The organism is Aeromicrobium sp. (genome assembly GCF_023146395.1).
In the GTDB taxonomy this organism is placed as follows: domain Bacteria; phylum Actinomycetota; class Actinomycetes; order Propionibacteriales; family Nocardioidaceae; genus Aeromicrobium.
The window spans coordinates 1-57115 of sequence record NZ_JAGLCD010000019.1; the positions used below are offsets into that span (position 1 = coordinate 1).

At 70.7% G+C, this 57115-nt stretch carries 55 protein-coding genes and 1 tRNA gene (1 of these 56 cut by a window edge); 32 read left to right on the top strand and 24 right to left on the bottom strand.

Translation table 11 applies throughout. The features are described from left to right. Positions 1–211 precede the first annotated feature (211 nt). The 3 genes from KAG51_RS13160 to KAG51_RS13170 all read right to left on the bottom strand — a co-directional run bounded on the left by KAG51_RS13160 (position 212) and on the right by KAG51_RS13170 (position 5690). Entirely contained in the window at positions 212–2896 is a 2685-nt protein-coding gene (locus KAG51_RS13160; protein WP_290584300.1) for a dipeptide ABC transporter ATP-binding protein, read from the bottom strand. Further along, entirely contained in the window at positions 2896–3993 is a 1098-nt protein-coding gene (locus tag KAG51_RS13165; protein ID WP_290584301.1) for an ABC transporter permease, read from the bottom strand. Before KAG51_RS13165 ends, KAG51_RS13160 begins: the two co-directional genes overlap by 1 nt. A gap of 86 nt (positions 3994–4079) precedes the next feature. Further along, complete coding sequence (locus KAG51_RS13170; protein ID WP_290584302.1) at positions 4080–5690, bottom strand: ABC transporter substrate-binding protein; 1611 nt, start codon at positions 5688–5690, stop codon at positions 4080–4082. A 146-nt stretch (positions 5691–5836) separates the two neighbouring features. On the opposite strand from KAG51_RS13170, the gene KAG51_RS13175 reads away from it, so the two are divergent. The 5 genes from KAG51_RS13175 (at position 5837) to KAG51_RS13195 (ending at position 11417) form a co-directional block, all read left to right on the top strand. Continuing rightward, a complete protein-coding gene (locus tag KAG51_RS13175; protein ID WP_290584303.1) occupies positions 5837–6589 on the top strand; it encodes a DUF5819 family protein in 753 nt (250 codons plus the stop codon). 5 nt (positions 6590–6594) lie between these two features. Beyond that, positions 6595–7572, top strand: coding sequence for an HTTM domain-containing protein (locus tag KAG51_RS13180; protein ID WP_290584304.1), 978 nt, complete (start codon positions 6595–6597; stop codon positions 7570–7572). A 174-nt stretch (positions 7573–7746) separates the two neighbouring features. Beyond that, the gene (locus KAG51_RS13185; protein ID WP_290584305.1) at positions 7747–9399 is read left to right on the top strand and encodes a choice-of-anchor G family protein; all 1653 of its coding nucleotides are present in this window, start codon (positions 7747–7749) and stop codon (positions 9397–9399) included. Positions 9400–9505: 106 nt separating this feature from the next. After that, positions 9506–10255 carry a DUF5819 family protein gene (locus KAG51_RS13190; RefSeq protein ID WP_290584306.1) on the top strand — a complete coding sequence of 250 codons (750 nt, stop codon included), beginning with the start codon at positions 9506–9508 and terminating at the stop codon, positions 10253–10255. Next, entirely contained in the window at positions 10242–11417 is a 1176-nt protein-coding gene (locus KAG51_RS13195; RefSeq protein WP_290584307.1) for an HTTM domain-containing protein, read from the top strand. The genes KAG51_RS13190 and KAG51_RS13195 overlap by 14 nt, the downstream gene beginning before the upstream one ends. Position 11418: 1 nt before the next feature. On the opposite strand, the gene KAG51_RS13200 is transcribed toward KAG51_RS13195, so the two are convergent. Continuing rightward, positions 11419–12621, bottom strand: a complete 1203-nt coding sequence (locus KAG51_RS13200; RefSeq protein ID WP_290584308.1) for an MFS transporter — start codon at positions 12619–12621, stop codon at positions 11419–11421. Beyond that, positions 12618–14588, bottom strand: coding sequence for a M13-type metalloendopeptidase (locus KAG51_RS13205; RefSeq protein WP_290584309.1), 1971 nt, complete (start codon positions 14586–14588; stop codon positions 12618–12620). The genes KAG51_RS13200 and KAG51_RS13205 overlap by 4 nt, the downstream gene beginning before the upstream one ends. 17 nt (positions 14589–14605) lie before the next feature. Between KAG51_RS13205 and KAG51_RS13210 the strand changes: the two genes are divergently transcribed. Together KAG51_RS13210 and ispD are read left to right on the top strand one after the other, a co-directional pair. Further along, complete coding sequence (locus KAG51_RS13210; RefSeq protein WP_290584310.1) at positions 14606–15454, top strand: siderophore-interacting protein; 849 nt, start codon at positions 14606–14608, stop codon at positions 15452–15454. Next, positions 15451–16140: a 2-C-methyl-D-erythritol 4-phosphate cytidylyltransferase gene (ispD, locus tag KAG51_RS13215; RefSeq protein WP_290584311.1), complete on the top strand. Its 690-nt coding sequence runs from the start codon at positions 15451–15453 to the stop codon at positions 16138–16140. Before KAG51_RS13210 ends, ispD begins: the two co-directional genes overlap by 4 nt. A 12-nt stretch (positions 16141–16152) precedes the next feature. On the opposite strand, the gene KAG51_RS13220 is transcribed toward ispD, so the two are convergent. Beyond that, entirely contained in the window at positions 16153–17124 is a 972-nt protein-coding gene (locus KAG51_RS13220) for a glycosyltransferase (RefSeq protein ID WP_290584312.1), read from the bottom strand. A gap of 94 nt (positions 17125–17218) precedes the next feature. Between KAG51_RS13220 and KAG51_RS13225 the strand changes: the two genes are divergently transcribed. The 12 genes from KAG51_RS13225 to secA all read left to right on the top strand — a co-directional run bounded on the left by KAG51_RS13225 (position 17219) and on the right by secA (position 31380). Then, on the top strand, positions 17219–18565 hold the full coding sequence (locus tag KAG51_RS13225) for a potassium transporter TrkG (protein WP_290584313.1): 1347 nt from the start codon (positions 17219–17221) through the stop codon (positions 18563–18565). An 8-nt stretch (positions 18566–18573) separates the two neighbouring features. Further along, complete coding sequence (locus tag KAG51_RS13230) at positions 18574–19248, top strand: TrkA family potassium uptake protein (protein ID WP_290584314.1); 675 nt, start codon at positions 18574–18576, stop codon at positions 19246–19248. 144 nt (positions 19249–19392) lie between these two features. Next, positions 19393–19560, top strand: a complete 168-nt coding sequence (locus KAG51_RS13235; RefSeq protein ID WP_290584315.1) for a Trm112 family protein — start codon at positions 19393–19395, stop codon at positions 19558–19560. 72 nt (positions 19561–19632) lie between these two features. Next, entirely contained in the window at positions 19633–21060 is a 1428-nt protein-coding gene (ahcY, locus tag KAG51_RS13240; RefSeq protein WP_290584316.1) for an adenosylhomocysteinase, read from the top strand. 43 nt (positions 21061–21103) lie between these two features. Next, on the top strand, positions 21104–21799 hold the full coding sequence (gene mtrA, locus KAG51_RS13245; protein WP_290584317.1) for an MtrAB system response regulator MtrA: 696 nt from the start codon (positions 21104–21106) through the stop codon (positions 21797–21799). Beyond that, complete coding sequence (gene mtrB, locus KAG51_RS13250; RefSeq protein WP_290584318.1) at positions 21796–23367, top strand: MtrAB system histidine kinase MtrB; 1572 nt, start codon at positions 21796–21798, stop codon at positions 23365–23367. Before mtrA ends, mtrB begins: the two co-directional genes overlap by 4 nt. After that, complete coding sequence (locus KAG51_RS13255; RefSeq protein WP_290584319.1) at positions 23364–25037, top strand: GerMN domain-containing protein; 1674 nt, start codon at positions 23364–23366, stop codon at positions 25035–25037. The genes mtrB and KAG51_RS13255 overlap by 4 nt, the downstream gene beginning before the upstream one ends. A 77-nt stretch (positions 25038–25114) precedes the next feature. Continuing rightward, entirely contained in the window at positions 25115–25807 is a 693-nt protein-coding gene (locus tag KAG51_RS13260) for a ComF family protein (RefSeq protein ID WP_290584320.1), read from the top strand. A 69-nt stretch (positions 25808–25876) separates the two neighbouring features. Beyond that, the gene (gene raiA / locus KAG51_RS13265; RefSeq protein ID WP_290584321.1) at positions 25877–26533 is read left to right on the top strand and encodes a ribosome-associated translation inhibitor RaiA; all 657 of its coding nucleotides are present in this window, start codon (positions 25877–25879) and stop codon (positions 26531–26533) included. Between the two features lie 148 nt (positions 26534–26681). Then, on the top strand, positions 26682–27341 hold the full coding sequence (locus tag KAG51_RS13270; protein ID WP_290584322.1) for a response regulator transcription factor: 660 nt from the start codon (positions 26682–26684) through the stop codon (positions 27339–27341). 10 nt (positions 27342–27351) lie between these two features. Continuing rightward, complete coding sequence (locus KAG51_RS13275; protein WP_290584323.1) at positions 27352–28596, top strand: crosslink repair DNA glycosylase YcaQ family protein; 1245 nt, start codon at positions 27352–27354, stop codon at positions 28594–28596. Positions 28597–28662: 66 nt separating this feature from the next. Next, on the top strand, positions 28663–31380 hold the full coding sequence (secA, locus tag KAG51_RS13280; protein ID WP_290584395.1) for a preprotein translocase subunit SecA: 2718 nt from the start codon (positions 28663–28665) through the stop codon (positions 31378–31380). A 6-nt stretch (positions 31381–31386) separates the two neighbouring features. Here the strand turns inward: secA and KAG51_RS13285 are convergent, their stop codons facing one another. Then, a complete protein-coding gene (locus KAG51_RS13285; protein WP_290584324.1) occupies positions 31387–31857 on the bottom strand; it encodes an Rv3235 family protein in 471 nt (156 codons plus the stop codon). After that, positions 31854–32465: a LysM domain-containing protein gene (locus KAG51_RS13290; protein WP_290584325.1), complete on the bottom strand. Its 612-nt coding sequence runs from the start codon at positions 32463–32465 to the stop codon at positions 31854–31856. The genes KAG51_RS13285 and KAG51_RS13290 overlap by 4 nt, the downstream gene beginning before the upstream one ends. Before the next feature lie 104 nt (positions 32466–32569). Here KAG51_RS13290 and KAG51_RS13295 point away from each other — a divergent pair, with 104 nt between their 5' ends. Further along, positions 32570–33082 (top strand): hypothetical protein, encoded by a 513-nt coding sequence (locus KAG51_RS13295; RefSeq protein ID WP_290584326.1) that lies wholly within the window; start codon positions 32570–32572, stop codon positions 33080–33082. A gap of 11 nt (positions 33083–33093) precedes the next feature. Here the strand turns inward: KAG51_RS13295 and KAG51_RS13300 are convergent, their stop codons facing one another. Beyond that, positions 33094–33360 (bottom strand): helix-turn-helix domain-containing protein, encoded by a 267-nt coding sequence (locus tag KAG51_RS13300; RefSeq protein ID WP_290584327.1) that lies wholly within the window; start codon positions 33358–33360, stop codon positions 33094–33096. A gap of 153 nt (positions 33361–33513) precedes the next feature. Between KAG51_RS13300 and KAG51_RS13305 the strand changes: the two genes are divergently transcribed. The 4 genes from KAG51_RS13305 to KAG51_RS13320 are packed head-to-tail and all read left to right on the top strand — an operon-like array spanning position 33514 to position 37025. Further along, on the top strand, positions 33514–34158 hold the full coding sequence (locus tag KAG51_RS13305; protein ID WP_290584328.1) for a hypothetical protein: 645 nt from the start codon (positions 33514–33516) through the stop codon (positions 34156–34158). Continuing rightward, entirely contained in the window at positions 34155–35300 is a 1146-nt protein-coding gene (locus tag KAG51_RS13310; protein ID WP_290584329.1) for a hypothetical protein, read from the top strand. The genes KAG51_RS13305 and KAG51_RS13310 overlap by 4 nt, the downstream gene beginning before the upstream one ends. A gap of 31 nt (positions 35301–35331) precedes the next feature. Further along, positions 35332–36738, top strand: a complete 1407-nt coding sequence (locus KAG51_RS13315) for a wax ester/triacylglycerol synthase family O-acyltransferase (RefSeq protein ID WP_290584330.1) — start codon at positions 35332–35334, stop codon at positions 36736–36738. Continuing rightward, a complete protein-coding gene (locus tag KAG51_RS13320) occupies positions 36735–37025 on the top strand; it encodes a hypothetical protein (protein WP_290584331.1) in 291 nt (96 codons plus the stop codon). Before KAG51_RS13315 ends, KAG51_RS13320 begins: the two co-directional genes overlap by 4 nt. 101 nt (positions 37026–37126) lie before the next feature. Here the strand turns inward: KAG51_RS13320 and KAG51_RS13325 are convergent, their stop codons facing one another. From KAG51_RS13325 to KAG51_RS13345, 5 genes are all read right to left on the bottom strand, one after another. After that, positions 37127–37597, bottom strand: coding sequence for a DUF2505 domain-containing protein (locus KAG51_RS13325; RefSeq protein WP_290584332.1), 471 nt, complete (start codon positions 37595–37597; stop codon positions 37127–37129). Positions 37598–37652: 55 nt separating this feature from the next. Further along, positions 37653–38411, bottom strand: a complete 759-nt coding sequence (locus KAG51_RS13330) for a PspA/IM30 family protein (protein ID WP_290584333.1) — start codon at positions 38409–38411, stop codon at positions 37653–37655. A gap of 108 nt (positions 38412–38519) precedes the next feature. After that, positions 38520–39770: a hypothetical protein gene (locus KAG51_RS13335; RefSeq protein ID WP_290584334.1), complete on the bottom strand. Its 1251-nt coding sequence runs from the start codon at positions 39768–39770 to the stop codon at positions 38520–38522. Between the two features lie 173 nt (positions 39771–39943). Continuing rightward, entirely contained in the window at positions 39944–41374 is a 1431-nt protein-coding gene (locus KAG51_RS13340; RefSeq protein ID WP_290584335.1) for an ATP-binding protein, read from the bottom strand. Positions 41375–41381: 7 nt separating this feature from the next. Continuing rightward, positions 41382–42098, bottom strand: a complete 717-nt coding sequence (locus KAG51_RS13345) for a response regulator transcription factor (protein ID WP_290584336.1) — start codon at positions 42096–42098, stop codon at positions 41382–41384. A gap of 145 nt (positions 42099–42243) precedes the next feature. On the opposite strand from KAG51_RS13345, the gene KAG51_RS13350 reads away from it, so the two are divergent. Beyond that, positions 42244–42609 (top strand): hypothetical protein, encoded by a 366-nt coding sequence (locus KAG51_RS13350; protein WP_290584337.1) that lies wholly within the window; start codon positions 42244–42246, stop codon positions 42607–42609. Between the two features lie 31 nt (positions 42610–42640). Here KAG51_RS13350 and KAG51_RS13355 read toward each other — a convergent pair whose 3' ends face one another. Beyond that, complete coding sequence (locus tag KAG51_RS13355; protein WP_290584338.1) at positions 42641–43102, bottom strand: tRNA (cytidine(34)-2'-O)-methyltransferase; 462 nt, start codon at positions 43100–43102, stop codon at positions 42641–42643. A gap of 39 nt (positions 43103–43141) precedes the next feature. On the opposite strand from KAG51_RS13355, the gene KAG51_RS13360 reads away from it, so the two are divergent. Together KAG51_RS13360 and KAG51_RS13365 are read left to right on the top strand one after the other, a co-directional pair. Next, positions 43142–43567: an SRPBCC family protein gene (locus KAG51_RS13360; protein ID WP_290584339.1), complete on the top strand. Its 426-nt coding sequence runs from the start codon at positions 43142–43144 to the stop codon at positions 43565–43567. A 20-nt stretch (positions 43568–43587) separates the two neighbouring features. Beyond that, positions 43588–43675 (top strand) — tRNA-Leu (locus tag KAG51_RS13365). Between the two features lie 91 nt (positions 43676–43766). Here the strand turns inward: KAG51_RS13365 and bcp are convergent. Beyond that, positions 43767–44237 carry a thioredoxin-dependent thiol peroxidase gene (bcp, locus tag KAG51_RS13370; protein WP_290584340.1) on the bottom strand — a complete coding sequence of 157 codons (471 nt, stop codon included), beginning with the start codon at positions 44235–44237 and terminating at the stop codon, positions 43767–43769. 59 nt (positions 44238–44296) lie between these two features. Here bcp and KAG51_RS13375 point away from each other — a divergent pair, with 59 nt between their 5' ends. The 4 genes from KAG51_RS13375 to KAG51_RS13390 all read left to right on the top strand — a co-directional run bounded on the left by KAG51_RS13375 (position 44297) and on the right by KAG51_RS13390 (position 47990). Then, positions 44297–44542, top strand: coding sequence for a DUF3618 domain-containing protein (locus tag KAG51_RS13375; RefSeq protein WP_290584341.1), 246 nt, complete (start codon positions 44297–44299; stop codon positions 44540–44542). Positions 44543–44563: 21 nt separating this feature from the next. Then, a complete protein-coding gene (locus KAG51_RS13380; protein WP_290584342.1) occupies positions 44564–45676 on the top strand; it encodes an FUSC family protein in 1113 nt (370 codons plus the stop codon). A gap of 396 nt (positions 45677–46072) precedes the next feature. Further along, complete coding sequence (locus KAG51_RS13385; protein WP_290584343.1) at positions 46073–46234, top strand: hypothetical protein; 162 nt, start codon at positions 46073–46075, stop codon at positions 46232–46234. Between the two features lie 61 nt (positions 46235–46295). Further along, the gene (locus KAG51_RS13390; RefSeq protein ID WP_290584344.1) at positions 46296–47990 is read left to right on the top strand and encodes a sodium:proton antiporter; all 1695 of its coding nucleotides are present in this window, start codon (positions 46296–46298) and stop codon (positions 47988–47990) included. 20 nt (positions 47991–48010) lie between these two features. Here KAG51_RS13390 and KAG51_RS13395 read toward each other — a convergent pair whose 3' ends face one another. The 8 genes from KAG51_RS13395 to KAG51_RS13430 all read right to left on the bottom strand — a co-directional run bounded on the left by KAG51_RS13395 (position 48011) and on the right by KAG51_RS13430 (position 56442). Continuing rightward, positions 48011–49156, bottom strand: a complete 1146-nt coding sequence (locus KAG51_RS13395; RefSeq protein WP_290584345.1) for a M20/M25/M40 family metallo-hydrolase — start codon at positions 49154–49156, stop codon at positions 48011–48013. A 158-nt stretch (positions 49157–49314) separates the two neighbouring features. Continuing rightward, positions 49315–50124 carry an alpha/beta hydrolase gene (locus KAG51_RS13400; RefSeq protein WP_290584346.1) on the bottom strand — a complete coding sequence of 270 codons (810 nt, stop codon included), beginning with the start codon at positions 50122–50124 and terminating at the stop codon, positions 49315–49317. A 125-nt stretch (positions 50125–50249) separates the two neighbouring features. Next, positions 50250–51020, bottom strand: a complete 771-nt coding sequence (locus KAG51_RS13405) for an amino acid ABC transporter ATP-binding protein (RefSeq protein WP_300232863.1) — start codon at positions 51018–51020, stop codon at positions 50250–50252. Further along, positions 51017–51946 carry an amino acid ABC transporter permease gene (locus KAG51_RS13410; RefSeq protein WP_290584347.1) on the bottom strand — a complete coding sequence of 310 codons (930 nt, stop codon included), beginning with the start codon at positions 51944–51946 and terminating at the stop codon, positions 51017–51019. Before KAG51_RS13410 ends, KAG51_RS13405 begins: the two co-directional genes overlap by 4 nt. A 3-nt stretch (positions 51947–51949) precedes the next feature. After that, positions 51950–52840, bottom strand: a complete 891-nt coding sequence (locus tag KAG51_RS13415) for an ABC transporter substrate-binding protein (protein WP_290584348.1) — start codon at positions 52838–52840, stop codon at positions 51950–51952. Between the two features lie 28 nt (positions 52841–52868). Continuing rightward, positions 52869–54446 (bottom strand): amidohydrolase family protein, encoded by a 1578-nt coding sequence (locus KAG51_RS13420; protein WP_290584349.1) that lies wholly within the window; start codon positions 54444–54446, stop codon positions 52869–52871. Further along, positions 54443–55555 (bottom strand): o-succinylbenzoate synthase, encoded by a 1113-nt coding sequence (gene menC / locus KAG51_RS13425; RefSeq protein WP_290584350.1) that lies wholly within the window; start codon positions 55553–55555, stop codon positions 54443–54445. The genes KAG51_RS13420 and menC overlap by 4 nt, the downstream gene beginning before the upstream one ends. Beyond that, entirely contained in the window at positions 55552–56442 is an 891-nt protein-coding gene (locus tag KAG51_RS13430; protein ID WP_290584351.1) for a hypothetical protein, read from the bottom strand. Before KAG51_RS13430 ends, menC begins: the two co-directional genes overlap by 4 nt. On the opposite strand from KAG51_RS13430, the gene KAG51_RS13435 reads away from it, so the two are divergent. Beyond that, positions 56401–57115: the 5' portion of a helix-turn-helix domain-containing protein gene (locus KAG51_RS13435; RefSeq protein ID WP_290584352.1), read on the top strand. Its footprint extends 896 nt past the window's final position; only the first 715 of its 1611 coding nucleotides appear in the window; its start codon is at positions 56401–56403; its stop codon lies off the right edge, out of view. The genes KAG51_RS13430 and KAG51_RS13435 overlap by 42 nt on opposite strands.

The window sequence follows — 57115 nt, forward strand, 5'->3', positions numbered from 1 at the left end:
CAACGTCCCTGGGCATCACAGCTAGGAAGCGGCCGCCGGCTCGAGGGTTCGGCTCCGCCGACGTGCAGGACAAGCGGCCAGGGACGACGAGCGGGGCGGGCGTTCGCCGTGACCCAACCGGCCGAGTTACGGAGTTGACCCGGCAGACGGTGACATGGCACGGCACATGTCCCGTGCGATGTCACCGGCTGCCGTGCTCGGTGTCGCTGGCTCAGCTCTCGTCGGTCAGCAAGACACCACGCTCTGCCCGCCGGCGGCGCTGCTCGACCGGGTCGGGGACGGGCACGGCGGCGATGAGCCGGCGCGTGTAGTCCTTCCCGGGAGAGCGCAGCACGCGCTCGCGCGGACCGACCTCGACGAGCCGGCCGTGCTGGAGGACCGCGACCCGGTTGGCGAGCGAGTCGACGACGGCGAGGTCGTGGCTGATGAACAGGCAGGCGAACTGCAGCCGGTCCTGCAGCTCGCGGAACACCTCGAGCACCCGGGCCTGCACCGAGACGTCGAGCGCGGACGTCGGTTCGTCGGCGATCACCAGCTCAGGGTCGAGCGCCAGCGCTCGCGCGAGTGAGACGCGCTGCCGCTGGCCGCCGGACAGCTCGTGCGGGAACCGCTCGGCGTGCTCGCCGGACAGCTGGACGTCCTCGAGGAGCCGGCGGACCCGACCCCGGACCTCGACAGACGAGAGGTCGGTCTGGGTGCGCAGGGGCTCGGCGACGCAGTCGCCCACCGACAGCCTCGGGTTGAGCGACGCCGCGGGGTCCTGGAAGACCACGCCGAACTTTCGCCGCAGGGGCCGCAGGCGGGCGTCGCTGAGACCCGACACCTGCTGACCCGCCACCGTGATGCTGCCGCTGGTGGGCTGCTGGAGCCCCACGGCGGCCCGCCCGATCGTCGACTTGCCCGATCCGGACTCTCCGACGAGCGCGAGCACCTCGCCCCGGCGCACCTGCAGCGAGACGTCGTCGACCGCCCGGAACGTCGGACGGCCGAAGCCGCCCGCGAAGTCGACCACGAGGTGCTCGACGTCGAGCACGACGTCACTGGGTGCCGCGTCGCCGGGGCCGGTCTCGTGGCCGAGGTGGGGCACCGCGTCGAGCAGGGCCCGGGTGTACGGGTGCGCCGGCGCCGCGAACAGCTGGTCGACCGGGGCCTGCTCGACGATCGAGCCGCGGTACATCACGACGACCCGGTCGGCCACGTCCGCGACGACCCCCATGTTGTGGGTGATCAGGACGATCGCGGTGCCGAGCCGGTCGCGCAGCGAGAGCAACAGCTCCAGGATCGCCGCCTGCACGGTGACGTCGAGGGCCGTCGTGGGCTCGTCGGCGATGATCACGTCGGGCTCGCAGGCGATCGCCATCGCGATCACGACCCGCTGCTTCTGCCCGCCCGACAGCTGGTGCGGGTAGTGGCCGACGCGCTCGGACGGGTCCGGCAGCCCCACGAGGTCCAGCAGCTCGACGGCGCGCTCCTTCGCCTCGGCCACGGACATGTCGCGGTGGGCCCGCAGGCACTCCACGAGCTGCCAGCCGATCGTGCGCACCGGCGTGAGTGCGGCGGAGGGCTCCTGGAAGACCATCGAGACCTCGTCGCCGCGGATCGACCTCATCGCGTCGGCCTTGCGCCCGATCAGCTCGCGGGGCTCGTCGCCGGGGGTGCGGAGCACGGCGGACCCGTCGACCGTGGCCGAGTCGGGCAGGAGTCCGAGGACTGCGCGCGAGCTGACCGACTTGCCTGATCCGGACTCGCCGACCACCGCGACGACCTCGCCCGCGTGCACGTCGAAACCGATCTCCCGCACGGCCTGCAGGGGAGCGCCGTCGGTGCGGAACGAGACCGAGAGGTCGCGCAGCGAGAGCACGGCCAGCTTCTTCTCGCTCGGTTCCGGCCGGCCGGACTGCGCGGCGGGCGCGTCGTCGAGGGCGGCCGGGGTGGTGGGATCGACCGTCCCGAGGTCGGCGATCTCGTCGGCGTCGTGGCCGCCGGCGCCGCCACGGGTCCGCAGGAGGGGGTTCCAGATGTCGTTGAGGCTCTCGCCGACGAGCGTGACGCCGAGGACGATCAGCACGATCGCCAGACCCGGGAACGTGCCGGTCCACCAGATGCCGGATGCCGCGTCGGGCAGGGCCTTGTTGAGGTCGTAGCCCCACTCGGCGGCGGCCGAGGGCTCGATGCCGAAGCCGAGGAACCCCAGTCCGGCCAAGGTGAGGATCGCCTCGGAGGCGTTGAGGGTCGCGATGACCGGCAGCGACTGCGAGACGTTCGCGAGGACGTGGCGGCGCAGGATCCGTGGCGTGCGCACGCCGGCCACCCGCGCGGCGTCGACGTAGGGCTCGGACTTCACCGCCAGTGTCGCGTTGCGAATGACGCGGAAGTACTGCGGCACGAACACGACGGTGATCGAGACGGCCGCGGCGAAGATGCCACCGAAGGCGCTGCTCTGCCCGCCGGTCAGGACGATCGAGACGACGATCGCCAGCAGCAGGGAGGGGAAGGAGTAGAGGGCGTCCATCACGAGCACGAGGCCCCGGTCGAGCCACCCGCCGAGGTAGCCGGACACCAGGCCGAGCGGAACGCCGACGAGGCTCGACAGGACCACGGCCAGCACGATGACCTCGACCGCGGTGCGGGCGCCGAACACGACCCGGGACAGGACGTCCTGACCGCCCACCGTCGTGCCGAACCAGTGGGCCGCGGACGGCGTCTGCTGCGTGCCGAACCTGACGCCATCGGCGTCGCGCACGGCGTCGAAGCCGTACGGCGCGATCCACGGTGCGAACACCGCGACCACGACGAACAGGGCCATGAGGCCGAAGCCCAGCAGCAGCATGACCCGCTGCAGGCCGTGCGACTGGCGCACGACGGTGGGGACGGGCCATCGGGTGCGGCGGGCCATCAGAACCTCACCCGCGGGTCGACGACGGCGACGATGACGTCGATCAGGAAGCTCGTGACGCCCACGATCAGGGCGATCAGGGTCACGATGCCCTGGACGGCGAGGAAGTCGCGGGCGATGAGGTACTCCGACAGCTCGTAGCCGATGCCCTTCCACTCGAACGTGGTCTCGGTGAGGATCGCGCCGGCGAGCAGCATCGCGATCTGCATGCCCATGACCGTCACGACGGGCACCAGGGCCGTGCGGAACGCGTGCTTGCGCACGACCCTGCGCTCGGAGACGCCCCGGGCCCGGGCCGCCGTGACGAAGTCCGCCCGGAGCGTCTGCAGCAGATTGAGCCGGACCAGGCGTAGGAACACCCCTCCGGTCAACAGGCCGAGCGCCACGGCCGGCAGCACCGCGTGCTGGAGGACGTCGAGCACCATGTCCGGGCTGCCCCACAGGATCGCGTCGAGCAGCAGGATGTGGGTCTCGTGGCCGGTCCGGGACAGCGCGAGCTCGGTCGAGGTGCTCGCGCGGCCCGACGAGGGCCATCCGAAGGGGGTGAACGCGAGCTTGAGCAGGAGGCCGACGAAGAACACCGGCGCGGCGTAGACCAGGATCGCGCCGAGTCGCAGCACGACGTCCGGGAAGCGGTCGCGGTGCCGGGCCGCGAGGCGCCCGAGCGGCACGCCCACCGCGAACGCCACGATCAGTGCGTAGACCGAGAGCTCGAGCGTCGCGGCGCCGTTCTGCACCAGGATCTGCGAGACCTCACGGTTGTCGGTCAGCGTCGTGCCGAAGTCGCCCCGCACGATGCCGCCGAGGTACTCCAGGTACTGCGTGAGCATCGGCCGGTCGAGGCCGGCCTCGGCCTTGCGCTCGGCGATCTGGTCCGGACTCAGCCGGCCGCCCTGCGCCGCCTGGATGGGGTCGCCGATGACGCGCATCAGGACGAACACCAGCGTCACGAGGAACCACATCATCGGCACGATGAGGGCGAGCCGGACGAGCAGGTACCGCGCGAGGGGGTTCAGCCGGGTGTGGCTGCGGGACTCGGCGGTCGGTGGGCCGGACGACGGCAGCTCGGCCGGGCCGAGCACTTCGGCGGAGGACATGGGTGGGGCGTCCCTTCGGACGGGAGTCGGACGCGGTCAGGGTGCGCGGGGGCGGGTCCGCCGGACCCGCCCCCGCCCAGGGCTGGCTACTGCGCCAGCGAGGTGAACCGGAACTTGAACGACGGGTCGAGCGTGTCGTCGACGCCGGTCACGCCGTCGACCGCGACCGCGACCGAGGTGCCCGTGAGCAGGGGCAGGTAGGGAACCTGCTCGGCGAGCCGCGTCTGGATCTGCGCCAGGGTCGCGGCGCGGGTCGTGGGATCGCCGTCGGTGCGCTCGGACTCCAGCAGCGCCGTCATGTCGGGGTCGGCGTGCGGCGTGCCCTCCTCGTTGTAGTGCGAGTTGGTGAAGTTGCCCGCCTTGTCCGTCGAGTACGGCGCGAGGAACGGCGACAAGTAGTTGTCGGCGTCCGGGAAGTCGGGGAACCAGCCGAGCTGGAACACGGGGTAGCCGTCGGCCGGGAACTCCTCGGAGTACGTGTTCCACTCCGTCGACTGCAGGTTGACCGTGAACAGCCCGGTGTCCTCCAGCTGACGCTTGATCGCGCTGTACTCCTGGTCGGAGCTGGAACCGTAGTGGTCGGGGTTGTACTGCAGCTGGATCTCGACCGGCGTCGCGACGCCGGCGTCGGACAGGTACTTGCCCGCAGCCTCCAGGTTGGGCTCGGCGCCGTACAGCTCCTTGAACGCCTCGGTCGCCCCGGTCTGTCCCTCGGGCACCATCGACCACGCGGGCGTGTAGGTGTCCTGGTAGACCTCGGTCGACAGCTCGGCGCGGTCGACCGAGGAGGCCACGGCCTGGCGCACCGCGAGCTTCTGCGCCGGCGTGCCGCCCGGCATCGTGTCGAGGTTGAAGACCACGTAGCGCAGCTCGCCGCCGGCGCCCTGGTGCACCGTGATGCCGTCGGCCTTCTCGAGGTCCGCGATGTCGGTCGGCGTCAGGGAGCGGTAGGCCACGTCGATGGCCTGGTTCTGGATGTCGAGCTTGAGGTTCTCGGACTTCGCGTAGTACTTGAGCGTCACGACGTCCTCGGACGGCGCGTCGTACGTGCCGTCGTAGTCGGGGTTGGCCGTGAACTCCGCGAGCTCGTTCTTGTCGTAGGACGTGATCGTGTACGGGCCGGAGAACCCGCCCGCCTCGACCGCGTCGTCGTCGGACAGCACCTCGTCGGCCGGGTACGTCTCCTCGTCGACGATCGGGCCGGCCGAGGTCACGAGGATCTGCGGGAAGGTCTGGTCGTTCGGCGAGTTGAGCGTGAACGTGACCGTGGTGTCGTCGACGGCCTCGACCGAGGCCATGGTGCCGAGCAGCGAGGCGGGCCCGTTCGGGTCGTTGATGTCCACGATGCGCTGGAAGGAGAACGCGACGTCGGAGGCGGTGAGGTCGTTGCCGTTCGCGAACGTGAGGCCTGGCTTGAGCGTGCAGGTGTAGACCGTCGGTTCGGTGAAGTCGCACGACTCGGCGGCGTCGGGAGCCAGCTCGGTGGACCCGGCCGGGAAGTTGAGCAGGTACTGGTACACCTGCGTCTGGACCGTCATGGATCCGTTGTCGTAGGAGCCGGCCGGATCGATCGAGACGACCTTGTCGGTGGTGCCGACGATGAGCCCCGTGGACTCGTCGCCCGAACCGCAGGCGACGAGGGTGGCGGCCGAGACGGCCGTGGTCAGCGCGATGGCGGCGCCGCGGCGCAACGACATACGAACTCCTCCTGAGAGCGAGCCCGCCCGTCGGACCCGAGTCCTCGCAACGTAGTCAGCCGGACCGGCGCCTGGGGAGGCCTGCGAGGTTGCAAATGGGTGACGTCGGCAACTTCTTGCCGGCCCGCGCGCCCTACAGTGGCCCGGTGACGAGCGAGCCCGGGACGAGCGAGGTGTCGAGGACCCGTCGCGTCGTCGTGCTCGTGGTGGCCGCGGTCGTGGCCGTCCAGCTGTTCGGGGTCACGATCATCTCGATCCCGCCGCAGTCGGCACCGCCGGGCACCCGTACGGCAGCCGAGGTCGTGCTCCCGGCGTACTTCGAGGAGGAGTGGAAGCTCTTCGCGCCGAGCCCCGTCAACGCCGATCGCGACCTGATGGTGCAGGCGGCCTGGCGGGACGGCGGCACGGTCACGACGGGGGAGTGGATCAACCTCACGGCGGTCGACGACTCGGTCGTGGCGCACTCGGTGGGGGCGCCGCGGTCGGCGTACCTGACGTCGCGCCTGGCGGGCGGGCTCGAGGCGGTGTGGTCGAACGCCGACCCTGAGGTCCGCACCGCTGTCGCCGAGGCGTCGTCGCCGGGCGACCCGCTCGACGAGGCCGAGGTGGCCGAGGCGCTTGGCTCCGAGGACGTCACCGGGCTGGCCCGTGACCTCATCGTGGAGCGTGACGCAGGAGCGACGACCTACCTGACGGACGTGTTCCGCTCGATGGAGCCCGGCCGTGAGCTCGTCGCGGTGCGCTACGGCACCCGGCTCTCGACGGCGCCTCCCTGGGAGCGTCGCCACGAGGCCGAGAAGTCCGTCGGGCGGACCGTGGCGGGGCCGTGGCGGGTGCCGGCCGCCGACGACCCCGAGCGGCGGCGCAGCGTCGGTGGCTACCTGGAGCGCCACTCGTGAGCGGCGTGGCCACGCGATCGGGATCCGTCCTGGACCGTTTCGTCGAGACCGTGACGTCCCACCGGTGGTCGACCTACGGCCTCGCGGCCACGCGTATGACCCTGGCCGTCACGATTCTGCTGCAGCTCGTCGTGGGATTCGCCGACCGTCAGTACATCTGGGGTGTCGGGCACCGATGGGCCGAGCCGTTCCACGAGCGCCAGGCCGTCGTGACGTGGCTGCCGTGGCTGCCGGCCGCGCCGGCGTGGGTGACCGACCTGGCCGTGCTCGCATCGGTGCTCGCGGGCCTGGCGCTGCTCGTGGGCTGGCACACGCGCACCGCCTGCATCGCGACCTTCGTCCTGTGGGCCGTCATGATCGACGCCTCGCCGATCCTGCGTTCGGGGGCGGAGGACGTCGTCCGGCTGGTGCTGTTCTACCTGTGTTTCAGCGACAGTGGCGCCGCGGCATCGCTCGACGCGCGCCGCCGTCGGGCCCGATCGCGGCCGGCGGGGTCCACCGAGTGGCTCACGATCCTGCTGAACAACCTGGCCGTCGTGCTGATCGCGCATCAGATCGTCATGATCTACGTCGGCTCGGCGCTGTGGAAGTTCGACGGTCCCACCTGGCTCGACGGCACCGCGGTCTACTCCCCGCTGCAGGTCAACCAGTACTCCCCGTGGCTCGACGAGCTCGGCTGGCTCTACACGTGGTCGCCCTTCGTCCACGCGGCCACCTGGAGTGCCATGGCCATCCAGCTCGCCTTCCCCCTCCTGCTGCTCGACCGGCGCACCCGCATCCTCGGATTCGTCCTGGTGACCGGCACCCACCTCGGGATCGGGCTCCTGATGGGGCTCATGTACTTCTCGCTGGCGATGATCGCGGCGGACGCCGTGCTGATCAGTGACGCCAGCTGGCGACGAGCTGCTGATGCCGTCCGCAGGTGGGGAAGGCGCCTCCGGTCGACCCCCGAGGACACAGGTGCCGGGAGAACCGGGCCGTGAGCATGTGAGCCACGCCACGCCGCCGGGTTTCGGGCGAATGGTCAGACTTGCTGAGAATGTGGTTAAACTGTCGCTCGGACTGACGAGCTCCACGGGGCTCGTCCTGCCTTCCGCCCGGGCGGGGAACACACCTGCGCCCCACCCGAACGCTTGGACTACGAGGAGCACTCCCGCATGAAGCACATCGGCAAGAAGGTGATCGGAGCCGGCGTCGCGACGCTGCTCGTCACCTCCGTGGCCAGCCTGAACGCAGGCGCCGCCACCGTCACTGACTACAAGTCCTACGCCGAGGCGCAGTACGTCGTCGGTACCGGTGCTCTGGGGAGCCCGCTGGTCGATCCGCTGGTCGACGTGCTCGCCGAGAACGAGCAGCAGGCCGGCGACGGCGCCACGGGAGTCATCTCGCGCGTCGACACCGCAGCCGGCACGGCCGAGACCGCTCCGGGCCCCTACTACGCCGAGGGCGCGCTCAACGCGCTCGAGGCCCTGACCGGACCGCTGGGTGACCTGCTCGGCTCGCTGGGCGTGGGTGTCATCGGCAGCTACGCCAAGGCCGACAAGAACGTCTCGCTCGCGGCCTCGGGCCTGATCACCAACGAGGGCGCCATCAACGTCGACTCCGCCGCTCCGGGCGGCCCGTCGAACGCCACGCTCGACCTCACCGGTCCCGGGCAGCCGCTCGAGGCACTCAACCCGGTCGCCAACATCGTGCTCGACCTCGGCGCCGCCGCCTCGTCGGCCACGCTGACCGGCGCGGGCCTGACCAAGCCGGACGCCGCCGACCAGGCCGTCCTGGACTACGGCATCACCGGTGGCGGGCTCGACATCGAGCTCGTCGCGCTCCAGACGCTTGATCCGCTGGGCATCGTCGGCACGCTGGACGGCCTCTCGATCGGTGTCCCCGGCGTCGCCACGGTCGAGGTCATCGGCATCGACTCCGTCACGAACGCCATCGCCAACACCACGCAGAACGGTGTCTCGATCAACCTGACCGGTCCCGACGCCGGTCTCATCTCGGTCGACGTTCCCACCCTCCTGGCCTCGGCCGGCATCGACATCAACAACCTGCCGCGCGACACCGAGCTCCTGCCGCTGGTCGTCACCGAGCTGACCGAGCAGGTCGATGACTTCGTGGCCGCCCTGGTCCAGAACCTCACCGACGCCGTTGCGGATCTCTCGGTCGAGGTCACGGCCCTGGGTGGCATCGTGCCTCCGATCGTGATCCCGCTGGGTGATCTGGCCGCGAATCTGCTCGCCCCGGTCAACGATGCGGTTCAGGCCGTCATCGCGCAGGTGCTCGACCCGGTTCTCGCTCAGCTCGGCTCGGCCCTCGCCGACGTGCTCGAGCAGCTCACGGGTGTCGTCAACGTCCGCGTCAACCTGCAGCATGTCGGCACCAACGCCGACGCTGACCCGGACAACTACGTCGCGCTCGTCTCGAGCGACCGCACGGGCACCGAGGGCGTCTTTGCCATCACGGCCCTGCGCGTCGAGGTCCTGGGCGCTGCCGGCAACGGTGGTCTGTTGAGCCTCAACCTGGCCAACTCGCTCGTCGGTCCTAACTCGGTCAACACGTTCGACGACAACGCGAACGTCAACGCCAACGCCCCGGCCAACGCGAACGCTCCGGCGAACGCGAACGCTCCGGCCAATGCGAACGCCAACCTGAACGGCAACGGGGGCCTGGCCGACAAGTCGGTCGACACCCTGCCGAGCACCGGTGCGTCGAACCTGTGGCCCTTCTGGCTGCTGGGTCTGCTCCTGGTGGCCCTGGGTGCGGCCGCGATGATCAACGAGAAGCGCCGCGAGTCGGCTCTGCTCGCCTGATCGAGAGCACTGACGTCACGCAGTGACGAACCGATGCCGGTGACCTTCGGGTCACCGGCATCGGTCATGTCCGGCTCCCGACTCATCTCGACCTAGGATGGAGCTCATGTCCGCCCCTGCTTCCGAGGTTCGCGCGACCCGGTGGCAGAGCGGGATCATGCTCACGGTCGCGGCGGTCGTCATCGTGCACTCGGCGGTCGTCGGGCTGTGGCTCAGTCCGTCCAGCCCCATCCGCGAGACGGTCGGTGACAACACGCTGGCCTCCTACGTCAACCCGTACTTCCGCCAGTCGCCCACCACGGTCGACCCCGGGGTCCAGCGGGCCGACGAGGCGCTGCTGGTCAGGTCCAGGGTCCTGACCGCGGACGGTGAGACCGTGGAGACCCCGTGGACCGACGTCACGGCCGACCTGGAGGACGGGAGCCTGCTGCGGCCTCGCATCGACCGCGCGGCCCGGTCGCTCGCGACGAACCTCAACGTCGCGATCACCTCGTTCCCCGAGGACGCCCGCCCGCTGGTCGAGGAGGATCTCCTCGAGGAGGACCGCGCCGTGCGCCAGGTCGAGATCGAGGCCGAGGGCGCCACGCCGTTCCAGGCCCAGGTCTTCTTCGCGAACTGGGCGATGGCCACCCAGTTCGGCACCCTGTACAGCACAGCCCGGGCCGATGGCACGGTCGAGCAGGTCCAGATCCGGGTCGGCCTGCGCCGCGTTCCCGCGTACGACGACCGCAACGACGGCACGGTGCGCGACGAGCCGTTCTCGTTCGTGACACTGGGGTGGCGCGACGCGATCGCCGGCAACGAAGAGGCCCAGCGGGCCTTCGACGACTACGTAGGGGGTGATGACGGTGCGTGACACGTGGTGGGTCGTCGTCGACACCGTGATCGGAGCCCGCGAGTCCGCCGAGCGCTGGCTCTTTGGCGGGCGGCACGCGTTGGTGGCGCTGGGTCTGTGCCGCATCCTGCTCGGCCTCAGCGTCGTGCTGACCCTCGTGGTCAACTTCTCCGACCGCACGCTGTGGGTCGGCAATGCCTCGGTGTGGGCCGAGCCGGCCCGGGACGCGGTCGACTTCCCGGAGCTGTGGCTCGTGCGCAATGCCACCGACACCGTGGTCACGCTCGTGTACGTCGTGACGACGCTGGCCGCCCTGGCCTTCACGGCTGGCTGGTACACCCGGGCGGCCAACGTCGTGACGTTGATCGGGTTCATCGCCGTCGTGGGTCAGAACCCGATGGTCGGCAGCGCGAGCGACAACGCGGTCCGGCTGGCGCTGCTGTGGCTCGTGCTCACGAGCTCCGGTGACCGCTGCTCGGTCGACGCCCGCCAGCGCGCGCGCCGCGACGCGGACGCCGAGGCCGAGCAGCGCGGATTCGACTCCGACGAGGTCCTCCCGCCGTGGCTCGGCATCAGCCTGCACAACATCGGCCTGCTCGGTCTGGCGGTGCAGACCGTGCTGCTGTACGTGACCGCCGGGCTCGACAAGATCGCGCGTGAGGCGTGGCGCTCGGGGGAGGCGCTCTACTACACGACCCAGCTGCCGGAGTTCCGGCCGTTCGGGGTCCTGTCGGACCTGGTGTCGGCCAGCCCGGTCGTCCTGGCCCTCCTGACCTACCTCGTGCTGCTGACGCAGCTCTTCTTCGCCCCGTTGATGCTGACGCGGCCGTCGCGCATCGCCGCGGTCACGGTGGCCATCGTGGCGAACGTGTTCTTCGCCGTGGTGTTCGGGGCCGTCCCGGCGGCGCTGGCGATCATCGCGGTCACGTTGGTGGTGTTTCCCGACGACCTGCTGGAGGAGCGGGTCGACTGGCTCGCCGAGGTCACCGAGCGACCCCGACAGCAGGTCGAGGACCTCTGGTTCCGCGTCTCGGACCCGTTCGTGGAGGCAGCCGATGCCGTGCGCCTGCGTCGGCAGGACCGCCTGGAGCAGAAGGTCGCGCGCACCGCGGCCCGGCACGGCGCCGGCCGCTCGGACCGGGCCACCGAACCGCCCTCGCGCGACACGGCCGAGACCGACTGAGTCAGTCGCGGACCACGTCGGCCGCGGCGCGGCTCCCGGAGACGACCAGGCCGATCACCGGAATCGTCAGCACCGCCGCTGCGGCGTTCAGCGTGCCGAAGTCACGCCAGGCCATGACCAGGCCCGCCAGGAGGCCACCGGTGGCCCCGGCCACGTTCATCGCGAGGTCCGCGATGCCCTGGACCGCCGGCCGGACCTCGCCGCTGACGGCCGTGGTGAGCATCGCGGCCGCCGCGATGACCGACATCGACCAGCCGAGGCCGAGAAGCACCAGACCGATCATGATCTGCGCCTCGGAGTGGCCGGCCGTGCCGGACACGAGTGTCGAGAGCACGAGCACCGCCTGACCCGCGAGGACCACCACAGCGGGGCCGATGCGGTCGCTCAGCCAGCCGAACACGGGCGACAGGGCGAACATGCCGGCGATATGGAGGCTGATCGTCAGTCCGATGACCTCCAGGTCGGCTCCGTGGTCCTCCAGGTGCACGGGCGTCAGGGACATGACCGAGACCATGACGGCGTGCGACGCGGCGATCGTGACGACGGCCGTCAGGGCGCGACCTCGCAGGTGCGGCCACGGCGAGACCCGAGCTCGCCGCGGCGCATCGACCGCCCGCGCGAGCGGGTCCGGCCGGACGAGGAGAAAGGTCAGGAGGCCGGCCACTGTGAAGGCGACGACCGAGAACACGAGCGGCCCGGCGAGCTCGGGCACGCCGAGCACCTCGGCGAGCCGGGCTCCGGGTCTGGTGAGGTTCGGCCCGGCCACCGCACCGATCGTGGTGGCCCACACGACGACCGAGAGCGAGCGGGCGACCCTGCGGGGCTCGGCCTGGTCGGTCGCGGCGAAGCGGGACTGGAGGTTGGACGCGGTGCTCGCACCGAACAGCACCAGCCCGAGGAGCACGATCGGCAGCGATCCGCGGTCCGCGCCCACGATCGACACGAGTGCGCCCGCCGCCCCGATCAACCACCCGGTCGTGAGGGCGGGGCGCCGCCCCGAGCGCATGGCCCAGCGAGCGAGCGGGACCGTGGCCAGTGCGGCACCGATCGTGAGCATCGCGGTGGCGGTGCCGGCCCAGCCCGAGGACCCGCTGACGTCCTTGACCAGGAGCGCGCCGATGGCCAGCCCGGCGCCGTTGCCGACACCACCCACCACCTGGATCGCCGCGAGGGACCCGACGAGGCGTCCCTGCGGATAGGTCACGAGGACCAGACCGTCACCCGGTCGATGGGGTCGAGCCAGAGCGCGTCGCCGACGGCCACGTCGAACGCCGCGTAGAACGCCTCGATGTTGCGCACGACCTGGTTGCAGCGGAACTCCGGCGGTGAGTGGGGATCGACCGTGAGGCGCCGCACCGTCTCGGCGGGCCGCACCTTCGACTGCCAGGCCTGGGCCCACGAGATGAAGAAGCGCTGGTCGGGCGTGAGGCCGTCGATCGGCTCGTCGCCCGGATCGGTCAGCCGGAACGCGCGGTACGCGATGCTGAGCCCACCGAGGTCGCCGATGTTCTCGCCGATCGTGAGCGCTCCGTTGACCTTCTGTCCGTCCGCGCCCTCGGGCGAGAGCTCGTCGTACTGGGCGACGAGAGCGGCCGTGAGCTTCTCGAACGCGGCCCGGTCGTCGTCGGTCCACCAGTTGCGCAGGGCGCCGGTGCCGTCGTACTGCGAGCCCTGGTCGTCGAACCCGTGGCCGATCTCGTGGCCGATCACCGCACCGATGGCCCCGTAGTTGACGGCGTCGTCGGCGTCTGCGTGGAAGAACGGTGGCTGCAGGATCGCCGCGGGGAAGACGATCTCGTTCATCGTGGGGTTGTAGTACGCATTGACCGTCTGCGGCGTCATGTACCACTCGTCGCGGTCGATCGGCGCGCCGATCTTCGCCAGCTCGCGCGCGGTCTCGACGGCCATCGAGCGGCGCGCGTTGCCGAGCAGGTCGGTGGGTTCGGTCTCGAGGGCCGAGTAGTCCTTGAACTGTTCGGGGTGACCGATCTTGGGCGTGAAGGCCGCGAGCTTCTCGTGCGCCCGGGCCTTGGTCGCGTCGCTCATCCACGGCAGCTCGGTGATCGACAACCGGTACGCCTCGATCAGGTGCGCGATCAGCTCGTCCATCCGGGCCCGCGCCGTGTCGGGGTACTCGGTGCGCACGTAGAGGCGGCCGACCGCCTCGCCCATGGCGCCCTCGACGAAGGAGACGCCGCGCTTCCAGCGGGGGCGCAGCTCGTCGGTGCCCGACAGGGTGCGGCCGTAGAACGCGAAATTCTCCTCGACCAGCTCGCTCGACAGGTAGGCCGCCGCCGCGTGGACGACGTTCCAGCGCAGCCAGTCGCGCCACGCGGGCAGGAGGTCGGGGGTCAAGAGCGTCTCGAGGCCCTCGAGGAACGAGGGCTGAGCCATGACGACCTCGGCCAGGACCTGCTCCGGGATCTGACCGGCCGCCGACCAGGTCGCCAGGTCGAATGACGGCACGAGGGCCTGGAGCTGGTCGAAGGGCAGCAGGTTGTAGGTCTTCTGCGCATCCCGGCACGCGACGCGGTCCCAGTGGTGGGCAGCGAGGCGCGTCTCGAGGTCGAGCACCCGCTCGGCGCGTGCGGTGGCGGCGTCCGGCCCGGCCCCGTCCAGGCCGGCGAGCGTCAGCATGCGGGCGACGTGGGCGACGTAGGCGGTGCGGATCTCGGCGAAGTCGTCCTCGCGGTAGTAGGACTCGTCGGGCAGCCCGGTACCGCCCTGGAACCCGTGGGTCACGTAGCGGTCGGGCTGGCCGCGGTCAGGACCGATGTAGATGCCGATCAGGCCGTGCGTGCCCGTGCGCTCCAGGTCGCCCAGGAGGCGGGCGAAACCGGTGTAGTCGTCGACCTCGTCGATGCGGGCGAGATCGGGCTGCAACGGCGTGACGCCGAGGGCCTCGATCCGGTCGGTGTCCATGAACGACGCGAACAGGTCGCCGATCTTGCGCTCGTCGGAGCCGGCCGGGGCGTCGGCGGCCGCCGCGGTCTCGATGATCTGACGGACCTTGGCCTCGGCCTCGTCGACGAGGGTCACGAACGAGCCGGCGGTCGCGCGGTCGGGCGCGATGGGCGCTTCGCGCAGCCAGCGTCCGTTGACGTGGCGGAAGAGGTCGTCCTGGACGCGGATCTCGTGGTCCAGCTGCGTGATGTCGATGCCCTGAGTCACCTCGTTAGGCTACAGGCGTGGCGAGCACCTACCTGACCCGTCTGACGGTCCTGCGGGTCGAGGACGTCGGCCCCGCGATGCGACGCGTCGTGCTGGGCGGACCCGAGCTGGCCGACGTGGTCGCCCGGTGGTCGGGGCACACCGATGCCTACGTCAAGATCGCCTTCCTCGCCCCTGGGGTCGACTACCCCGAGCGGCTCGATCTCGAGCAGGTCCGCGCGTCGATGCCGCCGGAGCACTGGCCCGTGCTGCGCACTTACACGATCCGCCGGCTCGACCCCGCCGCCGGCGAGATGTGGATCGACGTCGTCGTGCACGGCGACGCCGGCCTGGCCGGCCCGTGGGCGGCCCGCGCCCAGGCGGGCGAGACCGTGCACCTGCGCGGTCCCGGCGGTGCCTACCGGCCCGACCCGGCCGCTGACCACCAGCTGCTCGTGGGCGACGAGTCGGCGCTGCCGGCCGTCCTGGCGAGCCTGGAGGCCCTCGAGCCGGGCCAGCGCGCCACCGCCTTCCTCGAGGTCGACGGACCGGCCGACGAGCAGCCCGTCGTCACCGCCGGCGACGCCGAGGTGTTCTGGTTGCACCGGTCTCCGGCCGATGCCGGCACCACCAGTCTCCTGGACGACGCCGTTCGAGCCTGGTCCTGGCCCGCGGGCCGGGTCCAGGTCTTCGTGCACGGTGAGTCCGGGCTCCTCAAGACCGTGCGCCCGTACCTCGTGAAGGACCGCGGCGTCGAGCGGCGCGACGTGTCGATCTCGGCCTACTGGCGTCGTGGTGAGTCCGAGGAGGGCTTCCGAGCCTGGAAGGCCTCCGAGCGCGCCCGCGGCGAGGAGCCGATGATCCGGCCCGAGTCCGCGCCGTCATGACGGTCCACGCTCTGGTGCTGGCGGGGGGCACCGGCACCCGGTTCGGCGCGGCGACCCCGAAGCAGCTGCTCGACCTCGACGGCAGGAGCGTCCTCGCACACGCCGTCAGTCGTCTCGCGGGGCACCCCGACGTCGACTGGATCGTCCTGGTGACCCACGCCGAGTCGGCGCGGGAGGCGCACCGGGTGGCGGTGGCCGAGCCGAAGGTCGTCACGGTCGTGTCCGGAGGTGCCACCCGCGCCGACAGCACGCGGCTCGGACTGGCCGCGATCCCGGAGCTCGCCGACGACGATCTCGTGCTCGTGCACGACGCGGCCCGCCCGTTGGTGACGGGCGAGATCGTCGACGCGTGCCTGGCCGCGCTGGCCGACCACGACGCCGTGACCCCGGCGGTCGAGTCGGTCGACACGCTCGTCGAGGTCGACAGTGCCGGTCTGGTCGTGCGGAACGTCGACCGCTCGGTGGTTCGCCGCGTGCAGACCCCCCAGGGATTCCGGGCGGGGGTGCTGCGGCGCGCGCACGCCGCAGCCGCACTCGAACCCGGGGAGCCCACCGACGACTGTGGGGTCGTCCTGGCGCACGTCCCCGGTGCGCGGGTCACCGTGGTCCCCGGCGACGAGCGCAACCTCAAGATCACGCGGCCGGCCGATCTCGACCTCGCGCGACGCTGGCTCCACGAGGGCTAGAGGCATCCGTCCTCAGCGGGGCAGGGCCGGAGGCACCTCGGCCGGATCCATGGGGCGCCACGTGTCGTCGCCCCACAGGCGCCGGTTCTCGCGGAATCCGCGGACCAGGTCGCCCAGCCCGCGCAGCGTGCGCTGCACGACGATGAGCCGGAAGATCTCCTTGGCGAAGGTCAGTGCCGTGCCGAGACCGAAGCCGAAGCGATGGAGCTTGCCGTGCAGGGCGAAGTACTTGCCGACGTAGGCACGGTTGCGCATGACGTGGAACCGGAACAGCGGGCTCCCGTCGTTGAGGTGGCGCAGGCCCAGGTTGACCTGGCGCTGCTCGCGCTTGCGTCGCAGGACGTACGCGTCGACGTAGACCACCTGCGTGTGCTGGGCGGCCAGCCAGGCGTACGCGGCGTCGTCCCACGTGATGAAGAAGCGCGGGTCCGGCAGGCCGATCGTGCGCACGACGTCGGCGTGGACCAGCATCCCCTCGAACGTGCCCGAGTTGGTGATCGCGTAGCCCTCGTCGTTGAAGGTGCGCGAGACCCCGTAGGGCAGCGGCACGCCGAGGAACTCGTTGAATTTCGCCTGCCAGTAGAACGGTGACCCGTCGAAGTCGTACCGGCGGCCGTGGATGACGCGAAACCGCTCCATCCACGGGGCGAAGCGGTCGAGCGCCTCGGGCAGGATCTCGACGTCGTCGTCCATCAGCCAGACCCAGTCGGCGCCGAGCTCGAGGGCGAGCCGCGTGCCCTCGCAGAAGCCGCCCGCGCCACCGGTGTTGGTGGGGAGGCGCCGGGTCACCAGCACGCCGGGCTCGAACCAGGCGGCGGCCTCCGACAGGACCTCGCTCGTCGCCTCGTCGCTGGCGTTGTCGATCACCACGACGCGCCACGGGGGGCTCGTCAGCCGGGTCGCGCTCCGGAGCAGCTCGGCGAGAAACTCCGGGCGGTTGTACGTGACGACGGCGATCGCGACACGGGGGGACTGGTCGGGCACGCCCGCCACCCTAACGACTCGTGGCTGCGGGAGGATGCCGCAGCGCCGTGGCCGAAGTTCCGCCGCGACCCCGAGCGCGGTGTAGCGTCGCGGTGTGCCCCGACCGAGGATCCCGGCCGCCATCGCTCATCCGGTGCGACTCCTGCCGCTGACGTTCCTCACGCTGATCCTGGCCGGCACCCTCATGCTGATGCTCCCGTTCGCCCGCACGGGGGAGTACTCGCCGGAGTTCATGCCGGCCTTCTTCACGTCGACGTCGGCCGTCACGGTCACGGGTCTGGCCACGGTCGACACCGCGAGCTACTGGTCGCCGGCGGGTCAGGTGATCATCCTGATCCTCGTCGAGATCGGCGGCCTCGGCATCGTCGCCCTCGCCACGGTGCTGGGGCTGTTCATCGGAGGTCGCCTGGGGCTGCGCACGCGCCTCGTGGCCCAGACCGACATGCACGTCGTCAGCCTGGGGGAGGTCAGGCCGCTGTTCCGTCGCGTCGCGGTCGTGATGCTGAGCTTCCAGCTCGTCATCGCGGTCGTGCTGTCCGTGCGGTACCGCGGGTCCTACTTCGACTCGTGGGGCACCTCGCTGTGGCACGGGGTCTTCGACGCGGTCATGGCGTTCAACAACGCCGGGTTCTCGCTCAACTCCGACAGCATCACCCGCTACGCCGGCGACTGGCTGATCATCGTGCCGATCTGCCTCGGGGTGTTCTTCGGCGCCGTGGGCTTCCCGGTGCTCGCCGAGCTGTTCAGCGGCTGGCGCAACCCCAGCAAGTGGACGATCCACACCCGCTTGACGGTGTGGGGCTCGGTCTTCCTGCTGGTCGTCGGGGCCGTGGTGTTCCTGGCCCTGGAGTGGTCCAATCCCGCGACCCTCGGCACGCTGCCGTGGGACCACCGCCTCGTGTCCGGCCTGGAAGGTGGCGTCATGCCCCGGTCCGGCGGGCTCAACAGCTTCGACTGGGGCTCGGTGCGCCCGGAGACCCTGAGCTTCGGCACCGTCCTGATGTTCATCGGCGGTGGCAGCGCGAGCACCGCCGGCGGCATCAAGGTCACGACCTTCCTGCTGCTGGCCTACGTCGTCCTCGCCGAGCTGCGGGGCGACCCGCAGGTCACGATCGGCGCCCGGGCCATCAGCTCGGCGGTCGTGCGCACGGCCCTCACGATCGCGTTGATCTCGGTCATGCTCGTGACCGGGTCGACGTGGCTCCTGATGCTCTTGTCCGACGCGACCTTCGAGAACGCCCTGTTCGAGGTGACCTCGGCCTTCGCGACGGCCGGACTCAGCACGGGACTCACGCCCGACCTCAACAACGCCTCGCAGGTCCTGATCATCGTCTTGATGTTCATCGGCCGAGTCGGCACCATTACGGCTGCCTCGGCCTTCGTGCTGCGTCGTCGGGCACCGCGGTACACCGTGCCCGAGGAACAACCCATCATCGGATAGGAGCCAGCATGGCCAGGAGCAAGGAAACCTCGCCGACCGCGCCGGTCATCGTGCTGGGACTCGGCCGGTTCGGACTCGCCGTCGCGCGTTCGCTCATCCACCTGGGGCACGACGTGCTCGCGGTCGACGAGCGCGCCGAGATCGTCCAGAAGCACGCGAGCGACTTCACGCACGTCGTCGCCGCCGACACGACCGACACCGAGGCCCTGCGCCAGATCGGTGCCGAGCAGTTCGAGATCGCCGTCGTGGGCATCGGCACCGACATCGAGGCCAGCGTCCTGACCGTGCTGGGGCTGCTCGACCTCGGCGTCAGCGAGGTGTGGGCCAAGGCCATCAGCGGCAAGCACGCCGCGATCCTCGAGCGGGTCGGGGCGACGCACGTGATCCGGCCCGAGTCGCAGATGGGCAAGCGCGTCGCGCACCTCGTGACCGGGACCATGACCGACTTCATCGAGTTCGACGACGGCTTCGCGATCGCGCGGACCCGGGCCCCGCAGTGTTCCGAGGCCAAGACGCTCTCCGAGGCCAATCTGCGTCAGCGCTACGGCGTCACGATCGTCGGGGTCAAGACGCGGGGCGAGGACTTCACGTACGCACGGCCCGAGACCTACGTGACCCAGGGCGACGAGCTCATCGTCTCGGGACCGACCCCGAAGGTCGAGACGTTCTGCGCGTTGACGTAAGTCACGGTCCGCCTGGGTCACTCCGTCACTCGCGGGCCCGGCAGCGAGGCGCCCGCGCACCAGGCTGCTTGGTCCACGGCCGCGTGTCCTCGACCCGCGACGGTGGTCACCTGGTGCGCCGGTCCGGAGGGATACGCTGGGGGCATGTTCCTCGACCCGGGCCTGTTGGAGATCCTCGTGTGCCCCCAGTGCCGGGACCGGCTCTTCGTCGACGAGGAGGCCTCCGAGCTCGTGTGCCAGGCCTGCCAGCTGGCGTACCCGGTCACCGACGGGATTCCCACGATGCTCGTGCACGAGGCCCGCGCCGTCTGAGCGGTCCAGGTCACGTCAGGATTCGGCCAACTCCGTGACCGGCGGTCGTGACTCGCGGTTACGATGTGTCCCATGGATTTCAACGTTGCTGACCTGTCGCTGGCCGAGTACGGCCGCAAGGAGATCGACCTTGCCGAGCACGAGATGCCGGGCCTCATGGCCATGCGCGAGCAGTACGGCAAGGACAAGCCCCTGGCCGGCGCCCGTATCGCCGGCTCGCTGCACATGACCATCCAGACCGCCGTGCTGATCGAGACCCTCGTGGAGCTCGGCGCCGACGTCCGCTGGGCCACCTGCAACATCTTCTCGACCCAGGACCACGCGGCTGCCGCGGTCGTCGTCGGTCGCGACGGCACCCCCGAGAACCCCCAGGGCACGCCGGTCTTCGCGTGGAAGGGCGAGACCCTGGGCGAGTACTGGGACGAGGCCGAGAAGGTCTTCGACTTCCCCGAGGGTGGTCCCAACGTCCTGCTGGACGACGGCGGCGACATCACGATGCTCCTGCACCTGGGCGTCGAGTTCGAGAAGACCGGCGTCGTGCCGTCGCAGGACAGCACCGACAACGAGGAGTTCAAGGAGGTGCTGCGCGTCCTGGCCCGCTCGGTCGCGAACAAGCCGCAGCACTGGACGAACATCGCCAAGGACATCAAGGGCGTCTCCGAGGAGACCACCACCGGCGTCCTGCGCCTGTACGACCGTTTCCGTGAGGGCACCCTCCTCTTCCCGGCGATCAACGTCAACGACTCGGTCACCAAGAGCAAGTTCGACAACAAGTACGGCTGCCGCCACTCGTTGGTCGACGGCCTGAACCGTGCGACCGACGTCATGATCGGCGGCAAGGTCGCGGTCGTGTGCGGCTACGGCGACGTCGGCAAGGGCTCGGCGGAGTCGCTGCGCGGCCAGGGCGCCCGCGTCATCGTCACCGAGATCGATCCAATCTGCGCGCTGCAGGCCGCGATGGACGGCTACGAGGTCAAGCGCCTGGAGTCGGTCGTCGAGACCGCCGACATCTTCATCACGACCACCGGAAACTTCGACATCATCACGGTCGAGCACTTCCAGAAGATGAAGCACCAGGCCATCGTCGGCAACATCGGCCACTTCGACAACGAGATCAACATGGCCGGTCTGGCCAAGATCCCGAACATCGTCAAGGACGAGATCAAGCCGCAGGTCCACCAGTGGATCTTCGAGGACGGCAAGAAGATCATCGTGCTGTCCGAGGGTCGTCTGCTGAACCTCGGCAACGCCACGGGGCACCCGTCGTTCGTCATGTCGAACTCCTTCACCAACCAGGTGCTGGCGCAGATCGAGCTCTTCACCAAGTCCGACGAGTACGAGCTGGGCGTCCACGTGCTGCCCAAGCACCTCGACGAGGAGGTCGCGCGACTCCACCTCGACGCCCTGGGCGTCGAGCTGACCGAGCTCACCAAGGAGCAGGCCGCCTACCTCGGCGTGCCGATCGAGGGCCCGTACAAGTCCGATCACTACCGCTACTGAGCCGGAGTCCTGACCCACCGCCGTCGGCGGTCCCCCACCCCTCATGAGCCAGCGCCGCACGCACCACGATCGCGTCCTCGTCGTCGACGACGACGCGTCGTTGGCCGAGATGCTGTCGATCGTGCTCGAGGGGGAGGGACTGACGACGGCGGTGTGTCGTTCGGGCGACAAGGTCCCGGCCGCCCTGGCCGCGTTCCGTCCCGACGTCGTGCTGCTCGACCTGATGCTGCCGGGCGTCGACGGCATGGAGGTGTGCCGCCGGATCCGCGAGAGCTCGAACGTGCCGATCGTCATGCTCACGGCGCGGTCCGACACCGACGACGTCGTGGCGGGGCTGGCGGCCGGTGCCGACGACTACATCGTCAAGCCGTTCAAGAACTCCGAGCTCGTCGCCCGCATCCGGGCCCGGCTGCGTCGCACCGACCAGATCCTCGAACCGCTCGTGTTCGGCGACATCGTGCTCGACCCGGCTGGACACACCGTCGAGCGGGCCGGTCAGCCACTGGATCTCACGCCCTTGGAGTTCGACCTCCTCGCCTGCCTGCTCGGCACGCCCGAGCAGGTCTTCACGCGGGAGGTGCTGCTCCAGAAGGTGTGGGGCTACCACCACCCGGGCGACACCAAGCTCGTCAACGTCCACATGACCCGACTCCGGTCCAAGATCGAGGACGACGCCGAGAACCCGAGCATCATCCGCACCGTCAGGGGCGTGGGGTACCAGGCGATCGCGCCCGAATGACGCGGCTCGGTCGTGCACTTCGCGCGGGTCTGCGCCGGGCGCTGCAGCAGTGGCGGCGTTCGATCCGGCTGCGCGTCGTGGGCAGCACGGTGGCCCTGACGAGTCTGGCGATCGGGCTCACGGGCTGGGCCCTGCTGGCCCAGGTCGCCGACGGCCTGGCCGAGGCGCGCAGCACCACGGCGGTCGACGAGGCGCGCGCCGGCCTCGAGCGCGTGCGCGCCCAGCTCGAGACGACCTCGGTGACCGACGCGACCGCGGCGAGCGAGGCCGTGGCGCAGATCGTCGACTCCTTGACCCAGAGCGGCCAGGGGCAGGGCCGCTACGACGTCGTCGTGGAGGGTCCGCTGGGGCGTGGGGGCGAGACCGTGCCGGTGCGATCGTCCGGTGAGGTCTCGGCCGACCTGATCCCGGCTGACCTGGTCCGCACCGTGTCGTCCTCCGACGGGCTCTACTTCCGCTTCGCCGAGGTCCCGGTGCCCGAGGGCGGGGCCCGGCCGGTCGTGGTCGTGGGCAGCCGGCTCGACGTGCCGGCGACCGGCGACGACTACGGGCTCTACTACGTCTTCAGCATGGCCGACCAGCAGGCCACGCTCGATCTGGTGCGCAACGCCACGGCGCTGGCCGGTTTGGCGATGATCGTCATGGTGGGCGGGGTGGCCTACGTGATGTCGCGCCAGGTGCTCGAGCCCGTCCGTCGCGCGCGCCGCACGGCGGAGCGGTTCGCTGCGGGACATCTCGAGCAACGCATGCACGTGCGGGGCGAGGACGACATCGCGCGGCTGTCGGAGTCCTTCAACCAGATGGCGGCGAGCCTGCAGTCGCAGATCGCCCGGCTGGAGAATCTCTCGAAGCTGCAGCAGCGCTTCGTCTCGGACGTGTCGCACGAGCTGCGCACGCCGCTGACGACGCTCGCGATGGCCGGCGACGTGCTGCACGAGGCCCGCTCGGGCTGGGATCCGCCGACCGCGCGGGCCGCCGAGCTGCTGCGCCGTGAGCTCACCCGGTTCGAGGAGCTTCTGGCCGACCTGATGGACCTGTCGCGCTTCGACGCGGAGGCGGCTCGGCTCGAGCTGGAGACGATCGACCTGTCGGACGTGGCCCGCGAGCTGGCGGACGAACCGGTCCTGACGCGCAAGGGCATCGAGGTCCGGGTCGTGGGTGCTGACGCCCCGGTCGTCACCGAGGCGGACCGACGGCGCGTCGATCGCGTGCTGCGCAACCTCGTCGCGAACGCCGCGGCGTACAGCCGGTCCGACGACGTCGTCGTGACGGTGGCCGAGAACGAGACGTGTGTCTCGCTGTCGGTGCGCGACCACGGCGTGGGCCTGACGGCGGAGGAGTCGCGGCGCGTGTTCGATCGTTTCTGGCGCGCCGACCCGGCACGGGCGGCCGCCGGCACGGGCCTCGGTCTCGCGATCGCGCGCAGCGATGCGCGTCTGCACGGCGGTGAGCTCCAGGTGGGCAGCAGGCCCGGGCGCGGCACGGACTTCGTGCTGACGCTGCCCAAGCCGGGTGGCGACGTGAGCCGTCCGGCGTTGGAGCCGCTGCGCGAGGCGGGCGACGCATGAGGCGGGTCGCGATGGTGCTCGTCGCGGCGCTGGTGCTGCCGGGGTGCGCGAGCCTGCCCACCGCCACCGACGTCGAGCGGGCCAGCGACGTCGAGGTGGGGAGCGACCTGATCACGTACCAGCCCGCGCCCCCGGCGCCCGGGGCGGAGCCGCAGGAGATCGTGGCGGGGTTCCTCGACGCGATGCTGGCCTATCCGGTCTCGAGCGGCACGGCGAGCGCCTACCTCTCGAGCGACGCCGCAGCGGAGTGGGCGGCGGGCGACGGGGTCCGGATCTATCGGTCTCCCGTGATCCAGGTCCGGGAGACCGGCGAGACGACGACCCTCGTCGACCTCGACCTCCAGGAGTCCGGTCGGCTCGACCGGAACGGGCACTTCATCGCGGCGCAGGGGTCGGCCAGCTTCGCGCTCGAGCTGGTCCTCGATGACGGTGATTGGCGGATCGCGAACCCGCCGGCCGGACTGGCCGTCACGCAGGGCTACTTCGAGACGTACTACGAGGCACTCGACGTCTTCCTGTTCGACGTCCGGGGCGAGCAGCTCGTCGCCGACCCGGTGCACCTGCAGGTCGGGGAGCGGCTCGCGACGTCGCTGACCGCGGCGTTGGTGGCCGGTGGTCCACCGCGGGTCGCGGGAGAGACGCGCACCTACGTCCCGGACCCGAGTGACTGGAACCCGGCCGTGACGGTGGCTCAGGGGCGCGCGACGGTCGAGTTCAGCACGTCTCTCACGACGCTGGACCTCGAGGTGCGCCGCCGCCTCTCGGCCCAGGTCGTGCGCACGCTCTCCCAGGTGCCGGGCGTCTCGGTCGTGCGCATCGTCGGAAGTGACGGCCCGCTCGTCGCGGGGGGCACGGCCGATCAACCCGTGTCGGCGTGGGCCCGGTTCGACCCGCCGCCCGCGACCGGCCGGGCGGGGGCGGTCGTCGACGACGTCGTCTCGACGCTGGACGGGCAGGTCGCGAGTCCGGTCGCGGGCGTCCCCGACGACCTGGCCGCCACGGCGAGCCTCGTGGCCGCACGACCTGGTGCATGGGCCACGGTGAGCGACCAGGGTGTCCTGCGTGTCGTGCGAGCCGAGGGAGAACGCGTCGACCAGACCGTCGACGTCGTGTCGATCTCGTGGGACGTGCAGGGACGCCTCTGGGTCGCCGATCGTCCCCAGGGACTCCTGCGGGTGCGCCTGATGACCGAGGACGGGGTCACACCGGTGCCGGTCGCGAGCGCGCTGGACGGTGTGACGTCCTTCGCCCTCGAACCCGGCGGCACACGGTACGCCGTGACGCGCCAGAGCGGCGACGTTCTCGCGGGCGCCGTGACCAGCGCGGATCCAGGATCGGTGCCACAGCTCGCGGTGCCGGCCCAGATCGCGCGGGACGTCGTCAACCCGGCTGCCGTCGTCTGGCTCGCCGCGACGGTGATCGCGGTGGTCGGCGACGGCGAGACCGGACGCCAGGTGTACCGGGCGTCGATCGACGGCTCACCCTCCGACGCGACGGCCGGCACGGCTCCGCGGCTGCCCAACGTCGCGATCACGGCGCTGGCTGCGGGGTCCGGTGACGACCCGGACCTCTACGTCACCGACGATCGCGCGCGGCTCTGGTACCTGCCCGCCGGCGGTTCGTGGCGGTTGCTCGGGGTCACGGCCCGGGGGCTCACGAGCGGGCGCTGACCGTCCACAGGCAGGACCGGTCCACGGGCCCGGGACGAAGCGGTGCCGTGCCTCGCGGTCGAGGAGAAGATCGCCGCGTGGGCATCGGCGAGGCGTGGCAGTCGGCCGCCGCCGATCTCGTCGTCGGGGCGGACTGCGCCGGGTGCGGCAGCCCGGGTCTCGACTGGTGCCACGCCTGCGCCGCCGCATGCCGGCCCGCTCCGCGGCTGGTGCCCGGTGCCGCCGACGTCCCGGTGCTGGCGGTCGTGGACAACGTCGGACCGGCGGCGCGGGTCGTCGTGGCCTGGAAGGACCGGGGGCGCCTGCGCCTCACGCGCCCCCTGGGGCACCTGCTCGCGGTCGGCTGCGCGACCGCGCCGTTCGAGGGTCGCACCGGGCTCGTCCCGGTGCCGACCGCCCGCGCCCAGGTGCGCCGGCGCGGGGCCGACCCGGTCCGACTCCTCGCCGAGCGGGCGGCCCGCGACCTCGTGGCCGTCGGTCTCGACGCCACCGCACTGCCGGCGCTGCGCCGCGTACGCTCGACGCGCGACCAGGCGGGCCTCGGTGCCCTGGAACGGCGGACCAACGTCGCGGGCGCCTTCGCCGCAGACCCCGCAGTGGTCGCGCGCTGCGTCCGCGCCGGCATCGAGGAGGTGATCGTGGTCGACGACGTGCTCACGACCGGCGCGTCGGTCCGGGAGGCCGTACGGGCACTCGCGGCGGCGGGAGTGCGGACCTCGGCCGTCGTCGTGGTCGCCCACACGCCGCGACCGGGCCCGGGGCCTGGCTGAGAAGTGCGAGAACTTCACACCGTCCCCCTTTCGCCCCGGGGCCGCTCGGTCTACGGTCAAGGACATGGCATGACCGTTCGTCCACCGACCTGGGAGGCACTCATGGAAATCGTCGTCACCGGCCGCAACAGCGAGATCTCGGAGAGGTTCCGTGAACGGGTCCACGAGAAGCTGCAGCGCATCGAGAAGTTCGACAGCCGTCAGCGCATCAGCCGGGTCGACGTCGAGGTGACGCACGAGAAGAACCCCCGCCAGCACGATCGCGCGGCCCGGGTCGAGCTCACGCTCCGGTCGCGCGGTCCCGTCGTGCGGGCCGAGGCCTGCGCGACCGACCAGGCCTCCGCGCTCGACGCCGCGGTCGACAAGCTGCACTCGCGACTGCGACGTGCGGCCGACCGCCAACGGATCCACCACGGGCAGCATGCGCCGGTCTCGCTGGCCGAGGCCACGTCCGCGGTGCCCGACGGCCTGCTCGCCGACGATGCGGCTCCCGCGGTCGACGAACCGGCGCCGCCGGTCGCGATCGACGGCGACGGGCCGATGGTCGTCCGCGAGAAGACCCACCGCGCCCCGGCGATCACGCTCGACCAGGCGCTGTACGAGATGGAGCTCGTCGGCCACGACTTCTACCTGTTCGTCGAGAAGGACTCCATGCAGCCCAGCGTCGTCTACCGACGTCGCGGGTACGACTACGGCGTGATCCACCTGGACCCCACGCAGGACTGAGCGGGCCCGAGACACGGACGGGGCGCGGGTGGGCGACCACCCGCGCCCCGCCCGTCTGTGCGGCCGCGTCCGGGTGCCATGGCGTCGCGGGAGGGTGCTCCGCCCCGCTTCGCGTGCAGAACTCCGCTTGCGTGGCATGATTCACTCCGTGGCCGACGACAGACAACGCATCCGCGTCCTCCTCGTCGATGACCAAGAGCTGTTCCGCCGCGGCGTCAGCATGGTGCTCAGCGCCGATCCTGACCTGGACCTGATCGAGGTCGACGGCGGTGACGAGGCCTTGACGCAGGTCGCCGAGAACCCACCCGACGTCGTCCTGCTCGACGTGCGGATGCCGGGTCGCAGCGGGGTCGAGATCTGTGGCGCGATCAAGGCCACGTCCCCCACGACGGGCATCATCATGCTCACGGCCAGTGATGAAGAGTCTGATCTCTACGAGTCCATCAAGAGCGGGGCGTCCGGCTATCTGCTCAAGGACGGCTCCACGTACGACCAGGTGGCCGAGGCCGTACGCCTCGTCGCCTCCGGGCAGTCGCTCATCAGTCCCACCATGGCGACCAAGCTGCTCGAGGAGTTCGTCCAGATCTCCAAGGGCCCGGCACCGTCGGCGAGTCTCACCGCCCGCGAGCTTCAGGTCCTGCGACTCGTGGCCCGCGGCCTGTCGAACCGGGAGATCGCCGGCGAGCTGTTCATCAGCGAGAACACGGTCAAGAACCACATCCGCAACATCCTCGAGAAGCTGCAGATGAAGTCGCGCATGGAAGCGGCGATGTACGCCGTGCGCAGCAAGCTCGTCGACGACCTCTGAGCGCCGCCACATGACCACGGTGTCGGAGCGTTACACGGTCCTGCAGGCGCGACGCCTCGCCCTCGGGGCCCTGGGTTTCGCCCGGGGACGACCCGAGGGCACGATCTCCGCCCGCCACCTGCGCGCCACGATCGACCGCCTGGGGCTGTTCCAGATCGACTCGGTCAACGTGCTGCAGCGCGCGCACTACCTGCCACTTTACTCGCGCCTCGGTCCGTACGACGTCGAGATGCTGCACCGGGCGTCCTCGCGTCCGCCGCGTCGGCTCGTGGAGTACTGGGCGCACGAGGCCGCGTTGCTCGACGTCCGCCTCTGGCCGGCCTTCGGGTTTCGCCGCCAGGACGACAGCCGCATGTGGGGCGGCCCGAGGGCCGTGGCTCGCGACAAGCCCGAGTTCGTCGCCTGGGTGCTCGAGGAGGTCCGGCGCCGGGGTCCGTTGACCGCGCGGCAGATCCAGGAGGACCTGCCGCGGGACCGCTCGCACTGGGGCTGGAACTGGTCGGAGGGCAAGCAGGCGCTCGAGTACCTGTTCTACGTGGGCGAGGTCATGGCCGCCGGACGCACGGCCCAGTTCGAGCGGCTGTACGACCTGCCCGGACGCGTCCTGCCGTCCGACGTCGCCGGTCAGCCCGACCTGTCTCCGGAGGCCTCGCACCGGCTGCTCGTCGAGCACGCGGCACGGGCGCTCGGGATCGGCACGGCGCAGTGTCTGCGCGACTACTTCCGGCTGGCTCCGGGGCCCGCGAGCGTGGCGATCGAGGAGCTGACCGCCGACGGGGTGCTCGTGCCCGCCACGATCGACGGGTGGGCGCGCCCGGCCTGGCGCCACCGTGACGCGGTCGTGCCCCGCCGGGTCCGCGCCCGCGCCCTGGTGAGTCCGTTCGATCCGTTGGTGTTCGAACGAACCCGCCTCGCGCAGCTGTTCGGCTTCGATTACCGCATTGAGATCTACGTCCCGGCCGAGAAGCGTGTGCACGGCTACTACGTGCTCCCCTTCCTGCTGGGGGACCGGCTCGTGGGCCGGGTGGACCTCAAGCACGACCGGGCGACCGGACGTGTCCTGGTGCTCGCGGCCCACGCGGAGGCCCATGCGCCCCCGCACACCGCGGTCGAGCTGGCGGCCGAGCTCGAGCTGCTCGCGGGGTGGCTGGGGGCGAGCGGTGTCACGGTCGGCGATCGCGGGGATCTCGCCGCTGCGCTGTCGGATGCCGTCGACGCCCGTGCCCGGGCCCGGGAGTCAGGCGACACCGCCTAGACTCGACCTGTTCAGGCCATCTGCTCCGGCCCATCTGCGAGGAAGTGCATCCGCGTGCCCAAGATCATCGACAAGATCCTCCGCGCCGGCGAGGGCAAGATCCTTCGTCAGCTCGAGGCCATCGCCGACCAGGTCAACGACCTCGCCGACGACTACACCGACCTGAGCGACGACGAGCTGCGCGGCATGACCGAGGAGTTCCGGGAGCGCCTCGCGGACGGCGAGACCCTCGACGGTCTGCTGCCGGAGGCGTTCGCCGTCGTGCGGGAGGCGGCCGACCGGGTCCTGGGGCAGCGGCACTTCGACGTGCAGATCCTGGGCGGGGCGGCCCTGCATCTGGGCAACATCGCCGAGATGAAGACCGGTGAGGGCAAGACCCTGGTCTCGACCCTCCCGGCGTACCTGAACGCGTTGGCCGGTAAGGGCGTCCACGTCGTCACGGTCAACGACTACCTCGCGCGCTACCACGCTGAGTGGATGGGGCGCGTGCACCGCTTCCTCGGACTCACGGTCGGGGCGATCCTGCCGGGGATGACCGCCGCGGAGCGCCGGGAGGCCTATGCGTGCGACATCACGTACGGCACCAACAACGAGATGGGCTTCGACTACCTGCGCGACAACATGGCCACCGACCTGGCCTCCTGCGTGCAGCGTGGTCACTTCTTCGCGATCGTCGACGAGGTCGACTCGATCCTCATCGACGAGGCGCGCACGCCGTTGATCATCTCCGGTCCCACGACCGAGCAGGTGCAGTGGTACGCCGAGTTCGCCAAGATCATCGCGACGATGTCGCCGGACGTGCACTACGAGGTCGACGAGAAGAAGCGCACGATCAGCGTCACCGAGGAGGGCATCGACGCCGTCGAGAACGCGCTCGGCATCGACAACCTGTACGACTCGGTCAACACCCCGCTCATCAGCTTCCTCAACAACGCGGTCAAGGCTCGCGAGCTGTTCAAGCGCGACAAGGAGTACGTCGTCGTCGACGGCAACGTCATGATCGTCGACGAGCACACGGGCCGCATCCTCGACGGGCGCCGGTACAACGAGGGACTGCACCAGGCGATCGAGGCCAAGGAGGGGGTGCGCATCCGCGAGGAGTACCAGACCCTCGCCACGATCACGCTGCAGAACTACTTCCGCCTGTACGAGAAGCTCTCCGGCATGACCGGCACGGCCCTGACCGAGGCCAGCGAGTTCGACAAGATCTACGGCCTCGGCGTCGTGCCGATCCGCACCAACCGTCCCGTGGCGCGTGACGACCTGCCCGATCTGGTCTACCGCACCGAGGAGGCCAAGTTCTCGGCCGTCGCGGAGGACATCGTCGAGCGGCACGCCAAGGGCCAGCCGATCCTGGTCGGCACCACGAGCGTCGAGAAGAGCGAGCGGCTCTCGAAGATGCTGCGCAAGCGCGGGGTCGTGCACGAGGTCCTGAACGCCAAGCAGCACGAGCGCGAGGCGGCCATCGTGGCCCTTGCGGGTCACCGTGGCGCCGTCACGGTCGCCACCAACATGGCGGGCCGCGGCACGGACATCATGCTCGGCGGCAACGTTGAGTTCCTGGCCGACCAGGCGCTGCGCAAGCGCGGCCTGGACCCTGCCGACCCCGAGAGCGGGTACGAGGAGGCGTGGGCCGATGCCGTCGCCACGGCCGAGGCGCAGGTCAAGGCCGAGCACGACGAGGTCGTCGAGCTCGGCGGACTCGCCGTGATCGGTACCGAGCGCCACGAGTCGCGCCGCATCGACAACCAGCTCCGTGGCCGATCCGGCCGTCAGGGCGACCCTGGCATCTCCCAGTTCTACCTCTCGCTCGAGGACGACCTGATGCGGCTGTTCAAGGCCGACTGGGTCAACTGGGTCCTGCAGCGCATGAACATCCCCGACGACGTGCCGATCGAGAACAAGCGGGTCACGGGGGCGATCGCCTCCGCGCAGGCGCAGGTCGAGACGCAGAACTTCGAGACTCGCAAGAACATCCTCAAGTACGACGACGTCATGAGCCGTCAGCGCGAGGTCGTCTACTCCGAGCGGCGCAAGGTGCTCGAGGGGGAGGACCTGCGCGACTGGGTGCGCGACATGATCGAGCAGGTCGTCACGGCCTACGTCGTGGGTGCCACGGAGGGCTTCCCCGAGGAGTGGGACCTCGAGGCGCTGTGGACCGCGGTCAGCCAGCTGTACCCCGTCACGCTCTCGGCCGACGACGTCGCGGCGGACGCGGGTGGCCGCGACAAGCTGAGCCGGGAGACGCTCACCGATCTGCTGGTCCAGGACGCCCTGGCGGCGTACGAGCGTCGTGAGCAGGAGCTCACCGAGCCCGTCGCCCGTGAGGCCGAGCGCCTCGTCGTGCTCAGCGTGCTCGACCGCAAGTGGCGCGAGCACCTGTACGAGATGGACTATCTCCGCGAGGGCATCGGCCTGCGGGCCTACAGCCAGCGCGATCCGCTGGTGGAGTACCAGCGCGAGGGCTTCGACCTGTTCTCGGCGATGATGGAGGCCACGCAGGAGGAGGCCGTCGGCTACCTGTTCAACGTCGAGGTCAACGTGCAGGCCCCCGAGGGCGGTGGTGACGGCGAGGGCGAGGCGCCGCACGTGTCGGCCAAGGGCGTCGAGGCGTCGCGGGAGCAGAAGCTGGCCTACTCGGCGCCGAGCGAGGACGGTGACCCCGAGGTGCGCACCGAGGAGAGCTCGCCGGAGGAGGCCTCGGCCAAGCGGGCCCAGAACGCCAAGGACAAGGCCCGCCAGAAGGCCAAGCAGCAGCGCAAGAGCCGCAAGAACAACCGCTAGAGCCGCTCAGCCCCACTCCAGAGCGGTGCAGCGCCACGCGGGCTGGTCGCGGTGGTCGGGGAGCAGCTCGAGCCGCAGGGCCACGGCCCGGGACCGACGGTGGTGGACGAACCGGCCCGCGACCTCGGCGACGGTCGGGGAGATCATCGCGACGTGGACCGAGACGACCCGGGCGTTGCCGCGGCGACCGGCGGCGCGGCGCGCACCGAGCGTCACGCGGCGCTCCAGGGCCCGGTAGACGTCGGGAGCGAGCCAGCCCGCGAGCTGGCGGGCCGGGCGGTCACCCACCAGGACCTCGACCAGAGCCTGCAGGAACCGGGAGGTCCGCTCGCGCAGCGGCGCCTCGGGGCGGGGGCCGCGCTCGACCGGGACCGGCAGCACGGGCTTGACGCCGGGGATCGGCAGCGGGATCTGCGGCTCGGCGTCGGGATCGATGCCGAACGGCACGACGACGGCCAGGGCCGTGGCCGACCTCACGACGCCACCGGTCCGTTGTTCGGGACCCGCAGGACCTGACCCGGGTGCAGCACGTCGGGATCGGGACCGATGACCTCACGGTTCGTGGCGTGCCACGTGCTCGTCAACCGCGCGATGTCGCGATCTGTCGCGGTGTCCTGCGTGTGCTCGCGGGCCAGGGTCCAGAGGCAGTCGCCGGCCTGCACGACCACGGTGGCGACCGACGTCGAGGGGCCGGGTGACGGAACGGGGCTCTCCGGTGCCGTGGCGGCGGCCGGTGCCCGGTCGGGGAGCGGCAGGCCGTCGAGATCGGCAGGGTTCGCGTGGGCGTTGGACGCGAGCAGCAGGGCGCTGGTCGAGAGAGTCGCGGCCAACCACGGCGGCGCCAGACGCCGGGCCAGCCCGGCCGCCGTGGCGGTGCGCCGCGCGAGGGCGACGAGGGCGCTGGCGACCAGGAGCCAGAGCGACAGGGCCGCCAGGACGATGTCGGCGACGCCCGCGAGTGCCGGTGCGAGCTCGGGGCCGACGACCTCCGAGGCGCTGGACGGGAGGTGGGGGAGGGTCAGGGAGAGGCCGAGGACGGATCCCGCCGCCGTGGCGAGGACTGGGCGACGACTGGTGTTCTGCATGAAATCCCCCGTTTGATGACGTTTGATGACGTATGTGAACACCAAAGATCGTTTGATCGCACCTGTCAACGACCCGGTGCACAGGAGGCGCCTACCGTGGGGCGATGCGGTGGGACCGGTTGCTGGCCGAGATCGAGGCCTCCGCGCTCGACGAGGCGGCGCTCGAGCGCGACGCCCTCGCGGTCGAGCTGACCGACGAGGAGTGGTCGGGCGCCCGAATTCGTGACCTGGTCTGGGGCGACGTGGCGCTGGACGTGCGCGGCGTCGGCTGGGTCGAGGGGCGCGTGCTCCGCTCGACCGAGGAGTTCATGGTGCTGGCGGAGGCGGCGCGGGAGATCGTCGTCGCTCGCGCCGCGTTGCTGGGCTGGCGCGGCGGCAGCGGTCGCGCCCCCGAGCCTCGCGGAGTCGAGGCGAGGCTCGGCTGGGCTCAGCTCCTGCGGGCGCTCAGGGACGAGGGTGAGCCCGTGTGCGTCGTGCGGACCGACGGTGTCGCGGTGACGGGAGTCGTGGGCGCGGTGACCCGCGAGGCCGTTCGTCTCGAGGGCTCAGGCGAGGAGAACCCGGGCTCGCCGGTGTGGGTCGTCCTGACGGCAGTCGCGACGCTCCACGTGCTGTGAGACCGACCGCCTCAGTCGGAGCTGCGGCTCGAGCTGAGATCCTGGCCGTCCAGCTCGGACGCGAAGTCCGGGTCGAGCAGGTGGGACTCGACGCGCGCGTACTGCCGCTGGATGTAGTCCTCCAGCTCGACGTGCTCGACCCGCCACTGCCCACGGCCGCCGATCTGGATGCCCCGCAGATCCCCTGAGCGCACGAGCGCATAGACCTGCCGGACGGTGACGTTGAGGACCTCGGCGACATCAGCGAGAGTGAGGAATCGCGGCGTCTCCGAACCCATGTGCCCAGTGTGACACGGGTGAGTGTCAGCGCTCAGGTCATCTCCGGAGCCGGTGTGGACGACGGTGGACGGGTGGTGGACGAGTCACGGGTCCGTGCACTAGACATCCGGGTCAGGTGCGCAACTGCGTGCCCGATCAGGGTCGGGGGGACCATGGGACGACGCGACACGACCACGCGACCGGCACGGCGGGTCGTCGTGCGTCGATGGCGCGACCCGCGGCTGCTCGCGGGCGTCGTGCTGGTCGTGGGTGCCACGGCGCTCGGGGCCCGCATCGTCGTCGGCGCCGACGACACCGTCGAGTACTGGGCCGTCTCGGACGAGGTCCGAGCGGGCGACACCGTGGGCCCGGACGACCTCATGGCGACCAGGGCCAGGCTCGACGGCGCGAGCGGCGAGGCCTACGTGCGGGTCGAGGAGGAGCTCCCCGAGCGGCTCGACGCACTGCGCTGGACCGTCGACCTCGCGCCGGGTGCGCTCGTCGGGCGCGACTCCTGGGCGGCCGGCGACGCGTCCCGGGGTCATCTCCCGGTCAGCGTCCAGACGGGGTTCCTTCCCCCCGATCTCGGCGCGGGCGACCTCGTCGACGTCTGGGTGGGTCCGGGCCCGGGGGAGGCGACCGATCTCCCGGCCGTGCGGCAGGCGTCCGGGCTCCGGGTCCTGGACGCCGGCACCTCGGAGACGCTCGGAGCCAGCGTGACGCGGACCGTCGTGCTGGACCTCGGGTCGCAGACGCTCGGGGGCGAGCAGATCGCGGCGATCGCCTCCGGTCACGTGACGCTGGTCCGGGTGCCGTGACCGACGTCGCGATCGCCGCTGCCGGTGCGGCGTGGGAGCCTCAGGCCCTGGCGGCGGTCGACCAGGCCCCGCACCTGCGGCTCGCGCGCCGCTGCGTCGACGTCAGCGAGCTGCTCGCGGTGGTGCGGACCGGGGCGGCCTCCGTCGCCCTGGTCGACCCGGCGCTCCCGGGCCTCGACATCGACGTCGTGCGCGAGCTCACGTCGGCCGGGGCCGCCGTGGCCGCGTGCGGGGACACCGCGGCGGCGGCCGCCCTCGGCATCGCCTGGCGTCCTGATCCCACCCAGCTCGGGCAGGTCGACTGGGCCGAGCCGGTGCCGGTCCCGGGTCCACCACCACCACCGTCGACCGGCGCGGACGACCGGAGCGCCGGGCGAGTGCTCGTCGTGTGGGGTCCGGCCGGTGCTCCGGGGCGTTCGACGCTCGCGCTCGCGCTGGCCTCGGCGCTGGCCGGCCTCGGGCAGCGCACGGCGCTCGTCGACGCCGACGTGGCTGGCGGGACGCTGGCCCAGCAGCTCGGCGTGCTCGACGACCTCAGCGGGATCTTGGCCTCTTGTCGAGCCGCTGGCAACGGGCGCGGCCACGAGGTCGACGGCCATCTCGTGGAGGTGGAGCCGGGGCTCGACCTGCTCACGGGCATTCCGCGCGCCGACCTCTGGCCGCACCTGCGGGTCGGCGCGCTCGGCACGGTGCTGGACCGGCTCCGCAGCGACCATGCGCACGTCGTCGTCGACGTCGGGTCCGGTCTCGACCTCGACGGCACGGTCGGGCGGTCACGGCACGCGCTGACCCGGAACCTCGTCGAGGAGGCTGACGACCTGGTCGTGGTCGGTCGCGCGGACCCCGTGGGGCTGTCCCGGCTGGTGCGGGGACTCGCCGAGCTGCGCGAGGTCGTGCCGGGCCCGCCGAGCGCGGTCGTGGTCAACCTCGCGGGGACGGGTCCGGGCTGGAGCGAGCGCGAGGTCGCCGAGACGGTGCGCCGGCTCGCCGGCCGCGCTCCCGACCTGTTCCTGCCCGCCGATCCCGCGACGCTCCACGCGGCGATGATGCACGGCCGGTCGCCCGGTGCGGCGGCTCCCGCCTCGCCCTTCGTGGGTCGGGTCCGCGAGCTCGTGGCCACACTTCGGCTGGACGACCGGTGATAACCTCACCCCGACCGGAGTGAGGAGTGCCATGCAGCGTCTGAGCCCGTTGGACGCGCTCTTCCTGCAGAGCGACAGCCCCACGGTTCCCCGTCAGATCGCGACGTTGGCGATCCTCGAGGCGGGTGAGACCTCGCTCGACCACGACCGCCTCCTGCGCATCATCGACGAGCGCATCGACCTGGTCCCGCGGTACCGCCAGGTCCCTCGCCACGTGCCGGGCCGGATCGGCCCCCCGGTGTGGGTCGACGACGAGAACTTCGACATCACGCTGCACGTCCGGCGCTCGGCGCTGCCCTCGCCCGGATCGCGTGACGCCCTGCACGAGCTCGTGGGCCGGCTCGTCGCCCGCCGCCTCGACCTCGACCGACCGCTCTGGGAGCTCTACCTCGTCGAGGGCCTCGAGGACGGCGCCACCGCGTTGCTGTTCAAGGCGCACCAGGCGCTCGTCGACGGGTCCGAGACGGTCGACCTCGCGCAGGTCCTGCTCGAGGAGGTCGCCCACGCCCGCGACATCCCGCACGAGGAGTGGACCCCGCGTCCCGATCCCGGCGCGCTGGCCCTGGCCGCCTCCACGGTCAACCGCACCGTGACGCACCCGGGCGAGGCCCTCCGCACCGTCGAGCGCGTCGCGGGCCGGTTCGTCCGTCACCTCCCGGTGGTCGGCACCCCCACGACCCCGTCGCACGGAGTCCTGCAGACGACGCTCTCGCGGCACCGGCGCTTCGCGACCATCGCGGTCTCGTTCGGTGAGCTGCGGCGGGTCCGAGAGTTCCACGGCGGCACGGTCAACGACGCGATCCTCGCCTCGATCGCCGGCGGCCTGCGTGGCTGGATGCTGACCCGGGCGGAGCCGGTCACCCCGAAGACGAGCTTCCGGGCGCTCGTGCCGATGTCGGTCGTGTCCGAGGGCCTGCCGACCTCGTTGGGCTCGCGGGTCACGGGGCACCTGCTGTCCCTCCCGGTCGGCGAGTCCAATCCCGTGGTCCGCCTGCACCAGGTCTCCTACGCGCTGAAGGACCACCGCGAGACCGGCCTGGCGGTCGCGGCCAACGAGCTCGCCAACCTCCCGGGCTTCGCGACCTCCACGTTCCACGCGGTGGGTGCGCGGGTCGCGATGGCCGAGGCGCGACGCGATCACCACATCACCATCACGAACGTGCCGGGCTCGTTCGATCCGGTGTACCTGGCGGGGCAGAAGGTCCAGGAGGTCTACTCGGCGATCCCGCTGCGTGGCCACCGTGCGGTCTCGATCGCGGTCACGTCGTACAACGGCCAGGTGTTCTTCGGTCTGGTCGGCGACCGTGAGGCGGTGCCCGATCTCGACGTGCTCGCCCAGTGCATCCGCGAGTCGGTCGACGAGCTCGTCGAGACGGCGACCTCGGCGACCCGGCGCGCCCCGCGCGGTCGCCAGCGCCCGCAGCGGGGCACCTCATGAGGGTCTACCTGGCGGCCGACGCCGACGACCTGCGCCGACTGGCCGCCGGCGAGACGCTCGACCAGGAGCAGCTGCTGGCCGCCTCGGAGGACGAGGAGGACGAGCTGGCCGCCCTCGAGGAGGCCGTGGAGTCCGGTCCCGTCGCGGTGGCGGCCGAGGTCGACGTCGAGGACGCCCCCGTCGCGCTCGCGCACGTGCAGGCGTTTCACCTCGTGCTCGACGACAGCGGTCACCTGCAGTGGTTCGGCCCCGATGAGCTCGACGCGGTGCTCGACCTCCTGACCTGAGCCGGCGCCGGCCCCCCGGGCCTCCGGCGCGCACGAGGGCCCCGCACCCAGAACCGGGTGCGGGGCCCTCGTGGTCCGGTCCGGGTCGGCCCGGACCAGGATCAGATCTTGGTCTTGCCGAGGTCGACCTCGGCGTTGAGCGATCGCACGATCTGCTTGTGGATCTCCGGCTCGATCTTGCGGCCGAGCAGCGGGATCGAGACCTTGACGTCGCCCTTGACCGTGAAGACGGTGCCTCCGCTGCCGTCGTCCTCGAGCGCGGCGGTGCCGAGCATCTCGGCCGGCTGGCCCACGATCGAGACCTTGACGTCGGCCACACGCGAGCCGTCGCTCTTCTGGCTCCACTTCTCGGTCTGCTTGACCTTGACCGTGGGGCCGGTGAGCTTCTTGACGAAGTCGGGGAGCTCGGCGGGCATCGAACGCACGATCGTGACGGTGCCGTCATCGACGGAGACGTCGTACTCGATCGCTCCCTGGTCCTCGCACGTCTCGGTGCGGAACTCCTCGGACGTGATGAGGCCGTACACCTCGTCGACCGTGGCGCTGTAGGTGAATGTCTCGGAGAGCTTCATGCGCACATCCTGTCAGGGGTTCCCGGGCTTGTCAGCGGGTCGCGGACGACGCGCGTCAGCGCGCGCTGCCCTCGCCCTCGACGGCCTGCTGGGTTCCCGTCTGCAGGGCCTTGAGCTCGGCCAGCCGGGCCTCGACCTCGAGCTGGTCGGAGTCGATCTCGAGCTCGGCGAACTGGGAGTCGAGGCTCGACGACGCCAGCTCGGCCTTGCCGGCCACGAGGGCCTCGTCGCGGCGCACCTTCTCCTCGAAGCGGGACAGCTCGCTGGTCGGGTCGAGGACGTCGATCGACTTCACGGCGTCGGCCACCTTGGCCTGCGCCTCGGCGGTCTTGGCGCGGGCCACGAGCTGGTCGCGCTTGACCTTGAGCTCGTCGAGCTTGACGCGCATCTGGACCAGACCGACCTTGAGCTTCTCGACCGTCTCGCCCTGCGAGGCGATCATCGGCGCGGCCTGCTTGGCCTCGTTCTCGAAGGAGATCTGCTTGGTCAGGGCGAGCTTGGCGAGCTGGTCGAAACGGTCGGCCTCACCGGCCTGCCCGGAGCTGCGCAGGGTGTCGGCCCGCTGGGAGGCAGCCAGCGCCTTGCCGCCCCACTCCTTGGCGGCGGCGACGTCCTCGGCGTGATCGGCCTCGGCGAGGCGCAGGTTGCCGATCGTCTGGGCGACGGCGTCCTCGGCCTCGGCGATCGAGCTCGTGTAGTCGCGCACGAGCTGGTCGAGCATCTTCTGCGGGTCCTCGGCCTTGTCGAGCAGCGAGTTGATGTTCGCGCGCGTGAGCTGGCTGATCCGACCGAGGATGGACTGCTTCTGGGCCATGGTGGGTCCTCTTCGTCCGAGCGTGGGGAGTGGTGCCTCGATCCAAGCGCACCGCGGGCCCGCACTCAACCGGTGAGGTCGAGCACGGGCCCGCGGCGAACCGCTGGGTCAGGCCATCTGGCGACGCGCGGTGCGGGCGCCCAGGAGGACGACACCGCCCAGCAGCGTCACGAGCACGCCTCCGATCAACATCGTGGCCGAGGCCTCGAGGCCGGTCGACGGGAGCACCGCCGCCTGGGTGGGAGCTGCGGCTCGAGGCGCCACGGCGGGGACGACCGGAGCCGCCGGAGCCGCCGGGGCGACCGGGCCGACCGGAGGGACCGGGGCCGCCGCGACCGTCACGACGACCTCGGTGGAGTCGCCCGAGATGACACAGCTCGTGGCATCGCCGGGGATCGAGCACAAGGCGAGGTAGTACCAGAGGCTGCCCGATGCCGCCGCCGTGAAGGTGAGCTCACCGGTTGCGCTGTTGAACGACACGTTGGTGAAGTTCGCCGGGTCGGTCAGCGCGGTGTCGACGAAGTACTGGCGCAGCGAGCCGGGGGTTCCCAGACCCTCGGCGTCCTCCTCGTCGTCGAGCTGCTCGTCGTTCGCGGCGACGTTCAGCGTGATCGGGACGCCGGAGACGCCCGAGGCCAGATCGGTCACGGTGCAGGCGATGTCCAGGCCGTCGCCACCGAACAGCTGGTTGGTGCCGCCCTCGCCGCAGAGCTGGTCGTTGCCGCCGTTGCCGTACAGGATGTCGTCGCCGTCACCGCCGAAGATGACGTCGTCGCCGCCGATGTTGACGACGGGACCGTCGCCGTAGATCGTGTCGGCTCCGTTGCCGCCGAAGATGACGTCGTTGCCGCCGATGTTGACGACGGCGCCGTCGCCGTAGATCGTGTCGGCTCCGTTGCCACCGGAGATGACGTCGTTGCCGCCGATGTCGACGACGAAGCCGTCGCCGTACACCGTGTCGGCGCCGCCGCCGCCGTCGATCGTGTCGTCGCCGCCCGCGACGGTGGCCTCGCCGTCACCGTAGATCGTGTCCGGTCCGCCGCCGCCGTTGATCGTGTCGTCACCACCGTTGTTGGTGGCGGCGCCGTCGCCGCGAATCGTGTCGGCCCCGCCGCCGCCGTTGATCGTGTCGTCGCCGCCGTTGTTGGTGACGATGGCGCCGTCGCCGGAGAGGGTGTCGTCCCCGGCGCGGCCGTTGATCGTGTCGTCGTTGCCGGTGCCGAGCTCGATGTTGCCGTCGCCGCTCAGGACGTCCGGCCCGGGAGTCCCGTCGATGTCGGCCGCCAGGGCGGACGTCGGGACCAGGGCGATCGTCGCGACTGCTGCGGCGACCCCCAGACGGAGTGTTGTTCTCTTCATGATGTGACCTCGTGAGGGAGGAGGATCCAGCCGTGATCGGCCGGAGGGAGTGCTCGTATATCAACACGGCGACGGCCGGCGTGTGAGCCAAATCATCACGTTGCTGGCTGCAGGGTCGACGGCATGCCCCAATCGCCGGCGCACCTGGTTCCGATGGGGGACGTCCGCATGGTTCACATGGGCAGATAGAGCGTGAACGCGGTCTCGCCCGGCACGCTGTGCACCGTGACGCGGCCGTCGTGCGCCTCGACGACCGCCTTGACGATCGAGGCGCCCAGCCCGACCCCGCCCGAGGCTCGCGTGCGGGAGGAGTCGCCGCGTGCGAACCGGTCGAACACGTGCGGCAGCAGGACGGGGTCGATGCCGGGCCCGTCGTCACGGACTGTGAGAGCGACTCCGGCGTGGCTGCGGCGCAGCGAGGTCGTGATGGTCGTTCCGGGCGGGGTGTGGCGTGAGGCGTTGGTCAGGAGATTCGTCACGGCTTGGTGAAGACGCCGTGCGTCGCCGGTGACCTGGACGGCGTCGTCGGGGAGCTCCAGACCCCAGCGCCACTGCGGGTCGACGACCTGCCGGTCGGCCACGGCCTCCAGCGCGATGTGGGTCAGGTCCACGTCAGTACGGTCCAGGGGACGCCCGGCGTCGAGCTGCGCGAGCAGGAGCAGGTCGTTGACGAGGGAGGACATGCGGGTCGACTCGGTCTCGACCTTCGCCAGGGCCTGGCGGACGATGTCGGGGTCCTCGCCGGTCCGGTGCACGAGCTCGGTGTAGCCCGCGATCGTCGCGAGCGGGGTGCGGAGCTCGTGCGAGGCGTCGGCGACGAACTGGCGGACCTGCTGCTCGCTCTGGTGACGGGCCTCGAGCGAGCTCTCGACATGGTCGAGCAGGACGTTGAGCGCATCGCCGACCCGGCCGACCTCGGTCGCGGGATCGGTGAGGTCGGCCGGCACCCGGGGCGTGCTCAGGACCGATCCGCTCGAGAGTGGCATGAGCGAGACCTCGTGAGCGGTCGCGGCGACGTCGCGGAGCGGACGCAGCTGACGGCGCACGAGCACCCGGGCGGCCGCCGCGGCGGCGAGGGTGCCCCCCACGGTCAGCAGGCCCTCCCACACGATCAGGCTCGTCAGCGTCTCGTCGAGGTCGGCCGTGGGAAGGCCACCCACGACGACCGCGCCGTCGTCGTTGCGCACGGCCAGCACGCGATAGGTCCCGAGCCGGGACAGGTCGACGGTGCGGGTCCGGCCGTCGGCCGGGAGGTCGGCCAGCACGTCGAGCACGGCGGCGGGCAGCCGCTCCTGCCGGCCGTCGCCCACGAGATCGCCACGACGTACGGCGTCGTGGAACACCGCTGTGACGGTGCCCTCGCCCTGACCCACCGCGGCAGGCAGAGGCTCGGACGCCGGAGGGCGCGAGCCGCCCGGGAGCCGGTCGAGCTCCCGGTCGAACCGGTCGAGGCTGTCGTGCAGCTGGGAGTCGAGGCGGTCGGTCAGGTACGACCGCATCGTCAGCGTCGCGAAGGCCGAGACCCCCACGCCCACGACCGCGACGAGCGCCACGGCGGTGACGATGAGGCGTCCGGTGAGGGTCGCCGGCAGCAGGCGCGGCACGGCGAGGTCAGGACGTGGGCTTGAGCACGTAGCCCGCGCCGCGCTTGGTGTGGATCATCGGTTGGCGACCGGCATCGATCTTCTTGCGCAGATAGGAGATGTAGAGCTCGACCACGTTGGCCTGGCCCCCGAAGTCGTAGTTCCACACCCGGTCGAGGATCTGAGCCTTGCTCAGCACTCGCTGGGGATTGCGCATGAGATAGCGCAGGAGCTCGAACTCCGTGGCGGTCAGGGAGATCTCGTCGTCCCCGCGGAACACGTCGTGGCTGTCCTCGTCGAGCGTGAGGTCGCCGACGGTCAGCACGTGGCTCTCGCGCTGCTCGAGTGCTCCGGAGCGCCGCAGCAGTCCGCGCAGACGCGCCACGACCTCCTCGATGCTGAACGGCTTGGTCACGTAGTCGTCGCCGCCGGCGGTGAGGCCCTGGATCCGGTCCTCGACGGCGTCGCGCGCGGTGAGGAAGACGACCGGCACGTGCGGGGCGAACGCGCGAATGCGGCGCAGCACCTCGAGGCCGTCGAAGTCGGGCAGCATCATGTCCAGCACGATCGCGTCGGGAAGCGTGTCGCGCGCGGCCTGCACGGCCGAGCGACCGGTGGCAGCCGTGGCGACGTCCCAGCCCTCGAACCGCAGCGCCATCTGGAGCAGCTCGGCGATGTTGGCCTCGTCGTCGACCACGAGCACGCGGACCGGTGAACCGTCGGCACGGGACAGGGCAGGGGTCATCCCTCCAGTGTGGCGCGAGAAGCTGCGCACGGGGTGGCAACCACCTGTGCCTGACCTGTGAATCTACGCTGCCGGTCGGTGGTCTCGCAGAAGATGCCTGCGTCGTGCACAGGTCGGCGACAGGGGGGTCTCCGAGCCTGGAGCCATGAATGACACCACCCTTGAGTCCGACGTCCCACCCCCTCCACCGACCCCGTCCGTCGACCCTCCTCCGGAGCGGAGGCCACGGCGCAGCACCTCGGTGCTGGTCGCGGCGATCGTCGCCGCCGTCACCCTGCTGGTCGGGCTCGGCGCCGGGACCGGGATCGGCTTCGCGCTCGACTCCGGCGGGGCTCCCGGCGACCGGCCCGGGGACCGACCCGGCATCGGAGCCGACGGCCCTGCGCAGGACGGCTCGGGCCACCGGCCGGGTCGGCCGGGCCCGCGTCCGGGCGCGGGCGCGGGCGCGGGCGCGGGGCAGCTCCCCGACGGTCCGCCAGACGGCGGGCCCGGGCCTGACGCCGGCTCCTGAGACCGACGCGGCCGCCAGCCACGATCGGAGTTCAGACGGCGCCGGGGAACCCGTGCTGGCGCCACGCCTCGTAGACCGCGATCGAGGCGCAGTTGGCGAGGTTCATCGAGCGACGTGACTCCAGCATCGGGATGCGGAGACGGTCGTGGACCCGCGGGTCGTGCTGGACCTCCTCGGGCAGGCCCGTCGGCTCGGACCCGAACATCAGCACGTCGCCCGGCTCGTACGCGACGTCGGTGTGCCGTCGGGACGCCGACGTCGTGTACGCGAGCACGCGGCCCCCGTCGAAGGCCGCGTACGCGGCGTCGAGCGTCTCGTGCACCGTGACGACCGCGAGGTCGTGATAGTCGAGCCCCGCACGGCGCAGCTTGCTGTCCTCGAGGTCGAACAGCGGATCGACCAGGTGGAGGTGCGCGCCGGTCGCTGCCGCGAGGCGGATCGCGCTTCCGGTGTTGCCGGCGATCCGCGGCTCGACGAAGCAGATCTGGAACACGGCTCGCAGACTACTCGTCGCCCCCTACACTCAACGCTCATGGCCGCCCCCACGCGTGTGCACCTCACCCATGTCTTCACCTCCAGCCCCGACGTCGTGTTCGACGCGCTCGCCGAGCACGAGAACCTCGGGCCCGTCTTCGGCGCGAAGATCACCCGCGTCAAGGACGGCGACACCACGCGCAACGGGGTCGGGTCGACACGCTCGCTCAAGATCGGGCCGCTCCCGGCGTTCCAGGAGACCACCACGGTGGCCGACCGACCCACGCTGATCGAGTACAAGATCACGAAGGGGTCGCCGCTCAAGGGCCACTGGGGCCGCCAGGCGCTCACGCCGACCGCTGACGGCGGCACTCGGCTGGACTACTCGATCGGCTTCGACGCCGTGGTGCCCGGCCTCGCCCCGGTCGTGGCCAAGATCTTGACGCTCGCGATCGGCAAGGGACTCGGCACGCTCGTCCCGTGATCTAGCCTGGGACCGCACCTGCCGGTGTGGTGGAACTGGGTAGTCACGCCAGGTTTAGGTCCTGGTGCTCTTCGGGGCGTGCAGGTTCGAGTCCTGTCACCGGCACCAGGTCCCCAGATGTGGACACCTCCGCACGCGAATCGAGACGATCCGTGTGCGGAGGTGTCCACATCTGGTCGGACTCAGTTCGGGCCGACGTTCAGTCGAGGCCCAGGTCGCGGCGGAGCTTCGCGACGTGTCCGGTCGCCTTGACGTTGTAGGCAGCGTGGGAGATCTTGCCCTCCGGGTCGACCACGAACGTCGAGCGGATGACCCCGTGCACGACCTTGCCGTAGAGCTTCTTCTCCCCGAAGGCGCCCCAGGCCGTCAGGGCCTCCTTCTCGGGGTCCGAGAGCAACGTGATCGTCAGCCCGTCCTTCTCGCGGAACTTCGCGAGCTTGGCCGGGGCGTCGGGGGAGATCCCGAGGACTTCGTACCCCTCCGCGCGGAGCCGGTCGATCGAGTCGCTGAAGTCGCAGGCCTGCTTCGTGCAGCCGGGCGTCATCGCGGCGGGGTAGAAGTACACGATGACCGAGGACCCCCGGAGGTCCGAGAGCGTCACGGTCTCGCCGGTGTCGGAGGTCAGGGTGAAGTCGGGGGCCGGGTCACCGGGCTGCAGTCGGGTCGTCATGCCCCCTATCCTGACTCAGACGGGCAGCCCGCCCCGACCGAGGTGGACAGGAGCAAGACGTGGCGCGTGAGACCGACCAGCTGGTGGCCGAGATCGACGAGGTGCGCGATCACCTGGCCACCACGATCGACACGTTGATCGACCGGACGAGTCCGAAGTCGATCGCCCGCCGCACCGTGGCGTCGGTCAAGGCCAAGTTCGTCGACGAGAACGGATCACCCCGCTTCGAGACGATCGCGCCGATCGTGGCCGGTGCTGCCGGCATCGTGGCGGCAGCGATCGTGGTGCGCCGCCTGAGCCGGTGACGACCCCGTCATGATGGGGCCATGAGGCCGCACCCGCTCCTCGCGCTGCGCCGGATGCCGTCGCCCCGGGAGTCCCTCGCCGACCGCTGGGCCACGCTGCGCCGACGGTGGCGGCTCATCCTGCGGCTCAGCGTCTCGACCGCCGCGGCGTTCGCGATCGCCACCCATCTGCTGGGTCACCAGCAGGCGTTCTTCGCGCCGATCGCCGCCGTCATCGTCATCATCGCCGGCGCCGGACAACGGGGCCGCACCACGGTCGAGCTCGTCGTCGGGGTCGCGATCGGCGTGTTCGTCGGCGAGCTGCTGATCATGTCGATCGGGCGCGGTGCCTGGCAGATCGCGCTGGTCGTCGCCCTCACCGTCGCGGTCGCGACCCTGGTCGGCATCAAGGGCCTCGCCCTGACCCAGGCCGCGAACTCCGCCGTGCTGCTGGCGGCCGTCCTGCCCGCGTCGGGCGCAGCCGACCCTGCCGTGACGAGATTCCTCGACGCGCTCGTGGGCGGGGCGTGCGGCCTGGCGATGGTGCTGCTGCTGCCGCGCAACCCGGTGCGCGACATGAACCTCCAGGTGCAACGACTCCTGGAGGACATCGCCGAGGTGCTCGACCGGGTGGCGCAGTCGATGCGCACGGGTGACGCTGCACTCGCCGACATCGCGCTCGGCCAGGCGCGATCGGCCCAGACGCTGATGGACTCGGTGTCGTCGACGGGCGTCAACGTGGCCGAGATCGCGCGGATGTCGCCGGTCCGGTGGCGCCAGCGCGACGAGCTGCAACGCTTCGTGGGCTCGGTGCGCGACCTCGACAACGCGCTGCGCGACGTGCGAGTCCTGGCGCGTCGCGTGGCGGCGATGCTCCGCCACGGTGAGACCGCGCCGGACGACATGCAGCGGGCCATCGAACGCATGGGTTCGGCGGTGCGGATTTACGCCGACGACCTCGCGACCCACGACACCTTCGCCGAGGCGCGCGACGAGCTGATCGACGCGGCCCGGCTGGCGATCACCTGTCTGCAGGGGGAGATCACGATCAACACCGCCGCGATCGGCGCTCAGGTGCGGTCGCTCGCCGCCGACCTGCTCTCGGCCAGTGGCGTGACCCGCGACGAGCTCGGCGAGCTGCTCGCGTTCGACTGACGCTCGATCCCGCGGGCGTGTCCGTCTCGACACGGAGCTTGTCGGCGCGCTAGCCTGCCTTCACCAGCACGACGAAGGAGGTGAACCCTGTGACGAATCCCATCACGACGACCAACGCGTACCGCGCGTCGTCGAGCCCCGCGTTCGACGCCGTCCGATTCCTCGCCGGTTCACCCTCCGGAGTCATGCACCTGCCGTAGCCTCAGCACGGCACGTCCATCACCGCTCCGGATCCATGATCCGGGGCGGTTTTTCGTATTCACTCACCGAGAAAGGAGGCGCGCCATGACCATCACCCCCACCCCACGCACCGACGAGACCATGCCCGCACACCCCCATCCGACCACCCGTTCCGGCCCCACAGCCGGCCGAGCCACCCGGAAGGAGGTGTCGGACATGACCCGTCTCGGTCGCCAGGCCCGCGTCAAGCGCGCCTGGGACGAGCTGTCGGAGGCGGACCGCCAGGTCCTGCTGAACCAGGCGCGCGAGCGGCGCGTCCAGCAGGCGGAGCGCGATGCGCGCATCGCCGAGGTGTACAACGCGCGCCTCAACCGATAGTCGCGCCCGTCCCTCACGCCACGGCCTCGTCGGTCTTCGCCGGTGGTGCCACCATCGAGGCATGCAACCGATGGAGCTCGCCGTGCTCGGAGTCCTCGTGGTCGTGGCGGTCTGCGTGGTCTCGCCGCGGCTCGGCGTGGCCGCGCCGCTGTCCCTGGTCGCGGTGGGCGTCGGCCTGTCGTTCGTCCCGGGCGTGCCCGACGCCCAGATCGATCCCGAGATCGTGCTCGCCGGCGTCCTGCCACCGCTGCTGTACGCCTCGTCGGTGACGATGCCGATCACCGACTTCCGCCGCGACCTCAAGGCGATCGGCGGCCTGTCGGTGATTCTCGTGATCGTCACCTCGACCGTGCTCGGCCTGCTGCTGCCGCTCGTCGTGCCGGGCATCGGGTTCGCCGAGGCCTTCGCCCTGGGCGCCATCGTGAGCCCGACCGATGCCGTCGCGACGTCGATCGCCCGCCGGACCGGGGCCCCGCCGCGCCTGCTGACGGTCCTCGACGGCGAGAGCATGCTCAACGACGCGACGGCCCTGGTGCTGCTGCGGAGCGCCGTGGCGGCCACGGGGATCAGCATCTCGGTGCTCGACGTCGGGGTCGATCTGCTGCTCGCCGTGGCCGTCGCATGCCTCGTGGGCGTCGTCGTCGCGGCGGCCAGCCTGCTGGCCCGGTCCTTGGTCAAGGACGCGACCGTCGCCACGGCGATCTCGTTCGTGGTGCCCTTCGTGGCCTACGCGCCGGCCGAGCACCTGGGCGCGTCGGGCCTCGTGGCCGTCGTGGTGGCCGGGCTAGCGATCGGCTCCCGCGGCTACGTCGAGCTGCGTCCCGAGGACCGCGTGGCCGAGCGGATCAACTGGCGCACGATCGCCTTCCTGCTCGAGGGCGCGGTCTTCCTGGTCATGGGTCTGCAGCTGCGCCCGCTGTGGGACGACTTCTCCGGCACCGGGCAGTCGGTGGGTCTGATGGCCGGAGTCGCGGCGCTCGTGCTGGCGGTCGTGCTCGTGGCGCGGGTGCTGTTCACGGGGGTCCTGCTCCTGAGCCTGCGCGGCGACCGGCGCCAGCACGAGGCCTCTCGCCCGCGGATGGCCGCTCTGCGCGACTACCTGACCTCGCCGGAGGCCCAGCGCCACTCGGCGGCCCGTCGGCAACGGGCCCTGAAGGCGATCCAGCGGCGCGAGCACGACATCACCTTCTACGGCGAGCAGTCGATGAGCGCGCGCGACGGACTGGTGCTGACCTGGGCCGGCATGCGCGGCTGCATCACGGTGGTCGCGGCCCAGACGCTGCCGCACGACCTCGCGCAACGTGACCTGCTGGTGCTCGTGGCCTTCGGCGTGGCCGGTGCTTCGCTGCTCGTCCAGGGCGGCACGCTCGCGTTCGTGGTGCGCCGCCTGGGGGTGCTGGACGACCGGGAGGCGGCCCGTCGGGACCAGCTCGGCTCCCTCGTCGCCGCGCTCGCCGACGTGTCGCAGTCCCGGTGCGACGAGGCGGAGGTCGAGGGCCTGGACGGCCGGCCGATCGACCCCGCGGTCGTGCAGCACGTCCGGCGCCGCTCGACCCCGGCGGCCGAGTGGGCGTGGGCGGGGGTCGAGGGAGCCGAGCGCGACCGCCTCCTGCAGGACTTCCGGACGCTGCAGGCGCTGGTGATAGAGGACCAGCGCGAGGCGCTGCTCGACCTCCGCTCCGAGGGACGGTACGACTCCGTCGTGATCGGCGAGCTCCTCGATCGTCTCGATGCCGTGCAGTCGTGGGTCCGGTGATCCGGAGAGACTCTGCGTAATCACCGCTGCGGTAGACCGAGTATCAAGGCGCGGTAGAACGAGACTCCGTCGGCCAGCGACGCGATCGCGACGTGCTCGTCGATCCCGTGGATCGAATCGCGCTGACGCCGGGACATCCGGAGCGGTGCGAAACGGTGCACGGCGTCGGCGAAATCGGCGAAGTACCGGCTGTCTGTGCTGCCGGACTGCAGGTACGGCACGACCTGGAGGTGGGGATCGATCGCTGCGACGGCGCGCTGCAGAAGATCCCATTGCGGTCCGTGACTCGGCGACGAAGGCGATGGTGGGTCGCCGCGCACTTCGTGGACGTCGACGCCGAGATCGTCCAGAAGGTCGTTCAATCGAGCCACGAGCGTGTCGACATCGTCGCCGGGTGCGAGGCGGACATTGACCGAGGCCGTGGCGCGGTCGGCAATGACGTTGTCGGCGTGGCCGGCGCTCAACCTGGTGACTGCCATCGTCGTCGCGGTGAGTGCAGCCATTTCCGGTCCCATCGACCGCAGCCGATCGGCCACGTCCGCGTCCGAGAGATGGGAGAGGTCGGGGAGGTTGTCCAACGACTGCACCATCGAGCGGACCGTGCGATCGAGACGCACAGCCGGGTCGTGGCGGCAGACCCGGGACACGGCGTCGGCTAGGCGCTCGATTGCCGATCCGGTCACGGGCACCGAGGAGTGCCCGCCGCGGCCGGTCGCTAGCAGGGTGAGGTCGACTGTGCCCTTCTCAGCAACGGCCACCATGGCCTGAGCGCCGCGTGCACCAGGAATCATGTCCTCGACGATCGCGCCACCCTCGTCACTCACGAGCCAGGGTCGAACTCCGTGAGACTGCAACCACCCCGCGGCGAGACGGGCACCGGTGCCGTGGGTCTCCTCGTCGGCTCCGCTGAACAGGTAGATGTCCTGGGCCGGCACGTGGCCCGCCTCGATCAGGTCCTCGACGCTGTCGAAGAGGCACGCCAGGGCGCCCTTGTCGTCCAACGTCCCGCGCCCGTGCACCATGCCCTCGCCGAGCACGCCGGCGAACGGCTCGTGGTGCCAGGTGCTGGGTGGAGCGGGGACGACGTCGTGGTGAGCCATCAGCACGACCGGATGGCGATCGCTGCGGCCCGGCCAGTGGAACAGAAGCGAGTCGTTCTCGGGCAAGGGCACGAGTCGTGTGCTCGAGTGGATGTGCGGATACAGGCGACGCAACGTGCGACGAAACGCGGCAAACTCCTGCTCGTCGCGCTCCAGCTCGTCCGAGACAGTGCGGTGGCGAACCAGAGCGGCCAGTCGGTCGGCGGTCCGTGACGACGACGTGGTCATGGCGTGCCGTCCAGGTGTCTCGTCAGGAACTCCACCACGCACTGCTGCGCCTGCTGGGCCTCTGGAAGGCGCGGTTCGCTCGTGAAGGTGTGCCACATGCCCTCCCAGAGGCGCAGGTGCACATCGCTCTCGGCCGCGCGGAGGTGCCAGTACAGCCGCACGCAGTCGCTCAGGAGGAGGTCGCGGGTGCCGCTGACCAGCAAGGTTGGCGCCACGGGACCGGCCGCAGGACCCAGCACTGGTGAGAGTCGCGGATCGGTCAGGTCGTGCCCCTTGGCATAGAGCCGTCGCGTCATGCGCAGCTGGCTGCGCGAGGCGAGCACGGGGTCCCGTCGACGATTGCCCCGATGAGAGTCGCCAACCAGGCGTGCGTCGACCAGGGGGGAGTACAGCACGGCGGCCGCGGGCTGGGTCCGGCCCTCGGCGGCACGGCGAAGCATGGCCCCGAGCAGGAGGTTGCCCCCTGCCGAGACCCCCGAGACCACGATCGGCACGTCGCCGTCGAGCATCTCGTCGAGCACGTCGTCGACGGCCTTCAGCGGTTCGGGGAAGGGGTGCTCGGGGGCCAACGGGTAGTCCACGCTGAACGTCCGCAAGCCAGTGAGGTGGCACAACATCGCTGAGGTGGTGTCCTGGGCCGAGCCGAAGGCGAAGGCGCCCCCATGGAGGTGGAGCAGCAGTCCCTGCCGCTGCGGCCCCCCGGCGGGGTTCAGCTCGACCACGGGGACCCCGGCGACCGCGTCGTGAGCGGGCGGTTCCAGCCAGCGTGCGGCGAGTCCCTCGGCCTCCGTCCGGCTGCTCGACATGAGGCGTTCACGGACCAGAGGCACCCAGCGCGCGGCTCCCGGAAGGAATCCTGGAACCGCGCCGAATGGGCGCTCGCGCGACAGACGATCCGCCTCTCGCGACACGGTGGCGACGCCCCGGCTTCTCACGAGACCCTCGTCAGGAACTCGCGCGTTCGGGGACTCTGCGGATCGATGATGACGTCGCGGGCCGGGCCGTGCTCGACGATCTGGCCCTCGTCCATGAAGACCACCGTGTCCGCGACTTCTCGGGCGAAGGAGACCTCGTGCGTGACGACCATCATCGTCATGCCCTCCGCCGCGAGGGCTTTCATGACAGTCAGGACCTCGCCGACGAGCTCGGGGTCCAGGGCACTCGTCGGTTCGTCGAACAGCATGGCCCGCGGCCGCATCGCCAGGGCACGGGCGATGGCGACGCGTTGCTGTTGTCCGCCGGACAGGTGCCGCGGATAGGCGTTGGCCTTCTCGGCGAGTCCAACGCGCTCGAGGAGCCACCGGGCGTGCTCCTCAGCCTCGGCTCGAGGGCGACGACTGACGCCGATCGGCCCCTCCACGACATTCTCGAGAGCCGTCATGTGAGGGAACAGGTTGAACCGCTGGAAGACCATGCCGATCTGCGCGCGGCGACGCTGCACCTCGCGGTCTGGCAGCTCTTGCAGGTGGTCCCCATGGTCGGCATAGCCGACCATCTGCCCATCGACCCAGATCCGCCCCGCTTGAATCTTCTCCAAGTGGTTGACGCAGCGCAGCAGGGTGGACTTGCCGGATCCGGAGGGTCCGATGATGCAGCACACTTCCCCTGGCGCGACCGCGAGGTCGATGCCGCGCAGCACCTCGGTACGGCCGAATCGCTTGTAGACCCCTTCGGCGAGGATCAGCGGGGTGTGAACGTTCATGACAGCCTCCTGGGGACGGGAGCGTGAAATCGCGCCAGCGAAATTCGGACACGGTGGGTCCACGGCGTCGTGTCGACCTCATGGGCCCCCCGTGAGTACCGCTTCTCGAGCCTGGCCTGTCCGATGGAGAGGATCGTGGTCAGTGTGATGTACCAGATGCTGGCCGCGATCAGTAGCGGGATGGTCTGGAAGGTCTGGGAGTAGATCGTCTGAGTGACGTACAGCAGGTCGGCGACCGCGACCACTGACACCAGAGCCGTGGTCTTGAGCATCCCGATCGTCTCGTTGCCGGTCGGGGGAATGATCACTCGCATCGCCTGAGGCAGCACGATGCGACGCATGATGCGTGCGCGTGACATCCCGAGTGACTGGGCAGCCTCGCGCTGACCGTCGTCGACCGACAACAGGCCCGCTCGCACGATCTCCGACATGTAGGCCGCCTCGTTGAGTCCGAGAGCCAGAAGGGCCGCCGCCATCGGGGTGATGATCGTGTTGGCGTCGAGCGTGACCCAGGGCTCGAGGCCGGGAACGCCGACCGCGATCACGGGGTACAGTGCGGCGAGGTTGAACCAGAAGATGATCTGGACCAGCACTGGAGTCCCGCGGAAGAACCAGACGTAGAGGTCTGCGGCGCGTCGCACAAGCCACAGGTCGGACTGGCGCATGATCGCCAGCGTGATGCCCAGCGCGACCCCGATCACCATGCAGATCACGGTGAGCTGCAAGGTCATGAGGGCCCCTTCGGCCAGTTGGCGCGAGAAGACGTAGTCCCAGGCCACGCTCCACTCAAAGCGCGGGTTGGTCGCAATGGAGCGCGCCAGCAACGCTGCGACGACGATGATGACTGCGCCGGCCCCCCAGCGCCACGGCCGTCGCAGGGGACGAACGGGCACCGGGGTGGTCGGTGATGCGGTGACGAGGTCCACGTGTCAGACGCTTCCGGCGTCGATCGTGGCTTCGGTCAACACGTTGTCGCCGAGCCCGTAGGAATCAAGGATCTCCGCGTAGGTGCCGTCGTCCATGAGGTGCTGCAGCGCCGCTTGAAAGGCAGCGGCGAGCTGGGCGTCCTCGCGCGGGAAGGCGATGCCGACCAGGCCGACGTCAAGACTCATCGACACGTCGAACTCATCGCCAGTCGTTTCCACCAGGTATCCGGCCGAGGGCGACGGGATCACGGCGACGTCGACCCGTCCGCTGCGCAGCGCGTTGACCAGGTCGTCCTGGCCGGTGAACTGCGAGAGGTCCAGTTGGGCGGCAGCAGGGCAACCGGGGGCAACCTGGGTCTGGAGGAACTCCACGATGTAGGTGCCGGACTGGGCGCCGACGCTGAGTCCGCAGAGGTCCTCCAGAGCGGCCGGCTGCTCCTCGGAGTCGCCGGTGATCAGGAATGATCCACCCGTGGTCAGGTAGTCGACGAATGTCAGCTGCTTCTGGCGGTCGGGGGTGTCGGACATGCCGGTGAACGCCAGATCGTACTTGCCAGAGGCGAGCGACGGGATCATCGTGTCGTACGTGACGGCGTTGAATCGAAGCTCGAGGCCCAACAGGTCGCCGATGGCCTTGCCGAGATCCGGGTCGAGGCCGACCACGGTCTTGCCGTCAGTGTCGTAGAACTCGAATGGCGGGTACGGGACGTCGGAGGCGACCTCCAGAATGCCCGATTCGCGCACGTCGTCGGGCAGCATGGCCTGCAGTTCGGGGTCGATCCTGCTCGAGTCGATGTTCGGGGCGTCTGCGGTGTCGCTGCCGCAGGCGGACAGCACGCAGACTGCGAGTGCGCTGCCGAGGCCGACGGAGAGCCGGCGGAGGGTGGTGGACATGGGGTTCCTTTCGGGGGAGGGGTGACCTTCACGGTTGTGGGCGCAGAAGTTGCCCACGACGGCGGCCCAGCCAGCGCCCGGAGTCGACGCTGGTCCTGCCGCACTGCATGACCCAGGCAATCCCGCTCGGCGGTCTTGTCGGGTGGTCATAGGTTGCTCGGTCGGCGACCGTGGTGGGATCGAACGCCACCAGGTCGGCGACACTGCCCGGGCTGATGGTGCCCCGGTCGTGCAGTCCGAACGTCTCGGCAGGCAGCCCGGTGACTCGGTGAACCGCAGTCTCGAGATCAAGCACGCCGCGTTCGCGGACGTACCGTGACAGCAAGCGGGCGAACGTCCCGTGCAGGCGCGGATGCGGATGATCGCCCGCCGTGATCGGCAAACCGTCGGACGCAACGATGGTCTCGGGATGCTGCAGCACGGTCTCGACGTCGGCCTCGAGCATCGAGTGCTCCACCATGCTGGCTCGAGCTTGTTCCCGTCGGAGCACCATCACCAGGCCGTCGAACGGCGAGCACTGCTCACGAGCGGCGATGTCCGACAGGCTGAGTCCGACGTCCTGACCTGACGCGGTGCCGGCGAGGACGAGGCCGTCCCACCCTGCGTTCGCAGCCGGGTTCTCCCAGGCGTGCGGGGGCGGCGACTCGACCTCCCGCCTCAACCGTTCGACCTGGGTCATGTCGTCAAGCCGAGCCAGGAGCGCGATCGGTCCTCCGGCCAGGGCCCAGGGCGGAAGACATGCCGTCAGTGCGGTCGAGGCCGCGGTGTAGGGGTACACGTCCTGGCGCACTCGCTGCCCGTCGGCTCGAGCACGGTCTAGCCGGCGCAAGGCCTCCTGCACTCGACCATGATTGCGCCGACCGGTTGCCTTGAGGTGCGAAATCTGTAGGCGCGCTCGCGAGGTCGCCGCCGTGTCAAGGGCTTCGTCGACGGACGCCAGGAGGGCGTCGGCCTCGTTGCGCAGGTGCGTGGCGTACACGTGCTCGTGGTCGAGCGCGGCGAGCAGCCCCTGCAGCTCGTCGCGACCCGCATAGGCCCCCGGTGCGTAGACCAGGCCCGACGAGAACCCGAGGGCGCCGGCTTCGAGGCCGCGCGCGAGAGCCGCACGCATGCGGGCGAGGTGGTGGCCCTCCACCGGAACGTCGGCAGCGCCGACGACGAGCTCGCGCAGGTTGCCGTGGCCCACGAGCATGCCCACGTGCGTGACGTTGCGGTCGCGGACCGCGTCGAACCACTCGTCGACCGACTGCCACTGCGGGCGCGCAGCACCACCGAGGAGGCGTTGCGCCGTGGGATGGAAAGCAGGGCTGATGGGCGCCAACGAGGCGCCGCAGTTCCCGACGATCTCGGTCGTGACGCCTTGGAGGATCTTGGAGGTGTCGTCCTCGAGGAGGAACGAGCCATCGGCGTGGGAGTGGATGTCGATGAACCCCGGGGACACGACCAAGCCGGTGCCGTCGACACGTCGAGCGTCGGCTCGGTCGAGGTGTCCCGGCGGCTCGACCGCACGGATCTTCTCGTCAGTGATCAGCACGTCGGCGTCTCGACGGGGACCGCCTGTGCCGTCGACGATCGTGGCACCCACGATGACGGTGCGTTGTGTCACAGATCCGCCCCGACGAGCTCGATGACGCGCTCCGTGGCGTCCGCGAGTGCTGCCTCGTCGACCTCGACCCCGCTGCCCGGGCCGTCCGGAACTGCGAGGTGACCGTCGACCAGCACGAACTCGGGCGTGAGGTCCTGTTGGTAGTAGCGTCCGCTCGCAGAGACGTCGCCGACGAGGGTAAAGCCGGGTAGTGCAGCCAGGGCCAGGTTCGCCGCGCGTCCGATCCCGGTCTCGAGCATGCCGCCGCACCAGACGGGCAAGGCATGTCGGCGGGCGACGTCGTGGATGCGGACAGCTTCCAGGTACCCGCCGACGCGAGCGGGCTTGATGTTGACGACATCGCAGGCGCTCAGCGCCAGGGCCGTCTGGAGGTCGTGGACCGAGGCGATGGACTCGTCGAGACACACCGGCGTGGTCCAGAGCGCTGCGGCTGCGGCGTGGGTGAGCAGGTCGTGTTCGGCGAACGGTTGCTCCACGAGCAGCAGGTCGAAGTCGTCGAGGCGTCGCAGGTGGTCCAGGTCGCCGCGGTCGTAGGCCGCGTTGGCGTCGACCTGGAGGGGGATCGCTCCGAAGGTGTCCCGCACGGCCTCGACCGGAGTGAGATCCCAGCCGGGCTCGATCTTGAGCTTGATGCGTCGGTAGCCCGCGTCGAGGTACGACTCGACCTCGGCCAGCAGCGACCCCACGTCGGGGGTGATTCCGACCGACACGCCCGCGGGGACGTGAGTGACCGTGGCGCCGAGCCGAGACGCGAACGAGCGGGCCTGCGCTCGCAGCTCGGCGTCGAGCACGGCCGTCTCAAGCACATGCTTCGCCATGGGATGGCCGGCGACGCCTTCCAGCAGGCCGGCGACGGAGTCCGCGGTCACGTCTCCCGCCGCGGTCAGGCGTGGCACGAGATGGTCACGGAGGACGAGCACCGCCGCAGCGAGAAACTCCGAGCTGTACAGCGGATCCGGGTCGGCGGCACACTCGGCCCACCCGATGCCCAGGTCGGTCTCGAGACGTAGTACCAGCAGCTCGCGGTGCGTCGCGGTCCCGAACGAGGTCCGAAAGGGGCGTACCAGCGCCAGGCGCGCGTGGTGCAGGCGGGCGGAACGGATCTTCATGGCGTCCCTCGCAGCACGAACCAGCCGTCCGGCGTGAAACCGCACACGTCCCCACGCGAGGCCGCGGGAGAAAGGTACCGGCGGCCAATCTGGGTCCACTCCACGGCCTGGTCCACGTCCGTGGTGCGCAGGGCAACGATGTCGGCGGGGACCCGGATCCACGTCCGAGCGCTGTCGGTCACCACGGCCGGCGCGCCGTCGGGCCCGGTCTCGACGACCACGGCGCCCCGGGCGTCATCCTGTGCGGCCGGGGTCGCGGGGTCCACGGGCCAGTCGACGACTACTCGGTCGGTCGGCGCGCCAGCACTGAAGGCGTCGTGCACCTGGCCGAAGAAGTCAGCGCGATAGTCGACGACGCGGGCTCCAAGGGCGAGCAGGTTGAAATGTGCGTTGGTTCGGATCCACGGGTCAAAGGTCCAGCGAATACGCTCGTAGTGGTGCTCGCGCGCCACGTCACGCTGGTGCTGCTTGAGGCGCAGGCCAATCTTCCGACCCGTGAACGGAGCGATCACGCCGGTGGCCAGTGAGTACAGCACTCGCGGTTCGGCCGAGGGGACGGCGACCGACGCTGCCACGAAGCTGTCGTCGACCACGGCGGCGCAGACCAGGCCGCCCAGGTGCGTGAAAGCCCGCAGCAGGTCGAGGGTCACCGGTGGGTGCCCGCCCGGAGCGTCCCAGACCGTGTGGAGCACCTTCTCTGCTCTGCGGAGGTCGTCGAGCGAGTCGACGGTGATGATCTGCACCTGGCCATCGTCGATCGAGTGAGCCCTGCAGGTCTTGGTGCAGTGCGACAATGTTTGCAAGGTCCGATGATGCGTGTGCACTACTGTCCCTAAGATGATGGCATGTTCGTGCGAGAGGACGTCACTGCGGGCGAGCTGGCGCATCGTCTCGAAGCTGCTGGCCTGGAGCTGCTGGCCGGCCCGGCCGGAGCCGTGGTGCGGTCGGCGTCATGCACGGTGAACGAACCGTTGGCGGCGTTGCCGAAGAATGCCGCGGGCGTGTTGCTCGGGGTCGGCGTCGCCGACGTCAACGCAGCGCAGCTCGTGCGCGACGCGCGGTCGTGCGGGTTTGATGCCGTCGTCCTGCATCGGACCGGTGTGACGGCGGAGGTGATCGACACGGCCGACGAGGTCGGACTGGCGGTGCTGGGGGCGGAGCCAGCCATGGCGTGGTTGCAGGTCGAGCGGGTCGTGTCGTCGGTCCTGACAGGCTCGGCGAGATCGACTGACGGAGGGCCCGGCAGCGACCTGTTTGACTTCGCGAACTCGGTGGCTTCCGTCGTGGGCGGAGCGGTCAGCATCGAGGACCTCAGCCAGCGTGTGCTCGCGTACTCGACGCTCGACGGCCAACCCATCGACGACGACCGGCGCGACTCGATCCTCGGGCGGCAGGTTCCCGACCTTCCGGAGAACGACGCTCAGTATGCCGCTGTGCTCGGTGCGGGAGGCCCCGTGCACATCAGCGGAGTGGGGGCAGCCCTGGACCGGTGGGCCGTCGCCATCCGTCTGGGCGCAGAGACGCTGGGCACGCTCTGGGTCGTCGACACGGGACAGAGCG

Bases quoted from the DNA above. Each gene is read 5' to 3' on its own strand.
- KAG51_RS13160 (WP_290584300.1), bottom strand. From the start codon at position 2,896: ATGGCCCGCCGCACCCGATGGCCCGTCCCCACCGTCGTGCGCCAGTCG.
- KAG51_RS13165 (WP_290584301.1), bottom strand. From the start codon at position 3,993: ATGTCCTCCGCCGAAGTGCTCGGCCCGGCCGAGCTGCCGTCGTCCGGC.
- KAG51_RS13170 (WP_290584302.1), bottom strand. From the start codon at position 5,690: ATGTCGTTGCGCCGCGGCGCCGCCATCGCGCTGACCACGGCCGTCTCG.
- KAG51_RS13185 (WP_290584305.1), top strand. From the start codon at position 7,747: ATGAAGCACATCGGCAAGAAGGTGATCGGAGCCGGCGTCGCGACGCTG.
- KAG51_RS13190 (WP_290584306.1), top strand. From the start codon at position 9,506: ATGTCCGCCCCTGCTTCCGAGGTTCGCGCGACCCGGTGGCAGAGCGGG.
- KAG51_RS13195 (WP_290584307.1), top strand. From the start codon at position 10,242: ATGACGGTGCGTGACACGTGGTGGGTCGTCGTCGACACCGTGATCGGA.
- ispD (WP_290584311.1), top strand. From the start codon at position 15,451: ATGACGGTCCACGCTCTGGTGCTGGCGGGGGGCACCGGCACCCGGTTC.
- KAG51_RS13230 (WP_290584314.1), top strand. From the start codon at position 18,574: ATGGCCAGGAGCAAGGAAACCTCGCCGACCGCGCCGGTCATCGTGCTG.
- KAG51_RS13235 (WP_290584315.1), top strand. From the start codon at position 19,393: ATGTTCCTCGACCCGGGCCTGTTGGAGATCCTCGTGTGCCCCCAGTGC.
- ahcY (WP_290584316.1), top strand. From the start codon at position 19,633: ATGGATTTCAACGTTGCTGACCTGTCGCTGGCCGAGTACGGCCGCAAG.
- mtrA (WP_290584317.1), top strand. From the start codon at position 21,104: ATGAGCCAGCGCCGCACGCACCACGATCGCGTCCTCGTCGTCGACGAC.
- mtrB (WP_290584318.1), top strand. From the start codon at position 21,796: ATGACGCGGCTCGGTCGTGCACTTCGCGCGGGTCTGCGCCGGGCGCTG.
- KAG51_RS13255 (WP_290584319.1), top strand. From the start codon at position 23,364: ATGAGGCGGGTCGCGATGGTGCTCGTCGCGGCGCTGGTGCTGCCGGGG.
- raiA (WP_290584321.1), top strand. From the start codon at position 25,877: ATGACCGTTCGTCCACCGACCTGGGAGGCACTCATGGAAATCGTCGTC.
- KAG51_RS13275 (WP_290584323.1), top strand. From the start codon at position 27,352: ATGACCACGGTGTCGGAGCGTTACACGGTCCTGCAGGCGCGACGCCTC.
- KAG51_RS13290 (WP_290584325.1), bottom strand. From the start codon at position 32,465: ATGCAGAACACCAGTCGTCGCCCAGTCCTCGCCACGGCGGCGGGATCC.
- KAG51_RS13295 (WP_290584326.1), top strand. From the start codon at position 32,570: ATGCGGTGGGACCGGTTGCTGGCCGAGATCGAGGCCTCCGCGCTCGAC.
- KAG51_RS13300 (WP_290584327.1), bottom strand. From the start codon at position 33,360: ATGGGTTCGGAGACGCCGCGATTCCTCACTCTCGCTGATGTCGCCGAG.
- KAG51_RS13305 (WP_290584328.1), top strand. From the start codon at position 33,514: ATGGGACGACGCGACACGACCACGCGACCGGCACGGCGGGTCGTCGTG.
- KAG51_RS13315 (WP_290584330.1), top strand. From the start codon at position 35,332: ATGCAGCGTCTGAGCCCGTTGGACGCGCTCTTCCTGCAGAGCGACAGC.
- KAG51_RS13320 (WP_290584331.1), top strand. From the start codon at position 36,735: ATGAGGGTCTACCTGGCGGCCGACGCCGACGACCTGCGCCGACTGGCC.
- KAG51_RS13325 (WP_290584332.1), bottom strand. From the start codon at position 37,597: ATGAAGCTCTCCGAGACATTCACCTACAGCGCCACGGTCGACGAGGTG.
- KAG51_RS13330 (WP_290584333.1), bottom strand. From the start codon at position 38,411: ATGGCCCAGAAGCAGTCCATCCTCGGTCGGATCAGCCAGCTCACGCGC.
- KAG51_RS13335 (WP_290584334.1), bottom strand. From the start codon at position 39,770: ATGAAGAGAACAACACTCCGTCTGGGGGTCGCCGCAGCAGTCGCGACG.
- KAG51_RS13345 (WP_290584336.1), bottom strand. From the start codon at position 42,098: ATGACCCCTGCCCTGTCCCGTGCCGACGGTTCACCGGTCCGCGTGCTC.
- KAG51_RS13350 (WP_290584337.1), top strand. From the start codon at position 42,244: ATGAATGACACCACCCTTGAGTCCGACGTCCCACCCCCTCCACCGACC.
- KAG51_RS13360 (WP_290584339.1), top strand. From the start codon at position 43,142: ATGGCCGCCCCCACGCGTGTGCACCTCACCCATGTCTTCACCTCCAGC.
- bcp (WP_290584340.1), bottom strand. From the start codon at position 44,237: ATGACGACCCGACTGCAGCCCGGTGACCCGGCCCCCGACTTCACCCTG.
- KAG51_RS13380 (WP_290584342.1), top strand. From the start codon at position 44,564: ATGAGGCCGCACCCGCTCCTCGCGCTGCGCCGGATGCCGTCGCCCCGG.
- KAG51_RS13385 (WP_290584343.1), top strand. From the start codon at position 46,073: ATGACCCGTCTCGGTCGCCAGGCCCGCGTCAAGCGCGCCTGGGACGAG.
- KAG51_RS13390 (WP_290584344.1), top strand. From the start codon at position 46,296: ATGCAACCGATGGAGCTCGCCGTGCTCGGAGTCCTCGTGGTCGTGGCG.
- KAG51_RS13400 (WP_290584346.1), bottom strand. From the start codon at position 50,124: ATGTCGAGCAGCCGGACGGAGGCCGAGGGACTCGCCGCACGCTGGCTG.
- KAG51_RS13405 (WP_300232863.1), bottom strand. From the start codon at position 51,020: ATGAACGTTCACACCCCGCTGATCCTCGCCGAAGGGGTCTACAAGCGA.
- KAG51_RS13415 (WP_290584348.1), bottom strand. From the start codon at position 52,840: ATGTCCACCACCCTCCGCCGGCTCTCCGTCGGCCTCGGCAGCGCACTC.
- menC (WP_290584350.1), bottom strand. From the start codon at position 55,555: ATGAAGATCCGTTCCGCCCGCCTGCACCACGCGCGCCTGGCGCTGGTA.
- KAG51_RS13430 (WP_290584351.1), bottom strand. From the start codon at position 56,442: ATGCGCCAGCTCGCCCGCAGTGACGTCCTCTCGCACGAACATGCCATC.